This is a genomic window from Flagellimonas okinawensis (assembly GCF_029194005.1).
Classification (GTDB): domain Bacteria; phylum Bacteroidota; class Bacteroidia; order Flavobacteriales; family Flavobacteriaceae; genus Flagellimonas; species Flagellimonas okinawensis.
In genome coordinates this window covers 1-56,313 of record NZ_JARFVA010000008.1, presented here as the reverse complement: position 1 = coordinate 56,313, position 56,313 = coordinate 1, and the positions used below count along the sequence as shown (strand labels likewise).

Genomic DNA, 56,313 nt, shown 5'->3' with positions numbered 1-56,313 from the left:
GGCCCAATTGAGCAAAGGCGGTATTACCGGAACATTGGTAGATGTTAGATTGGTTTTAAAACAGGCATTGGAACTTGGAGCCGTAGGCATAATACTTGCACACAATCATCCATCAGGAACATTGCAGCCCAGCAAAGCGGACAAGCAGTTGACCCAAAAATTAAAAATGGCTTCCGAGGCATTGGACATTAAGGTTCTTGACCATTTGATCTTGTCCCAACAGCAATACCTCAGTTTTGCCGATAAAGGAATATTATAGCGTATGTTATTGATCTTTACCCATAAGGTTACCAACAGGCTCAATTATACCGCCAAGCAGATTTTTGAAAAAATCTTAGGAGTAGAAATGGCCTTTACTACCAAGGTGGAAGATTTTATAAAGCACAATGGTCCTAAAATGACCTACTCCAAACAGCCGTTGCAAAATGAGTTTTTTATAAGGAGTAACGATCTGTTGTTCGAGCAAGGTATCAACGATTTGGAAATTAAGGTTTCTGATTGGGATGGTACTCCATGTTTTTTCGCAGCAGGGGATAAGAGTACCATACCTTTTGATGTTTTTTCAGCTAGCTTTTTTCTGTTGAGCAGATACGAAGAGTATTTGCCACATGTTAAGGATAGTGTGGGAAGGTTTCCTGTTAAGGAAAGTATAGCGTACCAACATAAGTTTTTGGAACTACCAGTGGTTGATCTTTGGGCCTACAAATTATTGGATGTCCTAAAAGAACGCTTTCCAGACTTGGAAAATAAGGAGAAAGCTTACAGTTTTACTTCCATCATAAATGTTACTACGTCCCACGCCTATGCCATGCGGGGATTTGTTAGGAGCATTGGTGGATTTTTACTGGACCTGGGAAACCTGAAATTCCGAAACCTTTGGGAACGGTTATCAGTGATATTAAGACTGCGCAAAGATCCTTATGATAACTTTTTTGAATTGGTGGAAATTCATAAAAAATGGCCCATAAAAACCATGTTCTTTTTTCAGTTTGCCAAACACTCTGCCCACGATAAAAACGTGTCCACAAATAACAATCGTTTCCGTTATCTAATAAAATCCGTGGCCGACTATAGCATTGTTTCGCTCAGTACTTCATTTGTCTCCACTTCGGACAAAGATGTGCTGCGAGAAGAAAAGAAGCAATTGGGCAACCTTATCAATAGGCCGATTAACTATGCCCGTTTAAGGTACAACAAGGTGAACGTGCCAGCGACTTATAGGAATTTGGTGGAAACCGAGTTTACCGATGATTTTTCCATGGGCTACACACACGAAATAGGATTTAGGGCAGGGACCTGCACTCCCTTTTACTTTTATGATATTAATACGGAAGCGAGGCAACCCATAAAAATACACCCTTTCGCAATGCACGATTATGCTTTGACCAAGTATAAAAAGAAAGATGAAGTTTTTGAAAAAATGGATGAAGTCTATCGATTGGTCAAGCAGGTCAAAGGTGATTTTGTTTTGGTTTTTTCGAACGAGCTTTTGGGAGGTAAACAACCCTTGGACTGGATGGAGCTATATCAATCCATTTTAAAACGTTACTATGTTTGAGCACGAAGTAACCGATGTCTTTTTTGATTTGGACCACACCTTGTGGGATTTTGAGAAAAACTCGGCCCTCACCTTTGCCAAAATATTGGCAGATAACAAGGTGGATGTCAATTTGGAATCATTTTTAGAAGTATATGCGCCCATTAATTTTCAGATGTGGGCCTTGTATAGAGAAAACGGGATTACCAAATCAGAGCTACGTTATCAACGATTAAGAAAAACTTTTGATGCCCTTAAGGCAGAAGTGTCGGATGAGGTTATTGATGTGTTGGCACACGATTATATCGCCTATCTTTCATCCTTTACACATCTGCTGCCCAATGCTGTGCAGGTTTTGGAATATCTTTTTCCAAAATACCGGCTCCATATTATAACCAACGGTTTTCAAGAAGTACAGGAGAAAAAACTTCGTGGCAGTAGTATCCATCAATATTTCCAAAAAGTGGTGAATTCGGAGATGGCCGGTGTAAAAAAGCCACATCCGTATATTTTTGAAATGGCTTTGGATATGGCCCAAGTAGCACCCAAAAACTCATTGATGATTGGGGATAACCTGGAAGCCGATATTCTTGGCGCAAAAGCTATGGGCATGCAGGTGCTCCACTATAATTTCCATAAAGATTCAAATCATGGTGAGTGCGTAATGATTGATGACCTTATTGAAATAAAAAACATTTTATAGAGTTATATTAAGAGTTGCATACCCTATAATACGGACACTTGAAAATGTTTTTGGCTATGAAAAGATTTCCCCAGACCGTTTTTGCAATGGCGGTAATGTTGCTTTTTGCCCTTGCATGTACGGAAGAACAAGATTTTGATCAAATCAACGATTTACAGGTCACCCCAACTTTGGCCTCTGGACTATTTTATCTGGAATCCGATGAGGCTACCATTAATTCCGCAGGTTCGCTCAATACATTTTATTATCAGGAAACAAACTTCAATGCTTTTAATGAGACCTATGTGGCCGATAATTTATTGGAGGGGACCATTACCTACGAAATAGACAATTCCACGAGCAAGCAGCTAAGGGTTATCATCGGTTTTATAGATGACTCCGGAAATATATTGGACGTGGAAACTTTTGATATTGAAGCAGGTCCTACGGATACCGTGGTCAGGGAGGTTTTTTATGGCCCGGGAGGCAAGCGCTTGCAGATACTTACAAATACATCAAGTTTAAGGGTGTCCGCGACAAACTTAAGTGATGCCAATAGCGTTTCGCCAGCAGAAAATCCAAAAATAATATTGCGATCAGGAGCAGAATTCTTATTTCAACTACAATGAGGATAGTAGCAAAGTTTTTATTTCTCGTTCTGTTTTGTAGTATGTCCGTTTTTGCTCAAAACAAGGAGCTGCTATACGACTTTTATGAGATTCCGCAATCCTTGATGGTCAATCCGGGGGTGAAGACGTCACAAAAATGGTATGCAGGGATTCCTGTGTTGTCCGGATTATCCTTTCAAGGTGCTACAAGCGGGGTAACCGTGAATGATTTATTTGCCAATGATGGTGTGGATTTTACGACCAAGGTACAAGATCGATTGTTGGCTGTAATGGGGGATAGGGACGATTTTAGCACCACTAGCCAAATAGAAGGATTTACTGTGGGCTTCAGGGGCAAGAACAGACCAGATGACTACTATTCCTTTGGAATGTACGGAGAAATGGATGTTATTTCCTATTGGCCCAAAGACTTGGCCATTTTGGCTTTTGAAGGGAATGGAGGCAATAATATTGGGAGGAGTTTTGACCTTGGCGATTTAAATCTTCGAGGTGAAATGGTGAATGTCTTTCACTTTGGCATAAACCGAAAAGTAAGTGCTGCACTGACAGTGGGTGCCAGGGCAAAAATCTACTCCAGTATCTTCCAGTTCCAATCCATCAACAATTCAGGTTCTTTTGTTACCACCCCGGGCCAAAACAATGTTTACGAAAGTACAATTAATGCCGATATGCAACTTCAGACAGCAGGGGTAAGAGGGTTTTATGATATTGTTGAAGAAGATACCGGAACCACCCAAAAGGATGTGACAAGTCTATTCACGGAAAGAGTGCTTTTTGGTGGGAATCTAGGCCTGGGCCTGGATTTTGGATTCAGTTATGAGCTTAACCCACAAACAACGATTACAGGAAGTATATTGGATCTTGGGTTTATCAGCAACTCCAAAGACGTCTGGAATTATACTTTTAGCGGAAGTACTACCACAGATGGGATTTCCGTGTTTCTGCCTCAGGATATTAATAACGTAAACAATGATCTATGGCAAGAATTATTGGATGAGATCGATGCCGCTCTGCCACATGGAGAAAACCAATCCGGTTACATTTCTTGGAGACCGGTAAAGGTGTACGGTTCCATTCGTTATGATTTTGGAGAAGGAGGAAACCCTGTGTTCGATAATTGCGGCTGTGGGGTAAATTCTGGAGGTGGAACAAATCGCGATTATTATAGAAACAGTATTGGCGGACAATTATTTATGCTCAAAAGACCCAAAGGTGTGCAAGCTGCTTTGACCGGATTTTACCAAAGAAGGTTTGGTAGGACATTATCTTTAAAAGGGACCTACACCATTGATAAGTATTCTATTACCAATGTAGGCTTGGGTGCCAATCTTCAGTTAGGCCCAGTAAATTTTTATGTGTTGGCCGATAACCTTCTGAGTTATTCCAATATTGCCGACAGTCATTATGCTTCTTTACAGTTCGGATTTAATATCATATCTTGGAACGATAATTGATTATCCATCGATATGAGGTCTAACGTATTGTACATATTACTTTTTTTAATAGTGTTCACCAATGGTGTGAACGCACAACTGAACAGTTATAAATATATAATTGTCCCTAAGAGATTTGAAGCATTTGATGCTACGAACAAGTACCAGTCCAGTACTTTAATGAAATATTATTTCACGGAAAATGGGTTCAATGCGGTCTACGATGATGCTTTGCCCAAGGATTTGGCCAATGAAAGATGTTTGGGGCTGGTTGCTGATATTATTGATACCTCTTCTTTGTTTACCACAAAAGTGATCATTACTTTAAAGGATTGTAACAACCTCGAAATATTTAGATCGGAAGAGGGGACAAGCAAGTCCAAGGAGTATGACAAGTCTTATCGAGAGGCCCTTCAAAATGCATTTGTTTCTTTTGCTGGTATGAAATACACCTACGAACCCGAACCAAAAGAAGAGGAAGTTGAAGAACCGGCAACAGTTGTCATCAGTTTTAAAGATGATGTAAAAAAGGTTGACGAAGCGACCAAAGAACATGTGCTGGAACAGAAAGCTACCAAAGAGGAACAGGTTTATAAGAGTGTCGAGCCAAAACCGACCAATATTGTTCAGGGTGAGAATAAAGAAGCATTAAACACGCAGGTTCCATCCGACCTTTTATACGCCCAACCAACGGCAAACGGCTATCAGTTAGTGGATAGTACCCCCAAAGTTGTCCTTAAACTGGAAGAAACTTCAATGGAAAACGTTTTTATGACTGATTTTCAGGGGCACAATGCCGTTGTCTTTGAAAAGGATGGAAAATGGTTGTTGGAGTACTCGGAAAACGGTGAGAAGGTCCAAAAAGAGCTGAACATCAAGTTTTAGAAATCATACTTGTCCTTCCATCTTTTCTTTAAAAAGTCTTTCATGGCGTTTTCTCTTGGATTGTTCCCCGGTCGATAAAATGAAGTGCCTTTAATTTCTTCGGGAAGAAATTCAAAATCCACAAAATTGTTTTGGTAGTCATGGGCGTAGGCATACCCTTTTCCATACCCCAAATCCTTCATCAGTTTGGTTGGAGCGTTCCTCAGGGGAATTGGTACAGATAAGTCTCCAGTTTGACGTACTTTTTGCTGTGCCTCGTTAATGGCCATGTAGCTGGCGTTACTTTTAGGTGAACTTGCCAAGTACGTAGCGCATTGGCTTAAAATAATTCGTGCCTCGGGGTATCCTATAGTTGTCACCGATTGGAACGTGGTATTGGCTATTACAAGTGCGGTTGGATTGGCATTTCCAATATCTTCCGATGCCAAAATCATCATTCTGCGAGCAATGAACTTTACATCCTCACCTCCTTCAATCATCCGGGCCAACCAGTAAACAGCGGCATTGGGGTCGCTTCCACGAACACTTTTAATAAAAGCGGAAATAATATCATAGTGTTGTTCCCCTGTTTTATCATAACGAACTGTATTGCTTTGGACCTTGTTGAGTACAAGGTCATTTGTTATGACAATTTTTCCATTTGGTTCTGAATTAACGATCAGTTCGAAGATGTTGAGCAACTTCCTCCCATCCCCTCCAGATAAACGCAATAAGGCATCTGTTTCCTTTAGTTCGATGTCCTTTTTCGAAAGATAGGTGTCGGTTTCTATAGCGCGCTCCAATAGGGCCACAAGGTCATCCTTTCCAAAGGAATTTAAAGTGTAGACTTGGCATCTGGACAAAAGTGCCGGGATTACCTCAAAACTTGGGTTCTCGGTAGTTGCGCCAACAAGTGTAACCCATCCTTTTTCCACGGCGCCGAGCAACGAATCTTGTTGCGATTTGCTAAACCGGTGAATCTCGTCAATAAAAAGAATGGGGTTTTTGGATGTGAACAAACCACCACTTTGCTTAGCCTTGTCTATTACTTCCCGAACATCCTTAACACCACTACTAATGGCACTCAAGGTGTAAAAGGGACGTTGGCTCTCCGTGGCAATTATATTGGCCAAGGTAGTTTTTCCGGTACCAGGAGGTCCCCAGAGAATAAGCGAAGGGATAATACCGCTTTTAATTTGGTTGGTCAAAGCACCTTGCTTACCCACCAAGTGTTGCTGACTGATGTAGTCATCCAGTGTTTTTGGACGTATCCGTTCTGCCAAGGGTTCGTTCATAGGTCAAAAATAAAATAAATTTGATGGTCTATTGTTCTTGTATTAGAAAGGTTTTACGTCTTAACCTGACAATTTGTTTATATTCAGGCTTATGGCGAGATGTTTGATTTTGTGAGCATATGTATTCTAATTCATTTAAACTTTCCAATACTGTTGTAATAGCGCCTTTAATGGCGATTTTGACCATATGGATTGTTTTTTGGGTCGAAGTAAAATTCGGTGTCAACCTAAATGACTACGGCATTTATCCACGAAAGCTATCAGGGTTAAAGGGAGTGTTGTTCAGTCCGTTTATCCACGGGTCGGTCGCTCACTTGTACAATAACACAATTCCCTTAGCTGTTTTAATGGCATTTCTATTCTACTTTTATCGAAGTGCTGCTCTACGAGTGCTGATTTTTGGCACACTTGTTTCCGGTTTACTGACCTGGATAATAGCAAGGCCATCTTATCATATTGGTGCCAGTGGTGTTATTTATCTACTGGCCAGCTTCATATTTTTTAAAGGAATTTTAGCCAAAAATTACCGATTGGTAGCTCTTTCGCTTATTGTGGTCTTTATTTATGGAAGTATGATCTGGTATATTTTTCCGGTTAAGGATGGAATTTCATGGGAAGGCCATCTGTCTGGTTTTGCAACTGGTTTGGTATTGGCTTTGATTACTAAAGTAAAAGTGCCAGAGGTTCGTAAATACGATTGGGAACGGGATGATTATAGGGAGGAAGAGGATCCCTTTTTACAACATTTTGATGAACAAGGTAATTTTATCGAGAGCAATGTTGGGGAAGATGGTCAGAACATTGAAATCAGATACCATTATAAAAAATCAGAAAAGGATTGATCCCTATCCTTTTCGTTGTCGCACCACTTCGTACAGAAATACACCGCAGGCCACAGAAACATTTAACGACCCAATTTTTCCCATTAAGGGTAATTTCGCTTGGTGGTCTATGATATTCAGGGTGGAGGGGGAAATACCTTTTTCCTCGGAGCCCATTATTATGGCCGTTGGTTGGTTAAAGTCCACACCATATATCTCATCTTCTGCTTTTTCCGTGGCACCGGTAACCACAATACCGGAAGATTGAAGGTAAAAAATGGCATCCTTTAAATGGTCCACTTTGGCTATAGGTACATTAAAAGCTGCGCCAGCGGAAGTTTTTACCGTATCATCGGTAATCGGTGCTGCCCCGTTTTTTGGAACAATTATGCCATGGACCCCGCAGCATTCAGCAGTTCTAATAATGGCGCCGAAGTTCCTTACATCGGAAACACCATCCAGCATAAGGAAAAGGGGTAAGGTTTCTTTGGATAATACTTGTTCTACCAATGCTTCGAACTGGTGAAATTGAACTGGTGAAATTTGGGCAACTACTCCTTGATGGTTGCTATTCCTGGTAAGACGGTTCAGTTTTTCTATGGGCACGTAAGACAGGCTTATGCCTCCCTTGCGTACAGAGGATTCCAATTCCTTGTATAGGTCTCCTTTGAGACCTTTTTGAATAAAAATCTTGTTAATGGGTTGTTCGGCATTTATAGCCTCCAATACTGCCCTTATTCCATAGATTTGACTGTTCATGGTATCCTAACTTCCTTTAAACTGCAAATATCAACAAAGAAGTTCATCAAACAGGGAAATAGGTCTAATTTATTTTTGGGCATAAAAAAAGGGCATTTACTCAAATGCCCTTTTAAATTATATTTTATGTTTTAATACCCCTTTTATTTACTATTGAGATATTCGAAAACTTTGATAAGGTCAGCTTCATCCTTAACATCCAAATTATTGTCTTTGATGTAATCCTTAACTTCAGATTTAAGGGGTTCGTTGAACAATTTGGCCACTTGGTTGGTTTTTAAAGGTACTTCATCTATTCTATTTACACCTTTTTCTTGGTAATAGTACTCAACAAAATGACTGAATCTATTGGGCACCGCTTTTACAAAAGAATTTTGTGCTTTTTGACCCTCGGTGAATTTCACGTTGACTCTTTTATAAAGGTCGTACTTTTCACTATCCAAAACAGTGGTTAAATAGCCGTTTAGCGTATTTCCTTTTTTGTCGATAAAAGTGGCAAAGCTCAACGGTCTACCTCCGACCATTACTTTGATGGACTTATCCTTGGTCAAAGCAGTTATTTTTTCTTCCTCAAGGTTGGTTTTTTTAATTTCGATTTCTTCGTTGTAGGCGTTATACCTGTAGTAATATGATCCCATGTTCTCATCTCCGTAATATACTGGAGCCTGAACGAATTTGTCATTGGTATAAGGTGAACCGGCAAAATCATCAATGCCCGTCTGTTTGGACAATCTTTCATATTGATCGTTCATGTCTCCAATTACACTGGAAACCATGGCGTTGGATACGCCTGATCCTGAAGCATTGCCTACGGCAACTTGACCTGCATATTGTGCAGACAAAGAATGTGCTGTTAGAATTAGTATAAAGGGTACAATAAATTTTTTCATGTGACTGAGTGTTAATGGATTTAATTGATAATTAGGGTAAAAGGTAAGAAAAAAGAAAGGGCTTTTTCTTAATAATAGTAAAAAAAACATGGACTTTGTGATTGATGGCAGTTTTTACGGTATAGCTTATTATATATTTATTTAGGGAGGTCTGTTATTATCATTTTAATAAGGGTTTGATTTTTTATGGGTTTTGTTAATGGTTGACAATTAGTCTATTGAATATGCTCTATAAAAAAAGCCGCTCCAAGTGGAGCGGCTTTAATATTGATTTCTTATTGTGTGTTAATTAATCAACACAATAGTTAAGTACAACTTCACCAACTGCTGGAGCTGGAGCAATATCAGCTTTCAAGTTTCCAGCGCTGGAGTAGATTTGGAAAGAAATTTCCGAATCCCAATCACCGGAAGTAAAGCTAAAGGATAAACTTTCAGTTCCATCAGGAATAGTTACTGTAGTAGTTTGGGATGCACCATCTTCCAAAGTATATACAGTTTCAGTTCCATCGATGTCCACTACGATTGTAGCTCCGTTCCATCCATCTCCCCAAGAGTCTTGCATTTCGATAGTCCAATCTCCAGCAACTGGAGGAACCTCTGGGCAAACTACAGTAGAGATGTAAAGGAATGGTGATGCGAAGAAAGATCCTGTAGATGTATCGGTGTTGTCACCGTTAGAGAATCTTCTACCATCTACCAATACAGCTTCGAAACGAACATAGAAAGTATCTCCACCATCAACATCGGTTGATTCGTCGATACCCAAAGCTGTTGCCATTTCTGGAAGAGTAATGGAGTAAGAATATCTAGGGAATCCATATTCTCCAATAGTAAACTCAGAACTTGGAATGGAAGTAACCATAACTTCTGCAGCAGATAGATCGGTTTCACCTTCTTCAACAGTATTGTCGTTGAAAGAAACGTATACTTCCAAGCTTTCTACCAAAGCTCCATCTTCTTCGTCTTGCATTTCTAATTCTACACCGAAGTAAGAATCAGATTGCCCAATTGGCAATTCGTCTGATTCCACGTTCACTGTTCTTAGCACAATACCGCTGGTGGTATTGTCGAAAATATCGTCAACGACCTTGTCTCCGTCTTCACATGAATTAAATGTGAGTCCAGCTAGCGCTAATGCCGTCGCCAAAAGTGATTTATGTATTATTTTCATGATTTTCAATTTTTTTAAATATTAATTAGCCGCTGGGAATGCAGGTGATGCTGGATTGGTATCCCAGAAAACTTGCTGTGTCAAATCCACTTTTTGAGTCAAATTAGGATTAGTGATCACCTCAGATTGAGGGTACAACAAAGTTCTTGGGAATGGCCCTGGATTTGGTTCCCAGTTAGGAGCCAAATTCGTAGGGTATCCTGTTTTTCTGTAGTAGTTATAAGCTTCTACAGAACCACCGTACATAGTTACAAAGTATTGGTCAGCAAAAATATTCATCTTCTCATCACCAGTAGCGGCAGAGAAATCTGCGATAATACCATCGATCCAAGTTTCTACTTCAGTAGCATCAGGAGCAAAAGAAAGGTCTCCAAGTGGGTCAAGAACGCCAAAGGTTTGAACTTTTGCAATAGACTTTTCTAGACCAGCTCTAAAGAAAGCTTCGATAGTTGCGTCTGCAGCTCCTTTGGCCATAGCGTTGTCAGCTTGCCAAAAATCAACATAAGAAGCAAGAATGATTGGCTCGATACCTGCACCACCACCACCTTTTCCAAGGCCTACAGTGCTATCAGCGTCTTCGTCAGCGAAATCATTGTCATCAAATTTACCTCCAGCAGGATAAACTCCAGTTGCAGTTTTAGTAAAACCGTCTGGTGGTCCACCTTCGTTGTTTCCGTGAGATCTACCCCAGTATCCGTTGTCAACTGAACAATAAGCCCACTCGCTTTCTTGGTAATGTACCGGTGGTACGGCCAAGGAACAAGCCAATGTCTCTTCGTTCGGGTCAACATCGTTTCCGTCTACATCAACTGCACCAGGTGTTCCGGCAGATTGACGGTAGAAGTAGTAACGAATTCTTGGGTCGTCTGTGTTCAACATGTATTCCATCAACCAGTTAGATCTGTAGTTGTCGGCTCCACTAGGAGTGTAATCATCAGCATAGTCTGGGTGACGAGTATCTGGTTGCAAAGCTCTGCTACCATACTGGAATTGGAAATCATCATCAGTGGAAGAAATATAATCTCCACCAGCGATAACTGCATCAAAAGCAGCTGTATTTCCCGTAGTGATATGTGCCTTAAGTTTAAGCGTGTTCACCAATTTACTCCACTTGTCGGTATCTCCATCGTAGAAGAAGTCTGTGGCACCTTGTGCAGGTGGGTTGGCTGCGAACATAGCTCCGGCCTCATCCAACAAAGAAAGTGCTGCAGCGTATACGGCTGCCCCATCGTCCATCATTGGTGCTGGAAACTCAACAGGATCTCCTGCTTCAGTATAAACAGCTTCTCCGATATAATCTACAAGAAGCATCAACATGTGAGCTTTAAGCGTTTGGCCAACAGCTACGTGGAAGGAATAATCAACTTCACTTGCTGCATCCAATGCAATCAACCCATCTACGTTTGTCCAGATACCTAGGTCCTGATCATCAAATGAGCCACCACTACTATAGGTTCTTTCCCAAGTACCACTTAGAGTACCACCACCGTAGTTGTTGAAATAGATACGTCCGTTCATGTACTGGATACGGGTCAATTCCCCACCAATATCACTTAGGTTGTTAATACTGGTTACATATGCCAATTGAATAGCATTCAACTGTAGATTAGGATCACCAGAGGTGGGATCTAGTTCGTTTGGACTAACTCTTATGTCCAAATCCGTTGTCTCGCAAGACTGGAAAATTCCAACCGTTGTAAGGAGCGCAACAATTATATATTTACTTATTTTTTTCATAATGTTTTAGCTATTTTTTATTTAGAACGATGCTTTAACGCTTAGACCATATTTCTTAGCACTAGGTCCGTTGATGAAATCGAATCCTTGCGCATTACCAACACCGGCACCTTGAACGTTAGGATCAAAGTTGGCACCATCAGGGGTGTTGTAAGCATCATACCACAAGTTGAAACCTTGTGCAGTAATGCTCAAAGATCCAAAAGGTGTTTTGTCCAAGAACTTTTTTGGGAAAGAGTAACCCAAAGAAATCTCTTGCAATCTGATTACAGAAGCATCGTAGATTTTTGTTTCAACAGGACCAAACAAGATATTGTCGAAGTAATAAGACGAGTTGTTTGTTTGTCTCATGTTAGGCTCTCCAGTACTTTCCAATACACCAGGTAGGATGTATGTGTTCTCCCTGTTCAAAGTTTCAACGATCAATCCACGACCAAGCAATGTTGCAATAGTGTTGGACATCATGTCACCACCTTTAGTGTGGCTAATTTGGAAACCAAAGTTCCAGTTTTTGTAAGACATAGAGTTAATAATGTTCATTACATAATCTGGGTTTGGATCACCGATAACTGGGATGTTACCATCCAAATCTTGTTCTACAACTACGTAATCACCAGCGTTGTTTACCAAGTAATTACCTTGCTCATCTCTACCGATGGCGGTACCTACGATAGATCCGAGTGGCTTACCTTCGATAGCGGCGTTACCACCTACCCAAAGAGTAGAGCTACCAGCGTAAATAATGATATCTTGTTCTTGCTCAGTAACTACTGGGTTGTAAGTAGAGAAGTTAGCTCTAGTGTTCCAGTTGAAACCTCCTGGGCTATCACTTCTGAACCAGTCAACAGATGCATCGATTTCGATACCGTCACCTTCGATCTTACCAATATTACTTTGAGTGAACGTAAATCCAGTTGATGGAGAAAGAGGCTCCTCAACAATCAAGTCTGTAGTAACACGGTTAAAGTATGTGAAATCCAAAGAAACTCTGCTGTTGAACAATCTAGATTCAAAACCAAGTTCGTACTCAGTCAAAAGCTCAGGCTTCAAGTCAGGGTTTGCTCTAAATCCTGCAACTTGGTTAGTAGTAACTTCACCACCTTCACCAAATACTTGAGTGTTTTGCTCAACATATCCTAAAGTAGGATAACCAGTTGGGAATGTTGCAGAAGTACCAACACCAGCTCTCAACTTCAAGAAGTTAAGACCACCTTGAGACTGCAATTCTGGGAATGCAGCTGTTGGCAAGAACGAAAGGCTACCACTAGGATAAGTTCTACTGTTGTTTTCTGTGATCAAGTTAGATACCCAGTCAGTTCTGGTAGAACCTGTCAAGAACAACATGTTGTCATAGTCCAAAGTTACCTGTCCTAAAACACCTGCAATGTTTCTTCTTTGAGAAAATTGGATTGGTGATTGGTTGGAGTAGTTGTAGTGACGAGCGATGCCGTATACCAACTGTCCAGTACTGCTTACACCTTGACGATCAAATACAGTAGATCTTGTAGTTGCACCTGCAGTAAACGTCATTCCTAATTTTTCAGAAAGATCGTAGTTACCATTCAATGCTACATAGTGATCCCAAATAGTGTTGTTGTTATCATAAGTTCTCAAGAAACCAAAGATTGCATTGTCGAAACCAACACCACCCTTGTTAGAGTATTGAGTGTTTCTTTCAGTATAGAAGTCCATACCACCTCTATAGGTAAGGTCAAGGTTATCAGATAATGCATAGCTGATAGATGCATTCCAGAACACCCTGTTTGTCAACTGGTTGTTGGAAACGTTGTTTAACGTCCAACGTGGGTTGATGATATCGTTACCATTTCTATAGTAAACACTGGAGTTGTCGATTGGGTTTTCGTAAGGAAGACCCATCAAATCCACGTTCCTTGGAGTAAAGAATACGTGACCGAACAAAGAAAGACCCAAGCTACCGTTACCTCTACTCGCTGCTACTGGAGGAGAAGTATAATCGGTTCTAGAGTAGTTCATTGTAGCGCTTACAGTAAACTTGTTGGAAAGTTGAGCTCTACCACCAACAGAAATGTTGAATCTCTGCAAGTCGTTTCCAGGCACAAAGCTTTCATCGTCCAAGTAACCAAGGTTAACGTTAAAAGAAGAAGTTCCATCTTCGCTACCACCATTAATGTTAATGGAAGTATTGCTTACACCACCTGGGCTAAAGAAATTTTCAGCACTGTCATATGGTCTCCATTCGTAACGTGCGTTTTGAAGTTCTGGGAAAGCCTCTCTTGTAGCAGTAACCGCTGTGGTAGAATATGGGTGAGCCAATGTACCATTATCATCAATGGCTGGCTGGTTACCCCATCCGGCTACACCTTCTCTTGAGAATCTAGGTCCCCAGTTAGAGTAGAACCATCCGAAAGACTGGTCGAAACCACCACCATACTCATCTTGGTAATCTGGCAAAGAAGCCATTTTGTTTACAAAGTATGATTGGTTAACTGTAATCTCGGTTTTTTTGGCACCTCCACCACCGGAACCGGCTTTGGTTGTGATCAAGATTACACCGTTTTTACCTTGTGTACCATAAAGAGTGGCAGCTGCCAAACCTTTAAGTACTTCTACACTTGCAATGTTATTTGGATCTAAATCCAAGAAACGTGAAGAACCTGTGTTACCATCAAGGAAGTTACCAGCGGCGTTAGTGTCGCTACTAAAAGGAACACCATCCACTACGAATAGTGCCTGGTTACTTCCACTAAAGGAACTAAGACCCCTAATTACTACGTTGGTACCAGAACCGGCCATACCACCTGCAGCAGTAATGTTAACACCGGATGCTTTACCAGAAAGTACCCTGGCAACATCACCATCGGCACGTTGCTCTATGTCCTCTTCGCCAACAGAAGAAACCGCATAACCCAAGGCTTTCTTTTCACGCTTGATACCTTGTGCGGTAACAACTACCTCTTCAAGGGCTTGGGTGTCTTCCACCATCTGAACATTGATTACGCTGCCAGCTCCTACCACTTTGGTAGAGGGTCTTTGCCCTATGTAAGTGAAAAGCAGTGTTTGCCCCTCACTCGCGCTGATGGCATAATTTCCATCAAAATCTGTTTGGGTACCGGTAGTGGTCCCTTCAACGACAATGTTGACCCCAGGCAGTGGGAGGCCGTCGGCATCCGTAACTGTACCTGTAATCGTCTTGTCTTGCGCATAGGATATATGCACAACAAACGCCAATAATAGCGTTAACAATCCATTAAGTTTTGTTCTCATTGTTAAATTATTTGAATTAGCTAGTCGCTAAAATCATAATTTCATGTTAATAATCCAAAATAAATTCATAAAAACTTTAGGAGTTTGCATTAAAATGAAATAACCGCAAAAACATTAATAATCATTGATAACTATATAATTTCAAGGGGCAAGAATTGCTCTTAATATAAAAAATGGCCAATACCCCCTATGAAGTGGGGTGTTGTTCCGATGAAAGTAATTTTTTGTAAGAAAATGCTGTGTATTTTGTCTTAAAGCAGAAGTGTTACAAGAATGTTAAGAAAGTAATGGGTTGCGGAAGTCGAATTATACCTTAATATATATATCAAGTTGGGATTGAAATTTGAACTGCTGTTTTAGAGGTAAATTTTCCATGGCGATTTTTGAGTTAAAACATGGGGTTTTTTAAGGGTGGGTCAACTTTTTTTCTTCTGTTCTCAAATTTAATTGCTTAGGATTTGAATTATTGGGAAATATCACTACATTTGCAGCCCTCAAAATGAGGGTTATTTAGTTTTTAAAAGGAATTTAATGCCAACAATTTCACAATTAGTACGAAAAGGAAGGGCCACGATTACCAAGAAGAGTAAATCGGCTGCTTTGGATTCGTGTCCTCAAAGAAGAGGGGTTTGTACGCGTGTTTATACGACTACACCTAAAAAACCAAACTCTGCAATGCGTAAAGTTGCAAGGGTAAGGTTGACCAATGGTAAAGAAGTGAACGCATACATCCCTGGTGAAGGTCACAACCTCCAAGAGCACTCGATAGTATTGGTAAGGGGCGGAAGAGTAAAGGATTTGCCTGGTGTGCGATATCATATCGTTCGCGGTGCTTTGGATACCGCAGGTGTTGCGGGAAGAACGCAACGACGATCTAAGTATGGTGCAAAGCGTCCTAAAAATTAATCATTTTTAAGAAGAAGCGATGAGAAAAAAGCAGGCAAAAAAGAGACCTTTATTACCGGATCCAAAATTTAATGATCAGCTTGTTACACGTTTTGTGAACATGATGATGTGGGACGGTAAAAAGTCAATTGCATTCAAGATTTTTTACGATGCGATTGCGATCGTTGATGAAAAAAACACTGACGAAGAAAAAACAGGATTGGAATTGTGGAAAGATGCTCTTTCCAATGTTATGCCACACGTAGAGGTTCGTAGTAGAAGAGTGGGTGGTGCAACATTCCAGATTCCTATGCAAATTCGTCCAGATAGAAAAATATCCACTGCCATGAAATGGTTGATCAGCTTTTCTAGAAAGCGTAATGAGAAATCAATGGCCCAAAAATTGGCGGCTGAGATTTTAGCAGCAGCCAAAGAAGAAGGAGCGGCAGTGAAGAAAAGAGTAGATACACACAAAATGGCTGAGGCCAATAAAGCGTTCTCACACTTTAGATTCTAAACAATACAATGGGAAGAGATTTAAAATATACAAGGAATATAGGGATTGCAGCTCACATTGATGCTGGAAAGACAACTACTACAGAGCGTATTCTTTTCTATACAGGTGTGAGTCATAAAATTGGAGAGGTGCACGATGGTGCAGCTACCATGGACTGGATGGAGCAAGAGCAAGAGCGTGGTATTACCATTACTTCTGCTGCTACAACTTGTACTTGGAAGTTTCCAATGGAAAATGCGCAGCCTTTGCCCGATACAAAAGATTATCACTTTAATATTATCGACACCCCCGGACACGTTGACTTTACGGTTGAAGTAAACCGTTCACTACGTGTATTGGATGGATTGGTATTCTTGTTCAGTGCTGTTGATGGTGTTGAGCCACAATCCGAAACTAACTGGAGATTGGCCGATAACTATAAAGTACCACGTATTGGTTTTGTCAACAAAATGGATCGTCAAGGTTCAAACTTCTTGGCAGTTTGTAAGCAGGTACGTGAGATGTTGGGTTCCAATGCAGTGCCAATCGTATTGCCAATTGGTGACGAAGCTGACTTTAAAGGTATTGTTGACTTAGCCAAGAACAGAGCTGTTGTTTGGCACGAAGATAACTTCGGTTCTACTTTTGATGTTGTAGATATACCAGCTGAAATGCAGGATGAGGTTAGGGAGTATAGAGCTGCCTTGATTGAAGCTGTTGCTGAATATGATGAAGAGTTGATGGAGAAATTCTTCGAAGATGAAGATTCCATCACTGAAGAAGAAGTACATGCAGCTTTGCGTGCAGCGGTAATGGACAGGGCTATTATTCCAATGATTTGTGGTTCTTCCTTTAAGAACAAAGGAGTTCAATTCCTATTGGATGCAGTTTGTCGTTACTTGCCATCACCTTTGGATAAAGATGATATTATTGGTATCAACCCTGATACTGAGAAAGAAGAAAAAAGAAAGCCAGACCCAAAAGAGCCTTTTGCAGCACTTGCATTTAAGATTGCAACTGATCCTTTCGTAGGTCGTTTGGCATTCTTTAGAGCATATTCTGGTCGTTTGGATGCAGGTTCGTACGTTTTGAACAATCGTTCAGGTAACAAAGAGCGTATTTCACGTATCTACCAAATGCACTCCAACAAGCAAAATGCAATTGAATATATTGAGGCTGGTGATATTGGTGCAGCTGTAGGATTTAAGGATATAAAAACAGGAGATACACTTTCCGATGAAAAACATCCTATTGTTTTGGAAAGTATGCAATTCCCTGAGCCTGTAATCGGTATCGCAGTTGAGCCAAAAACTAAAGCTGATGTGGATAAATTGGGTATGGCTTTGGCGAAATTGGCCGAAGAAGATCCAACCTTCCAGGTAAAAACAGATGAAGCATCCGGTCAAACCATTATTTCTGGTATGGGTGAGCTTCACTTGGATATTATCTGTGACCGTCTTAAGCGTGAGTTTAAGGTAGATGTTACCCAAGGTCAGCCACAGGTAGAGTACAAAGAGGCTATTACTGGAACAGCTGATCATAGGGAAACCTATAAAAAACAAACTGGTGGTCGTGGTAAATTTGCGGATATCGTATTTACTATGGAGCCTGCAGAGGAAGGTAAATCCGGACTTGAGTTTGTAAACGAGATTAAAGGTGGTAACATTCCTAAAGAATTTGTTCCATCTGTTGAAAAAGGATTCAGAGAGGCTATGAAAAATGGTCCTTTGGCCGGTTTCGAAATGGATTCCATGAAAGTTACCCTTAAAGATGGTTCTTTCCACCCTGTGGATTCTGACCAACTTTCTTTCGAATTGGCTGCAAAATTGGGTTACAAAGTTGCTGCTAAGAAAGCTAGGGCCATTATTATGGAGCCAATCATGAAGTTGGAGGTTTTGACCCCAGAAGAAAACATGGGTGATATTGTTGGTGACTTGAACCGTAGAAGAGGTCAGGTGAACAACATGTCCGACAGAGCTGGTGCCAAGGTGGTTAAAGCAGAGGTGCCGCTTTCAGAAATGTTTGGTTATGTAACTTCCTTGAGGACTTTGTCTTCAGGTAGAGCTACTTCCACAATGGAATTTTCACACTATGCAGAGACACCTTCCAACATTGCAGAGGAAGTAATCAAAGCAGCTAAAGGAGTAACCGCTTAATTTTTCAGCAAGATGAGTCAAAAAATTAGAATAAAATTGAAATCTTACGATCACAATTTGGTGGACAAATCTGCTGAAAAGATCGTGAAAACAGTAAAAACGACAGGAGCTGTGGTAACTGGACCAATTCCGTTGCCAACACGTAAAAAAATCTTTACGGTTTTGCGTTCGCCTCACGTGAACAAAAAATCTAGAGAGCAGTTTCAATTAAGCTCTTACAAGAGATTGTTGGATATTTACAGCTCTTCATCGAAAACCATCGACGCCCTTATGAAGCTTGAGCTTCCAAGTGGTGTGGAGGTTGAGATCAAAGTCTGATAAACTTTCTGCCTTTAAGCAGAAATCACATGTCCCGGACGACGGTTCGGGAAAAACGGAGAAAGAAAAGAATCTGGGTCAGAACAGAATATTTTCTTGACCCAATTTTTTTGCCAATTATTTGGCGCAAGTAAAAAAGTAAACAATTAATAATTAATAATTATGTCTGGGTTAATAGGTAAGAAAATCGGTATGACCAGCATTTTCGACGAGAATGGAAAGAACGTTCCATGTACCGTTTTGGAAGCTGGACCATGCGTGGTTACCCAAGTCAGAACCGAAGAGGTAGACGGGTACAAAGCCCTTCAACTAGGTTTCGATGACAAGGCAGAAAAACGTGCTAACAAGGCCGAAACAGGTCACTACAAAAAAGCAGGTACTTCTCCTAAAAAGAAAGTCGTTGAATTCCATGGGTTTGAAGGAGAATACAAATTGGGAGATACAGTAGGTGTCGACCTTTTTCAAGAAGGAGAGTTCGTTGATGTAGTTGGTACGTCAAAAGGTAAAGGATTCCAAGGTGTTGTAAAACGTCATGGATTCGGTGGGGTAGGCCAAGCCACCCACGGTCAGCACAACAGATTGAGAGCTCCTGGTTCCATCGGTGCTGCATCTTATCCATCCAAAGTTGTTAAAGGTCTTCGTATGGCCGGAAGAATGGGTGGTGACAGAGTTACTGTACAGAACTTAAGAGTATTAAAAGTGGTTCCTGAGAAAAATCTTTTGGTTGTTAAAGGATGTGTGCCAGGCCATAAAAATGCATATGTAACTATTCAAAGGTGGCAATAATGAAGGTAGCAGTTTTAGATATCAAAGGAAAAGAAACAGGAAGGAAAGTAGAGCTTTCTGACGATGTTTTTGCGATTGAGCCGAATGAGCATGCTATTTATTTGGATGTTAAGCAATACTTGGCCCATCAAAGGCAAGGTACACACAAGGCCAAAGAAAGAGCAGAGATCGCTGGTAGTACCAGAAAGATCAAAAAACAAAAAGGTACCGGTACCGCTAGGGCAGGTAGTATTAAATCTCCTGTGTTTAGAGGTGGTGGTAGAATCTTTGGTCCAAGACCAAAGGACTATACCCAAAAGTTGAACAAGAACATGAAGCGATTGGCTAGAAAATCTGCCTTGAGCTTGAAGTCTAAAGAGCAATCCTTGGTGGTTGTGGAGGATATCAATTTTGAAGCTCCAAAGACCAAAGACTTCGTTAATTTCTTGTCTTCCTTGGGAATAGAAAATAAAAAGTCCCTTATTGTGTTGGGCGATACAAATAATAACGTATATTTGTCGTCGCGTAATTTGGAACGCTCCGAAGTTGTAACTAGCTCAGAATTAAATACTTACAAAATTGTTAATGCAACAAGTTTGGTATTGACCGAAAGCGCTTTGGAAGGAATTGAATCGAACCTAAAGAAATAACAGAATCATGAGTGTGTTGATAAGACCGATTATTACGGAAAAAATGACCGCGGACAGCGAGCTTTTCAATCGTTATGGTTTCTTTGTTAATCCAGCTGCTAACAAGTTGGAAATCAAAGAGGCGGTAGAGGCTACTTATGGAGTTTCTGTTGAAAAGGTGAGAACCATGAACTATGGTCCAACGCGTAAGAGTCGTTATACAAAAACCGGAATTCAGCACGGTAAAACAAATGCAATGAAAAAAGCAATTGTTGATGTAGCTGAAGGTGATATTATTGATTTTTACAGTAATCTATAAAGACGAGAAATGTCAGTTAGAAAATTAAAACCGATAACCCCTGGGCAGCGTTTTAGAGTAGTGAACGGATTTGACGCGATTACTACTGATAAGCCGGAGAAAAGCTTGCTTGCTCCGTTAAAAAAGTCAGGTGGTAGGAACAGTCAAGGAAAAATGACCATGCGTCACAGAGGTGGTGGTCATAAGAGAAGATATCGTATTATCGATTTCAAAAGGGATAAACAAGGTGTTGAGGCTACTGTAGTTTCCATCCAGTATGATCCCAATAGAACTGCATTTATCGCTTTGGTAGAGTACAAAGACGGTGAAAAAAGATATGTAGTTGCCCAAAATGGATTGCAGGTTGGTCAGACTATTCAGTCTGGTACTGGTTCTGCACCGGAAATTGGTAATGCACTTCCGTTGAGCGAGGTGCCATTGGGTACTATTGTTTCTTGCATTGAGTTGAGACCAGGTCAAGGCGCGATTATGGCACGTAGTGCCGGTACTTTTGCCCAATTGATGGCAAAGGACGGTAAGTTTGTGACATTAAAGTTGCCTTCAGGTGAAACTAGAATGGTGTTGGCTACATGTTTGGCCACCATCGGTGCGGTTTCCAACTCTGACCACCAATTGCTTGTTTCCGGTAAAGCGGGTAGAAGCAGATGGTTGGGTAGAAGACCAAGAACTAGACCAGTAGCTATGAACCCTGTAGATCACCCAATGGGAGGTGGTGAAGGTAGAGCTTCGGGAGGTCATCCAAGATCTAAGAACGGTATTCCTGCTAAAGGATTTAGAACTCGTTCCAAGACCAAGGACACCAATAGATATATCATAGAACGTAGAAAGAAATAAAAGAAAAGTAAATGGCACGTTCGTTAAAAAAAGGACCATACGTTCATTTTAGTCTGGAAAAGAAAGTCCAGGCCAATATAGAATCAGGTAAGAAAACAGTTATCAAAACGTGGTCTAGAGCCTCTATGATAACGCCAGACTTTGTAGGGCAAACCATCGCGGTGCACAACGGTAGACAATTTGTTCCCGTTTTTGTAACTGAGAACATGGTAGGTCACAAACTTGGGGAATTTTCACCTACAAGATCTTTTAGGGGTCATGCAGGAGCTAAAAACAAAGGTAAAAAGTAAGTAAGCTATGGGAGTTCGTAAAAGAGAAATGGCCGAAAGGTTAAAAGAAGAGAAAAAGCAACTTGCTATTGCAAAGCTTAACAATTGCCCAACTTCACCAAGAAAAATGCGTTTGGTCGCTGACTTGGTAAGAGGTAAGCAAATTGAGATGGCATTGGCAACCCTTAGGTTTAACCAAAAAGAAGCGTCTAGGAAGTTGGAGAAACTTTTGCTTTCCGCTATCGCTAACTGGGAAGCTAAGAATGAGGGCGCTGACATTGAGGCAGCTGATCTTTACATCAAGGAAATCCGTGTTGACGGAGGATCTATGTTGAAAAGATTGAGACCAGCTCCACAAGGTAGGGCACATAGAATCAGAAAGCGTTCGAATCATGTTACTATGATTTTGGAAGCCAATAACAACGTTCAAAGCTAGAAAATAGAATATGGGACAGAAGACCAATCCAATAGGAAATCGCTTAGGAATTATCAGAGGATGGGAATCCAACTGGTACGGAGGAAATGATTACGGCGATAAACTGGCTGAAGACGATAAGATCAGAAAATACCTTCATGCACGTTTGGCCAAGGCCAGTGTATCAAGGGTTATTATAGAGAGAACCTTGAAATTGATCACCATTACCATTACCACGTCTAGACCTGGTATCATTATCGGTAAGGGTGGACAAGAGGTAGATAAACTTAAGGAAGAGCTTAAGAAGATTACCAACAAAGAGGTTCAGATCAATATTCATGAAATTAAGAGACCTGAACTAGATGCCAACTTGGTTGCTGCAAGTGTTGCAAGACAGATCGAAAGCAGGATTTCATACAGAAGAGCTATTAAAATGGCCATTGCAGCTGCAATGCGTATGAATGCCGAAGGTATCAAGATTCAGATTTCCGGACGTTTGAACGGTGCTGAAATGGCACGTTCCGAATCTTACAAAGAAGGAAGGATTCCATTGTCTACTTTCCGTGCAGATGTGGACTATGCCTTGCACGAAGCTCACACTACTTATGGTAGATTGGGAGTAAAGGTATGGATCATGAAAGGAGAGGTTTATGGTAAAAGAGAACTTTCCCCATTGGTAGGATTGAGCAAGAGTCAAGGAAAAGGCGGCAAGGATAATAAGAAATCCCGTCGTAGAAAGTAATTAGATAAAGTAAGGTAAGATGTTACAGCCAAAAAGAACAAAATTTCGTAAGGCCCAGAAAGGGCGTATGAAGGGGATATCCCAGAGAGGGCACCAACTTTCCAATGGAATGTTCGGTATCAAGTCCATGGATTCGCACTTCATTACTTCCCGTCAAATAGAGGCTGCACGTATCGCTGCGACAAGATACATGAAGAGACAAGGTCAATTGTGGATTAAAATATTCCCGGACAAGCCTATCACCAAAAAGCCTCTTGAGGTACGTATGGGTAAAGGTAAGGGTGCTCCAGAATACTGGGTAGCCGTTGTTAAGCCTGGTAGAATCATGTTCGAGATTGCCGGTGTGCCAATGGATGTTGCTAAAGAAGCCTTAAGGCTTGCAGCACAAAAGCTTCCGGTAAAGACCAAGTTTGTTGTAGCAAGGGATTATTCCGCCTAATTTTTAATTGAGAAGAAAGATGAGACAATCAGAAATAAAAGAACTTTCAATTGAAGAGCTAAAGGAGAGATTGGCAGAGTTCAAAAAACAACATGCAGATCTTAAAATGGCACATGCCGTTACTCCTTTGGAAAATCCTTTACAGATCAGAAAGACTAGAAGGACGGTAGCAAGACTTGCAACTGAATTAACTAAAAGGGAATTACAATAATCGGTTCTGCCTTATGGAAAACAGAAATTTAAGAAAAGAAAGAATAGGCGTTGTTACCAGCAACAAAATGGAGAAATCGATAGTGGTTTCTGAGGTAAAAAGAGTGAAGCACCCAATGTACGGGAAGTTCGTTCTTAAGACCAAGAAGTATGTTGCCCACGACGAGAAGAACGATTGCAACGAAGGTGATACCGTCAAAATAATGGAAACACGACCATTGAGCAAAACTAAATGCTGGAGGTTGGTAGAAATCCTAGAAAGAGCTAAATAATTATGGTACAGCAAGAATCAAGATTAAGAGTTGCGGACAATACCGGTGCAAAAGAAGTTTTGACCATCCGCGTACTAGGAGGAACAAAGAGAAGATATGCATCTTTGGGTGACAAAATCGTTGTTACCGTAAAAGAAGCTACTCCGAACGGTACTGTAAAGAAAGGTTCTGTTTCTACAGCAGTTGTTGTTAGAACAAAGAAAGAAGTAAGAAGGCCTGACGGTTCTTACATCCGTTTCGATGATAACGCATGTGTATTGTTGAACCCAACCGGGGAGATGAGAGGAACTCGTGTATTTGGTCCTGTTGCAAGAGAATTGAGGGACAGACAATTCATGAAGATTGTTTCATTGGCGCCTGAAGTGCTATAACAGAAATATCAGAAAGATGAAGTTGAAAATAAAAACAGGGGATACGGTAAAAGTCATTGCGGGAGACCACAAAGGCAGCGAAGGTAAAGTACTTCAAGTAGACCGTGAAAAGAACAAAGCTATCGTGGAAGGCATCAACGAGGTGTCCAAACACGAAAAGCCAAGTGCGAACAACCCTCAAGGAGGCATAACTAAAAAGGAAGCCCCAATACATATTTCCAATCTTTCCTTGATTGATCCAAAGTCTGGTGATGCCACACGTGTTGGATACGAAGTAAGGGACGGGAAGAAAGTAAGGTTTTCCAAAAAATCCAATGAAGTAATTTAGTCATGAGTTACATTCCAAGATTAAAGCAAGAATACAAGGAGCGCGTGATTAAGGCTCTTACCGAAGAATTTGGTTACAAAAACGTAATGCAGGTTCCTAAGTTGCAAAAGATTGTGGTTAGCCGTGGAGTCGGTGCCGCAGTTTCAGATAAGAAGCTAATCGATCATGCGGTAGATGAATTGACCAACATTACAGGTCAGAAAGCGGTCGCTACCCTTTCCAAGAAAGACGTTGCTACGTTCAAATTGAGAAAAGGAATGCCAATTGGTGCAAAAGTGACCCTTAGAGGAGAGCGCATGTACGAGTTTTTGGATAGATTGATCACCAGTGCCCTTCCTAGGGTTCGTGATTTCTCCGGAGTTAAGGCCACAGGTTTCGACGGTAGAGGTAATTACAATTTAGGTGTTACCGAACAAATCATCTTTCCAGAAATCAATATAGACAGAATTAACAGGATCAACGGTATGGATATTACATTTGTAACTTCCGCTGAAACTGATAAAGAAGCAAAATCATTGTTAACCGAACTGGGAGTACCCTTTAAAAAGAACTAGTATGGCCAAGGAATCAATGAAAGCCCGCGAAAGAAAAAGGGCTAAAATGGTAGAAAAATACGCTGAGAAAAGAAAGGCTCTTAAAGAAGCGGGAGATTATGAGGCTTTGCAAAAGTTGCCAAAGAACGCTTCTCCAGTACGTATGAGGAACCGTTGTAAACTAACCGGTAGACCTCGTGGTTACATGAGAACCTTTGGAGTATCAAGGGTTATGTTCAGGGAAATGGCAAACAAAGGTTTGATTCCTGGAGTTAAAAAGGCAAGTTGGTAATTTAGATAAAGAAAAGAAATGCTTACAGATCCAATTTCAGATTATTTGACCAGATTGAGAAATGCCAACAAGGCAGGTCATAGGGTTGTAGATATCCCCGGTTCCAATCTAAAGAGACAGATTACCAAAATATTGTTCGATCAAGGATATATTTTGAGCTATAAATTCGAGGAAGATAAAGTACAAGGGAACATCAAAATCGCCCTTAAGTACGATAAATTTACCAAGGAGCCCATTATTAAAAAATTGCAGAGGGTTAGTAAGCCAGGTCTGCGAAAATATTCAAGCTCTAACGATTTGCCTAGGGTATTGAACGGTTTGGGTATCGCTATCGTGTCAACTTCTCACGGAGTTATGACAAGCAAGCAGGCCCAACAAGAGAACGTAGGTGGTGAAGTATTGTGCTACGTATATTAATTGAGAAAAGAGAAGAAAAATGTCAAGAATAGGTAACAGTCCAATTACAATTCCTGATGGAGTCACTGTAGAGGTGAAAGATTCCGTTGTTACTGTAAAAGGTAAATTGGGAGAGCTTACGCAAGAGTTTTCAGGGATTGATATAAAAATCGAGGATGGAAGTGTTGTTTTAGAAAGACCTTCCGATGACAAAGACCACAAAGCAAAGCACGGGTTATATCGAGCTCTTATCAATAATATGGTAGAAGGAGTAACCAATGGTTGGACCAAGGAATTGGAACTTGTAGGTGTTGGTTATAGAGCCAGCAACCAAGGACAAAAATTGGATTTGGCCCTAGGATTCTCTCACAATATTGTTTTGGATATTGCTCCAGAAGTAAAAATCGAGACGATATCCGAAAAAGGGAAAAACCCTATCGTAAAGTTAACGTCACACGACAAGCAATTGGTAGGTCAAGTTGCCGCCAAAATCAGATCTTTCCGTAAGCCAGAGCCTTACAAAGGAAAAGGAGTGAAGTTTGTTGGTGAACAATTAAGAAGAAAAGCAGGTAAATCAGCTTAATAATTAAGACTATGGGATTATCTAAGACTGAAAGAAAATTACGCATCCGAAGAAGAATACGCAAAGTATCCTTCGGAACTGAAGCTAGACCAAGGTTGTCTGTATTCAGAAGCAATAAAGAAATATACGCCCAGTTGATAGACGACAATAAAGGTGTAACTTTGGCGGCAGCATCATCCAGAGATAAGGATATCGATGCCAAAGGAACAAAGTCCGAAGTCGCTACCAGCGTTGGGAAGGCCATAGCCGAAAAGGCCCTTAAGCTTGGTGTAGAAGCCGTTGCTTTTGATAGGGGAGGAAACCTATATCACGGAAGAGTAAAATCATTGGCTGAAGGAGCTAGGGAAGCCGGACTAAAATTTTAATAAGCTATGTACCAGAATTACAAAAACGTAGAGACAGTTAAGCCAGGTGGACTGGAGTTGAAAGACCGTTTGGTTGGAGTACAAAGGGTTACCAAGGTAACAAAAGGTGGTAGAGCCTTTGGTTTTTCAGCAATAGTTGTCGTTGGTGATGAAAACGGAGTTGTTGGACATGGTTTGGGAAAATCCAAAGAAGTTGCCACAGCGATCGCCAAAGCAATCGAGGATGCCAAAAAGAACTTGGTTCGTATTCCATTGAACAAAGGAACACTACCTCACGAACAAAAAGGAAAATTCGGTGGAGCAAGAGTTTATATTAAACCTGCATCTCACGGTACCGGGGTTATTGCCGGTGGAGCAGTGAGAGCCGTATTGGAAGCCGTAGGAGTTCAGGATGTATTGTCCAAGTCTCAAGGTTCTTCCAACCCTCACAACGTGGTAAAAGCTACTTTCGATGCCCTTCTACAATTGAGAAGTGCTGATACCGTAGCAAAACAAAGAGGAGTTTCTTTGGAAAAAGTCTTTAAAGGATAAATTAGAGGATATTATGTCAAAGATTAAGGTTAAACAAATAAAGAGCGGCATTAAAAAGCCACAGAACCAAAAAAGAACTTTGGAGGCTCTTGGACTGAAAAAGATCGGACAGGTAGTTGAGCATGAAGCAACTCCTAGTATCCTTGGAATGGTAAATAAGGTAAAACACTTGGTTTCCACAGAGGAAGCTTAAAATATAAAGGCACATGGATTTGAATAATCTTAAACCAGCGGATGGCGCTGTGCACAAAGAAGGAAAACGTGTAGGACGTGGAGAAGGTTCCGGTAAAGGAGGAACTTCTACCCGTGGACACAAAGGAGCCAAGTCTAGATCTGGATATTCCAAGAAGATTGGTTTCGAAGGTGGTCAGATGCCATTGCAAAGACGTGTACCTAAGTTCGGTTTTACTAACATGAACAGAAAAGAGTACACAGGAATCAATTTGGGCAAGTTGCAAGAGTTGGTAGACAAAGGAACCGTTAAAAACGAAGTTACTTTGGAAACTCTTATCAAGAACGGATTGGCCCACAAAAACGATTTGGTAAAGATCTTGGGTGACGGCGAATTGAAAGCTTCACTAAAAGTATCTGTACATAAATTTACTGCTTCCGCTAAAGCTGCTATCGAGTCGGCCGGAGGTGAAGCAATAAGTTTATAAGAAATATAGCATGAAGAAATTTATTGAGACCATATCAAATATCTGGAAGATTGATGAATTGAGACAACGTATAATCCTAACATTGGGATTGTTATTGGTATACCGTTTTGGTGCCCAAGTTGTTCTTCCCGGTATTGATACCGCCCAGTTGGCGGAATTATCCTCGCAGACTGAAAATGGTATCTTGGGTATTCTGAATGCTTTTACGGGTGGTGCTTTTGCGAATGCTTCGGTGTTCGCTTTGGGTATTATGCCCTACATCTCCGCTTCCATTGTGGTTCAGTTGATGGGAATTGCGATTCCTTATCTTCAAAAACTACAAAAAGAAGGAGAAAGTGGTAGAAAGACCATCAACCAGATTACCCGTTGGTTAACAATTGGTATCTGTATTGTTCAAGCCCCTGCCTATTTGTACGGTCTTGGTGCCCTAGGTGTACCGGACAGTGCGTTTGTTTTAGGCAAAGGTTTGGATTTCATCGTTCCAGCTGTTATTATATTGGTAACAGGATGTGTGTTCGCCATGTGGTTGGGTGAGAAAATTACCGACAAGGGAATCGGAAACGGTATCTCTTTGTTGATTATGGTAGGTATTATCGCCACAATGCCACAAGCGTTTGCTCAGGAATTTGTTTCAAGAACAACCAACAACACTGGAGGAATCATGTTTATGTTGATCGAAGTTATCGTTTGGTTCTTGGTAATCTTAGCCAGTGTTTATTTAACGATGGCCGTAAGACAGATTCCAGTACAGTACGCAAGAAGAACTGCTTCTGGTGGATATGAAAAGAACGTAATGGGAGCACGTCAGTACATTCCTTTAAAATTGAATGCATCTGGTGTAATGCCCATTATCTTTGCACAAGCAATTATGTTCGCACCAAGTTTAATTGGTAGAACATTTAATGATACTGCTGCAGGACAGTGGATGGAAGTACAGTTCGCCGATATATTCGGATTGGCTTACAACATCCTATTTGCAGTGTTGATCATTATATTTACTTACTTCTATACAGCAATCACCGTTCCAACGAACAAGATGGCCGATGACCTGAAGAGAAGTGGTGGTTTCATTCCGGGTATTCGCCCAGGAAAGGAAACCGGAAACTATTTGGACAAAATAATGTCCTTGATTACATTACCTGGGTCTATCTTTTTGGCTTTGTTGGCAGTATTGCCTGCAGTAGTGGTTAAATTGATGGATGTACAGGCCGGATGGGCATTGTTTTATGGAGGTACATCACTATTAATTATGGTGGGTGTGGCCATTGACACTGTGCAACAAGTAAACTCTTATTTGTTGAACAGACATTACGACGGCTTGATGAAAACCGGTAAAAACAGAAAAGTAGCATAATTTATGGCAAAGCAGCCAGCAATAGAACAAGACGGGACTATTATTGAAGCATTGTCCAATGCAATGTTCAGGGTAGAATTGGAAAATGGGCACGTGGTAACGGCGCACATTTCAGGGAAAATGCGCATGCACTATATTAAGCTGCTTCCCGGTGATAAAGTAAAGTTGGAAATGAGTCCATACGATTTAACAAAAGCAAGAATTACTTATAGATACTAGTTACATGAAAGTAAGAGCATCAATAAAGAAGAGAAGTGCCGACTGCAAGATAGTACGCAGAAAGGGCAGATTGTACGTAATCAACAAAAAGAATCCTAGATTTAAACAAAGACAAGGGTAATTATGGCAAGAATTGCAGGTGTAGATATACCTAAACAAAAGCGTGGCGTTATTTCTCTTACCTACATCTTCGGGATAGGTAAAAGCAGAGCGCAAGAAATTTTGGCAGCAGCCCAAGTAAGCGAGGATACCAAAGTTTCCGATTGGACCGATGATGAAATCGGTAAGATCAGGGAAGCAGTTGGTGCTTACACGATTGAAGGTGAGCTTCGCTCAGAAACCCAAATGAACATCAAGCGTTTGATGGACATTGGTTGTTACCGTGGAATTCGCCACAGATCTGGATTGCCATTGAGAGGTCAGCGTACCAAAAACAACTCTAGGACCAGAAAAGGAAAAAGAAAAACAGTTGCTAACAAGAAAAAGGCAACTAAATAATAAGAACATAGTCATTAGTATTTAGACGTTAGAAGAATCTGTTTGAAATGTAAAAGTCTAGGATTCCAATAACTAAGAGCTAACACTAGAAACTAAAAAATATGGCAAAAGCAAGTAAAACGACAACAAAGAAGCGCAAGGTAATCGTAGAATCTACCGGTGAGGCGCACGTTGTTGCATCTTTTAACAACATCATTATTTCCCTTACCAACAAGAAGGGTGATGTAATTTCATGGTCCTCCGCAGGAAAAATGGGATTCCGTGGGTCTAAAAAGAACACTCCTTACGCAGCTCAGGTAGCAGCAGAGGATTGTGCTAAAGTAGCTCACGAAGCTGGATTGAGAAAAGTAAAGGTTTATGTAAAAGGACCAGGTAACGGTAGGGAATCTGCAATTCGTTCCATTCACAATTCAGGAATCGAGGTAACAGAGATTGTTGACGTTACTCCACTTCCGCACAACGGATGTAGACCACCGAAAAGAAGAAGAGTTTAATTATCAATTATATTGTTTAACGGGCCCCCTAAAAAGGGTCTTCACCCGAAGGTGCAGTTAGATTATCGAAGGATAAGCCTTAATTCATAATCGCACTTTCAAACCAAAAGAAGATGGCAAGATATACAGGACCAAAAACAAAAATCGCTAGAAAATTTGGAGAAGCGATTTTCGGAGACGATAAGTCATTCGAAAAGAAAAATTACCCTCCAGGACAACACGGTAACAACAGACGTCGTGGTAAAAAGTCTGAGTACGCAATCCAGTTGATGGAGAAGCAAAAAGCAAAATACACTTACGGTATCTTGGAAAAGCAATTCCGTAACCTTTTTGCCGAGGCCAAAAGAAAAGAAGGAGTAACCGGTGAGGTATTGCTTCAATTATGTGAGTCTCGTTTGGACAATGTGGTATTCAGAATGGGAATTAGCCCATCAAGAAGAGGTGCGCGCCAATTGGTATCACACCGTCACATTACCGTAAACGGAAATGTCGTTAACATTCCATCCTATTCACTAAAAGCAGGAGATGTTGTTGGTGTTAGGGAAAAATCAAAATCAGTACAATCCATCGTAGATTCTTTGGCTAACAATAGCAGCGTTTACGAATGGATCACTTGGAACTCTGAAAAGAAAGAAGGTACTTACGTTGCCGTTCCAGAAAGACTTCAGATCCCTGAGAATATCAAGGAGCAGCTGATCGTCGAATTATACTCTAAATAAGAATTCAACATTAATCCAATTATGGCATTACTTAATTTTCAGAAGCCCGATAAAGTTATAATGATCGATTCAACAGATTTCGAGGGGAAATTCGAATTTCGTCCTTTGGAACCTGGGTATGGATTAACAGTTGGGAATGCGCTGAGAAGGGTTTTGCTTTCCTCTTTGGAAGGTTTTGCCATCACTTCTGTGCGCATAGATGGAGTTGAACATGAGTTTTCTGTTATACCAGGCGTTGTTGAAGACGTTACAGAAATTATCTTGAACCTAAAACAAGTTAGGTTTAAAAGACAGATTGATGATGTTGAGAGCGAGACTGTTTCTATTTCCGTTAGCGGAAAAGAACAAATGACAGCTGGTGACTTCCAAAAGTTCATCTCAGGATATCAAGTGCTGAACCCAGACTTGGTCATCTGCAACATGGACCCTAAGGTGAGCATCAACATGGAAATCGTTATAGAAAAAGGTCGTGGTTATGTTCCTGCAGAGGAAAACAAAAAATCCAATGCCCCATTGGGTAGCATTGCGGTTGATTCCGTTTACACTCCTGTGAAGAACGTAAAATACAGCATCGAAAACTATAGGGTAGAGCAAAAGACCGATTACGAAAAATTGGTTTTCGAAATCATCACCGATGGTTCCATTCATCCTAAAGATGCCTTGACCGAGGCCGCTAAAGTTTTGATTCACCACTTTATGTTGTTCTCCGATGAGCGTATCACCCTTGAGGCTGATGAAATTGCTCAAACAGAGACCTACGATGAAGAATCATTGCACATGCGTCAGTTGTTGAAGACCAAATTGGTAGACATGGACTTGTCCGTAAGGGCGTTGAACTGTCTTAAAGCCGCCGAAGTGGATACTTTGGGTGATTTGGTTTCCTTCAACAAAAACGATTTGATGAAGTTCAGAAACTTTGGTAAAAAATCATTGACCGAATTGGAAGAATTGGTCATCAACAAAGGCCTACAATTTGGTATGGACCTTTCCAAATACAAATTAGATAAAGATTAATAATCATATTTTGCTCTCCTGTGAAAAATGGGATTTGGTAGCAAGATGATAACTTAGAACAATGAGACACGGAAAGAAGTTTAATCACTTAGGTAGAACATCTGCCCACAGAAAAGCCATGTTGGCTAATATGGGTTGTTCCCTAATCGAGCACAAAAGAATCAACACTACAGTTGCCAAAGCTAAAGCGTTGAAGCAGTTTATCGAGCCCTTGATCACAAAAGCCAAGACCGAGAACAACCAGACTACCGAGAAAGGTACTCACAACAGAAGGGTTGTTTTCAGTAACTTGAGAAGCAAAGAGGCTGTAACCGAATTGTTCAGCACTGTAGCTGAAAAAGTTGGTGATAGACCAGGGGGTTACACAAGAATTATTAAATTGGGTAACCGATTGGGAGATAACGCTGATATGGCGATGATCGAGTTGGTGGACTTCAATGAGCTTTACAACGCTGGTAAGCCTAAGAAGAAATCAACCAGAAGAAGTAGAAGAGGCGGTGGTGCCAAGAAAGCTGAGGCTCCTGCTCCAGCAGCTGAAACCAAAACTGACGATTCTGAAGAATAAGAAGAATGTTATTAACTATTGTATTTAACGAAAAAGGATAAGTGAGAACTTATCCTTTTTTTATGTTTTTTTGTCTTAACTGAAACTAGAGCACGAAATGAAGTATCACACAAAGAAAAAAGCGTTGATTTTGTTGGCGGACGGAACCATTTTTTATGGTAAGGCCGTTGGAGGAAGAGAAGGTACCGCAGTAGGAGAAGTATGTTTCAATACTGGGATGACAGGTTACCAAGAGATTTTTACCGACCCATCTTACTACGGGCAGTTAATGGTGACCACCAATGCCCATATTGGGAACTATGGTGCCCATGAAGATGAAGTGGAATCCGATTCAGTGAAGATTGCAGGCCTTATCTGTAAGAACTTCAGTTACGACTATTCGAGACCGGATGCAACCATGAGTCTTTTAGATTTCTTGGACAAAAACAATCTATTGGCCATCTCTGATGTGGACACCCGTGCTTTGGTGAGTTACATTCGGGACAATGGAGCCATGAATGCCTTGATCTCTACAAGAGTGGAAGAGATAGATGCCTTAAAAGAAGAATTGAAACAAGTTCCAAGTATGGAAGGTTTGGAACTTTCATCCAAAGTATCCACAAAAGAACCTTATTTCTACGGTGACGAGAATTCCGAAATCAAAATATCTGCTTTAGATATTGGAATCAAAAAGAACATCTTAAGAAATTTGGCCAAAAGAGGAGCTTACATCAAAGTATTCCCTTACAATACACCTTATGATCAAATGAAGGAATGGAATCCAGATGGGTATTTTATATCCAATGGCCCTGGAGATCCAGAACCTTTGACGGATGCCGTTGCGGCCACTAAAGAAATGATTGCCTCGGACAAGCCTTTGTTCGGAATTTGTTTGGGACACCAGGTATTGGCCCTGGCCAACGGAGTTTCTACCTACAAAATGCACAACGGACACAGGGGTATTAACCATCCGATCTTAAATTTGATGACAGGTAAGGGTGAGATTACTTCTCAAAACCATGGTTTTGCTGTAAACAGGGAAGAAACCGAAGCAAATGCGGAATTGGAGATTACCCACACTCATTTGAACGACCAGACCGTTGCAGGAATAAAAATGAAGAATAAGGACGTTTTCTCGGTACAATACCACCCCGAAGCAAGTCCAGGACCACACGATGCAGATTATCTGTTCGACCAGTTCTTCGATTTGATCAAGGCAAGGAAAAACTAAAACGTTATAGTTTTGTTTTTAAGCAATTAAGTGCGTTTTGTGAGTAATATCATGGAGTTAAAAACGCCACCTTTTGTATCTTAGCCCAATAATCACAACTAAAAACATTGAATTAAAATGAGCATCATTATCAACATTCATGCAAGACAGATATTGGATTCCAGAGGAAATCCTACAGTAGAAGTAGATGTAGTAACAGAAAATGGAATAATGGGAAGGGCAGCTGTACCTTCCGGAGCCTCTACTGGAGAGCATGAAGCCGTTGAGTTACGAGATGGTGGCGATTCCTTTATGGGTAAAGGAGTTGGTAAAGCCGTAAATAATGTAAACACCATTATAGCAGAGGAGTTGCTCGGAACTTCTGTTTTTGAACAGAACTATATTGACCAGACGATGATCGAATTGGATGGTACGCCGAACAAATCAAAATTGGGTGCCAACGCAATTTTGGGTGTTTCCTTGGCCGTGGCCAAAGCAGCCGCCAATGAGTTGGGCATGCCGTTGTACCGTTATGTAGGTGGAGTTAGCGCCAATACGCTTCCCGTACCTATGATGAACATTATCAATGGAGGATCACACTCCGACGCCCCGATTGCATTCCAGGAGTTTATGGTAATGCCAGTTAAGGCAAAAGACTTCAGCCATGCCATGCAAATGGGAACTGAAATCTTCCACAACCTTAAAAAAGTATTGCACGATCGTAACTTGAGTACTGCAGTAGGTGACGAAGGTGGTTTTGCACCAACTTTGGAAGGTGGTACCGAAGATGCTTTGGATACCATTGGTAAAGCTGTTGAAAAAGCCGGTTACAAGTTAGGCGATGATGTAATGATCGCTTTGGACTGTGCATCCGCTGAGTTCTATGTTGACGGTGCATACGATTATACAAAATTTGAAGGTAGCAAGGGAGTGGTAAGAACTTCTGAAGAGCAAGCGCAGTACCTTGCTGATCTTTGTGATAAATATCCGATCATCTCTATTGAGGATGGAATGGATGAGAACGATTGGGACGGTTGGAAACTGCTTACCGAAAAGATTGGAGATAAAGTACAATTGGTAGGAGATGATTTGTTCGTGACCAACGTAGAGCGTTTGTCTCGCGGAATCGAAAACGGAATTGCCAATTCTATCTTGATCAAGGTAAACCAAATTGGAACCCTTACTGAAACCATCGCTGCTGTAAATATGGCGAAGAACGCTGGGTATACTTCCGTAATGTCTCACCGTTCCGGTGAAACCGAGGACAATACCATTGCTGATTTGGCAGTAGCATTGAACACAGGTCAAATTAAGACAGGTTCTGCTTCACGTAGTGACCGTATGGCCAAATACAATCAATTGCTAAGAATTGAGGAAGAATTGGGCGATATCGCTTACTACCCTCAAGAAAAAGCTTTTAAAGTAAAATAAGCATAATATTTATTTAGCATACAAAAAGCCTTTTCCATTTGGGAAAGGCTTTTTTTTGTTACAATAATAAAGTTTGGTTAAATTAAGGCTTTACAAAACTATCATACTAAAATTCCCGCATGAATAACTTTCTTTTTGTTGCCGCCGAAAATGATGCTTTGGAAAACTGTAAAGCAGGAGGTATGGGCGATGTAGTTCGCGATGTGCCCAGACAGATTTCTGAGCGTGGCGATAAAGTACATGTTGTGGTGCCGTCCTATTCCAGATTACATCATGGGGGGCTACCAAGGACCACGGTAAATTTTTCATTGCGTGGAATGGGTTATACCGCGGAATTGTACGAAGTAAAACCTAAAAAGGAATTTCCCAATATTTTCCATTATGTACTGCATCATCCCGAGATAGAAGCTGGTGACATAGCGCATATTTACCATAATGATCCGGAAGAGCCGTTCTATACCGATGCGATCAAATATTTTATATTCTGTACAGCCGTTGCAGAAGCCATTAAGCAAGGCGCTTTTGGCGATGTGGATATGGTTCATTTGCACGATTGGCATTCCAGTCTGCTTCTATTTTTAAGGGAGTATCATCCAGACTATACGAATTTAAAGGATATCAGGATTGTCTATAGTATCCACAATTTGGCCATTCAAGGAATCAGACCTTTCGATGGAAATTATTCTTCTGTAAAAAATTGGTTCCCCAATGTTCCTTTGGACTATCAAAAATTGATGGATTATAGGTACCAGGATTGTATCAACCTCATGGCAGTGGGTATTCGATTCGCAGATGCTGTGCATACAGTATCCCCATCGTATAAAGAGGATGTTCTGTTGCCAAGTTCGCCTCCGGAATTTATCGGTGGAGAGGGATTGGAGAAGGATTTACAAAAGGCAGACGAAGAAGGGCGTTTGTTCGGTATTTTGAATGGATGTAACTATAAAGGCATCAACAAGGAAAAGAAGGGCAATATTTACCGTAATACGGTCAAGGCATTGTTCGGATGGCTGCAACAAGAGGATAAAAAATACAAGGCCGACTTTTTGGCCCATACCGGTGAAAAAATTATGGCCTTTGTGGAAGAACGTCCAAAGTTTATCGCATCCAGTGTAGCTCGATTGACCGAGCAGAAGTTTTATTTCTTTATGCGCTCACCAGAAGCTTTTGTTGAAATCCTCAAAAAATTGGAAAAAATCGATGGGATATTCATGCTTTTGGGTACAGGAGCCCCGGAATATGAGGAGCTCTTCAGAAAGCTCAGTTACGAGCATAAAAACTTCATTTTTACCAACGGGCAATCGGAAAAATTAATTGATTCCATGTATTTGGAGTCGGATCTATATTTTATGCCCAGTCTTTTTGAACCCTGCGGGATAAGTCAAATGTTGGCCATGAGAAACGGCAACCCTTGTTTGGTACACCATACAGGAGGGCTCAAAGATACCGTGGAGCATATGAAAACGGGTTTTGCATTTGATGGGGACAGCTACGATGAGAAAATAACCAGCATGTTGGAAGCTATGGATATTGCATTGGATGTGTTCGAAAACGACAAGCCTACTTGGAAAAAAATACAGGCCGCTGCACGAAGAAAACGATTTACATGGCAGAAATCCGTGGACGAATATTACAAACTGCTCTATAAATTGGATTAAGTCAATTTCCCTATATCATTTTAGCGTTAATATCTACACAAATAGCGGCTGGAAATTGTTAATGGCAGTGCTTTTTCGTAATTTTCGCATTCAATTTTTACTAATCTATTAAAATATAAAATGTCGGATAAAGCTATACTCGAATACGGGGGAGAAAGGTATGAATTTCCCGTTATCAAAGGTACGGAAGATGAATTGGCCATAGATATTAAAACCTTGAGGGCCTCAACAGGAATGGTTACCATAGATCCCGGATACAAAAACACGGGGTCCTGCGAAAGTGCCATTACCTTTTTGGACGGTGAGAAGGGTATTTTGAGATATCGTGGGTACTCCATTGAAGACCTTGCAGAGAAAGCCGACTTCTTGGAAGTAGCCTATCTTTTGATTTTTGGCGAATTGCCGAACAAAGAGCAGCTAGAGAAATTCCACAACGATATTAAAGAAGAGTCACAAGTAGATGAGGAGATGAAGAAAATTTTGGATGGATTTCCAAAATCGGCCCACCCAATGGGAGTACTTTCTTCATTGACCAGTGCTTTGGTAGCATTTAATCCATCTTGTGTGGATGTATCATCGGAATCAGCCATGTACAATTCCATAGTTCGTATTTTGGCCAAGTTCCCAGTGTTGGTGGCTTGGACAATGCGCAAGAAAAAAGGATTGCCATTGGATTATGGTGATGATACACTGGGTTATGTGGAGAACATCCATAAAATGATGTTCAAAAGACCAAACCAGGAATACAAAAAAGATAGAATCGCTATCGACGCTTTGGATAAGCTGTTGATTTTGCATGCGGACCACGAGCAGAACTGTTCTACATCCACAGTGCGTATCGTAGGATCCTCCCATGCAGGTCTTTTCGCTTCTTTATCGGCCGGTATATCTGCATTATGGGGTCCATTGCACGGTGGTGCTAACCAAGCGGTATTGGAAATGCTTGAAGCTATTGAGGCAGACGGAGGAGATACCAAAAAGTATATGGCTAAAGCAAAGGATAAGGATGATCCATTTAGATTGATGGGCTTTGGACACAGGGTCTATAAAAACTTTGATCCTAGGGCCAAGATCATCAAAAAATCAGCTGACGAAGTATTGGGCAACCTCGGAATCGAGGACCCTATTTTGGATATTGCCAAAGGTCTTGAAAAAGAGGCTTTGGAAGACAGCTATTTTGTGGATAGAAAACTATATCCAAATGTGGATTTCTATTCAGGAATTATTTACCGTGCCTTGGGTATACCAACCGAGATGTTCACAGTAATGTTCGCTTTGGGTAGATTGCCAGGATGGATTGCCCAATGGAGAGAAATGAGATTGAGAAAAGAACCCATCGGAAGACCAAGACAAGTTTACATTGGAGAAAATCTTAGAGATTTTGTTCCATTGGAAAAAAGGTAAGATTTGGGACGGCATATATAAAAAGGGGCGTAAATCGCCCCTTTTTTTGTTATAAAAAACAGGGGGGATAGTTAAAGTCTTCCCATTGAGTTGTGGTTAAGATACTTGTCCCTATCATAGCAAATTCGCATAATTTCTCCTTGATAATGCTTTTGGATATCGGATGCATTATCGTCGTCCACAGCAGCTTTTGCCTTTTCAAAAGCCTGATGAAGAAAATCGTGTGCATCCACTGTGCTCAGATTCTTCACGGTGGAGTCCAACGAGCTGCTATATTTTTTCACTGAGCTATTCACTTTAACTATATCCCAATCCGAGTGTTGGTTCGTAATTTCATGGGTATACAACAGATAGCCACTTGGAAAATCTTCCTCGGTAATACAATCGGGATATTTAACTATATTTTCAGTCTCCCCGGAGAAACTTGCATTTGATTTGGAAACATAGTTGGATGGAACCATTTTTTGGAATGCATTCATACCTCCTAAAACAATACAAACGGAGGCCAAAAGAATCGATGTCAACAGCACTTTTTTCATATGTAGGAAAAATCTTAATACAAATGTAGTTATTATTGAAATTATTCCAAACTAATTAAGTGTAAATATTACATGAAATGATGTATTTTAATCATTTGCATGCCAAATGATTATAAAAAATAACGAATTCATAATTTGATTACGGGAATTCGTAATTCTTACAAATATTTTCCCTTTTTGCTAAGTGGGTATTATGTAGTAAAACACTAGATTTGCCTCAGAATTTTTGGGGATTTCCCTTAAAGGGTTGTCATGGCATTTAATTGTTGCCCTTAAAAAAAGATATATGATCGAGCTAAACGTAGTAGACGAGACAAGTACCTTGAAAGCAGTTATTTTGGGAACCGCCAGGAGCAGTGGCCCCGTACCCACTATAGAAGAGGCATACGATCCCAAGTCCATGGAACATATAAAGGCCGGTACGTACCCTAAAGAGGAGGATATGATCCGTGAAATGGACGGTTTTGCCCAAGTATTCCATAAATATGGAGTAAAAGTGTACAGGCCGGAAGTACTGGAGGATTGTAATCAGATATTTGCCAGGGACATTGCCTTTGTTATTGAAGACAAGCTCTTTCATGCCAATATCTTGCCCGATCGCGAACGCGAGTTTGTGGCCATATATGAGGTTTTAGATCAAATCGATCCAACGAAGATTGTTCGCCCCCCCGAAGAAGTCCATATCGAGGGAGGTGATGTAATGCCTTGGAACGACCATATTTTTATTGGCACCTACACGGGAAAGGATTATTCCAGCTTTATTACAGCGCGCACCAATATTGAGGCTGTCGAGTTTATTCGGGATATGTTCCCAAATAAAACAGTGAAATCTTTCGAACTCAGAAAATCCAATACCGACCCTAAAGAGAACGCCCTGCACTTGGATTGTTGTTTTCAACCCGTAGGAAAAGACAAGGCCATTCTGCACAAAAATGGGTTTTTAGTGGAGGAGGAATACCAATATTTGGTTGATTATTTCGGTGCGGATAATATCTTTGAAATAGATAAGGAAGAGATGTACCGCATGTTCAGTAATGTTTTTTCCATATCACCAGAAGTCGTAGTTTCGGAAAAAAGTTTTACCAGATTGAACAATTGGCTTCGTGAGCAGGGATTTACCGTTGAGGAAATCGAATATAACGAAATTGCCAAGCAAGAAGGCCTGTTGCGCTGTAGCACCATGCCATTGATCAGAGTATAAATATGTAACCCCTATCCTGCTGCCACAGGTATAACAAAAACAGTCAAAGTATTGAGAGAACAGATTACCAACACCATACTCATGGTGCGTCCGGTCAATTTTAGAATGAACGAACAAACTGCGGTAAACAATTATTTTCAGGAAGACCCACATTTAAAAAATGCTGAAATAAACCGTAAGGCACAACAAGAGTTCGACCAATTTGTTGAGGTACTCCGAGAACATGGTGTCAATGTGATTACCATTAGTGACAACATGGAACAGGATACTCCGGATTCTATTTTTCCCAATAATTGGGTTTCTTTTCATGAGAGCGGAACCGTTTGTGTATATCCCATGTTTGCCGAAAACCGAAGAAAGGAACGTAGGGAAGATGTTTTTGAGTTATTGGAGGAGAATGGTTTTGTGATAAACAATATCATGGACTATACGGCTGCTGAAGATGAGGGCGTGTATTTGGAAGGAACTGGAAGTATTTTAAAGGATAGAACCAATCAAAAGGCCTATTGTGCATTATCCGAACGGGCGCACGAAGAATTGTTTATCGAGTTTTGTGAAGACTTTGATTGTTTTCCTGTAATATTCCATGCCAACCAAACTGTAGACGGTAAACGATTGCCCATCTACCATACCAATGTTATGATGGCCATGGCGGAAACCTTCGTCGTAATTTGTTTGGATTCCATTGATGATAAAAAGGAGCGGAAAAATGTGGTCGACCATATTAAGATGGACGGTAAAGAGGTCATACGAATTACCGAAGAGCAAATGTGCCACTTTGCAGGCAATATGCTGCAAGTGATCGGAGCTAATGATCAGCGCTATTTGGTGATGAGCACCCAAGCCTACAATAGTCTTACCGAACAACAGATCAAGGCCATTGAAAAGCATTGTGCCATTATCCATAGTCCTTTGGATACCATTGAAACCTGTGGTGGAGGCAGTGCCCGTTGTATGATGGCAGAAGTTTTTTTGCCAAAAGCATGATTTTTTTGCCATTTCGAACTGTCATCCTGAGCGCAGTCGAAGGAGAAGGTGAGACATCCAACCGATTTCTTGATTTCTCCATTGATGCTTTGCATCTCACTTCGAAATGACATTTGAAAACATAATCATGGATAAGAATTAATTGTAAATTGAACAATTTAGACCATGCGCAGAAATTTTGAGATCTTGGGTTTATGCATGGGCTGGTTTGCCGTACTGGCCCAGCTTTATTTGTTGCTTCAGAATAGGCAAGCGGGTGTTCTTGAAAGTTTAGTACGTTTTGTAAGCTATTTTACCATACTTACCAATACATTGGTGGCCCTGTTCTTTACCACCAAAGTTTTTGGAGCGGACCAAAAGCGGTTGGCTCTTTTCCATAAGAGAGCGACCCCATTAGCACTTACCAGCCTTATTGCTGTTGTAGGGTTGGTGTATCAGTTGGTTTTAAGAAATATTTGGAACCCAACGGGGCTTCAAATGGTCGTGGATGAACTATTGCATACCATAATCCCGGTATTTATGTATGTGTATTGGTTAATGTTTTCTGCTAAGGCCGCCGTGCATTGGAAATCCTTAGCGAAATGGATGTTGTTCCCTTTAGGGTATTCCGTTTTTGTGCTGGTTCGGGGCCATTTTTCTGGATTTTATCCTTATCCCTTCTTAAATGTGGCAGAACTCGGCATAGGCCCAGTATTATTGAATGTTATTTTGGTGTTGGTGTTGATGCTTTTAATTATGTCGGCACTCTACTTCTTGGGCAGATTGCTTCAACCAAGACAATGAGCAATTTTAGTGCTTGACACCAATTGCTCGAATCAATGCAAATGGGCAATCTGTCATTTTGAACGGAGTGAAGAATCTCTTTTATCATTTAGACCCGACTTAAGGGAGTGTGGGAAATCTAGAAAAGTGTAGATTTCTCAATCGAAGCTTTGCATCTCATTTCGAAATGACACCCCGTCATGCTGAACGTGTTTCAATATCTCATCCAGAATATTTAGGTTCTGTGTTTTAATTGGACTCCTCCATCCAATTACAAGAAGTGTAAGGCTAAAGGATAAAATACTTCTGTACCTTTAGATTAGATATCAGAAATTGAAATCTACTTTTCTTCTGCTATAAACCCACGGATGGCTTGGTTGGGCTCCATAATGGTGTATCCTTTCCAAAATTCGGGGTCATAACGCTGCATATAGGTAGCACGTACACGTTTATCCTCTTTAAAAGACTTGAATTCGTTTTCGGCAATTTTATCTTGATCGAATACCACCAATTCCCATTTGGCGGTAATGTTCATTTGAAAATCGATGTTCAGTTTTAGTTCGTTTTGCTTGCGGCGACCTTTCACATGTTTATTTTTTTCTACCACTTTTAGGGGTCTGTCCACCGCAAAGAATTTACCGTCGGCCAGTTCCATAAACTGAAGATCGTACTTGCCATTGGGAAGTTTTGCAAATCGCATGGTACCCTTATGGCCTAGTGACCTCATAGCTGCATAAAACGACAACTTAGCTCACAGGTACTGAAAACACTGGCACTTCTTATACAATGGTTACATCTCAAAAGTTGGCCAAAAGTCCAATTGGATTAACCAAACTACTATTCTGCAAATGCTTAAGAACATTCGTTTGTTTCGGGATTACACTACCATTTCATAGCTTTTGAATATAACTTGTGCCCAAACTGTTTTATGGACTATCTTTACGGAAATCAACCGATTATGTTTCTTTCCAAATTCCTAAAAGGCTCAATGTTTTAAGTATTCACTTAAAACATTGAAATCGTGAAATATACGAAACGATTTGAAAGGGCTTTTGGACTTACCCCTGAAGGACATATTGATTTTCCAAAGAAAATATCCAATGTTCGTTTATCAAGGATTGACAACTATCTTAAGATGGGTGGCTGTTGTTACTGTTTTCCCCACGGGATTGAAACGACCAACTCGAAGTATTCAAAACGTACCAGGAACTGGAAAAAACATAGGAGAAACCAATACAAGGGATAAATGGTGGTATCCATTTTTTGACGGCACCGCATATTATAATACCGGACTTTCTACTTGAAAAACCTCAAATAGCTTTCTGGACTTTGCAGGAACGACCTTGTAATAGTGTAATGTTCTGTCTCCTCCAAAGATACTTTGTTCATTCCTTTGTCGGTCACCTCATATATATTGGCTCCGGGATATGCCATAAGCATAGGTGAATGTGTAGCTATAATGAATTGGGACATATGGGATTTAAGATGTTCTTGGATAAAATAAAGCAAGGACAACTGTTTGGATGGTGACAAAGCGGCCTCCGGTTCATCCAATAGAAATATCCCGTTTCCATTTATAGTATCGTCCATTATCTTCAGGTAGGCCTCCCCATGAGAAAAACCTTGTAGATCCTGACCATAGTTCAATCGCATTCGATAAATCTGATAGTTTTGGTTGTCCTTCATTTCTTGGATGATATGGTCTGGAACTTCTCCATAAATATCCTTGAAGGATTCATGGAGCCTGGCATCCTCTCTGTCGATACTGTTCAAGAGGTCACCAAAGTCCTCTGCCCTGAAGAAAAATCCTCTGGGTTTTTCAATTTTCCAATCTAAATGCAGATATGGCGTCAACGAACGGGCTGCCTTGAAACAATTTTTACCATACCCAAATCCATCCATATGTGGTAATTGTAAACGAAGTGCCAATGTTTCGAGCAATGTGGACTTTCCGGTACCGTTATCACCTATAATAAAGGTAACAGGTGCGGATACATCAACGTCCTTTGCAAACTTTATTGCACTGACATCATAGGGAAACGGATGGGTTCTTTCTGTAGTTATGCTAAGTGATGTGAGGTAAGACATAGCCTTGTCTGAGATTAACTACTTGATTTTGACGAAAGTTCTTTTTCTACTCTATAAAAAGAGGTCTTACCGATTTTTGCCCGTTTGCAGGCCAAATCAATCGATACTCCTTGATTCCCGTACAGATGCTTGGCATAATGGTACTTTTCGATTGTTTCAATCTTCGACCCTTTGGGCCTGCCCAACAACTTGTTCCGCTTTCTTGCATTATCAAGCCCCACCTTTGTGCGTTCACTGATAAGGTTGCGTTCGAATTCCGCAACTGCCGCAAAAATCTGTAATAAAAATTTACCGTTGGCCGATGTGGTGTCGAATTCCGGTTCGCTCAAGCTTTTGAAATGTACCCCTGCCTCATTGAACCTATCAATAAGTTCAACCATATTTTTCAGCGAACGGAAAACCCTGTCGTTTTTATAGGTAAGGATAGTGTCCCCCTTTCGCATATATCTCAGCATTTCGTTCAATCCTTTTCTGTCGTCCCGGGTACCGCTTGCTATATCCTTATAAATTTTCTCACAACCAGCATTTTTTAACAGATCGAGCTGTGCTTCAAGCTTTTGCTCGGGTGTCGATACCCTGGCATATCCTACTACCATTTTTAGTTCCGTAAAAGGTTATATAACGAAACTACTAAAAAGAACGATAAATGGAACTAGGATAAGATATTTTTTTAGGGCATTTCGGTTGTACCGAAAAACGGCCAATTTATGGAGCGGTTCAATCATCAAAAGGACTTGTCACATTCAACAAAGTAGGTTCAGTAACTTGGGTATAAATCATGGTCGTCTTAATGGAATTGTGCCCTAAAAGTTTTTGGATGATTCTAATATCGGTACCATTTTCCAATAGGTGCGTTGCGTAACTGTGCCTCAAGGTATGCGCGGTGATGTTTTTATTTATTCTCGCCCTTTTGGCAGCAGCCTGGAGAAGCTTGTTGAAACTTGACGAAGAATACCTGTCTCCCTTTTGGCCTTCAAATAGGTATCGTTTGGGCGTATATTCTTTATAGTACTCACGAAGCATTGACAAGGTTTTTTCAGATAAGGGTACTATCCTGTCCTTGTTGCCCTTTCCTGATTTAATATGTATCACCATTCTGGATGAATCTATATCCTTGATTTCAAGTGCAATCAACTCGCCTACCCTTAAGCCTGCACTGTAGACCACGGCTATCATGCTCTTATGCTTGATGTTGTTGGCTTTTTCAATGATTTTAAGAACTTCCTTTCTTGCGATGACTACGGGGAGCTTATTTGGCTTTCTACTCGGAAATAGATATTCCAAGTTAATGTTCTGACCGAAAATTTCTCTGTAATACAGCTTCAAGGCCATCGCTACCTGTTTCTGGTAGGAATAGGATACTTTCTTGGTGTGTACCATATGATAGAAGTACCTGTGAAGTTCGGTTTCATCAATCTTGTTCAGTGGCTTTTCAAAAAATTGAGTCGCCATCTTTACGATGGAAGAGTAACTCTCTATAGTGTTCCTGCTATACCGCTTAACCTCCAATATTTTCACAAAATCAGGCAATGACATAATAATATGAAGATATCGATTTATAGTGAAAAAGTACTATTTTTATCCAACATCAATATGGTTATGCGGAACTTTCCGGATATCCAGTAGTTGTGCGCAAGCAAAATTTACATCGTAAATCAAAAAAATATGGACAAAGAAAAACTGAAGAATACCGCGAGCGAATATATGCAGATTTGGAGTGCAGAAAACGCGGATTTACTTGATAAATGTGCTGATAAAAACATAGTTGCGGATTACACTCACTTTGAAAAGCCTTACAAAGGGGTACAGAATTATAAATCTATGCTCAAAATGACATATGATTTCTTCCCTGACTTAAAAATAACAATTAAGAATTTGATTCCCAACGAAGTAGAACAAATAGTTACAGTCGAATGGAAATATGATGGGACGCATACTAACGGAAATCTATTTGGGGTGGAATCTTCAGGTAAAAAAATATCGGTGTCAGGAATTACAATTTTGGAAATAGAAAAAGGATTAGTAACAAAGGAAAAGGGAATTGTAGATAATTTAAATCTGATAATGCAACTCGGAGCCTTAGACAATTAGAGATAAAAAGCCAGCGCACAACAAAAAATATAGGTCATTTGGCAGGAAATTATAATTTTAAGGTCGGTACTTTAATAAAATTCATAGAGTTTGAAAGTGAAATGCTCCGAAATGCCAAACGCCCCATATTCAAAACGTTGTGCGCAATAATACTAATCGTATCATCCTAAAAATTTTAACTGATATTCCAATGAATTTTGGTACTGTCAATAGAGTCAAGAAAAATCTATAAAAGAAGATGTCTCACATTAGACTTTTTTTTCTTCTTTTAAGCGTAGTACCCATAATAGGCGTTGCACAGTTAGAAAACAAGCAGGCTTATATTGAGGGCTATGTCTATGATGCCGAAGAAAAAGCGCCTATCCCATTTGCAACTATAAAAGTCAAGGGATGGGCCAAAGGAGTTGTGACCAATAGGAACGGAAGTTTTAAAGTTCCCAAAAAGTTTTCGGAATTGAGCGATACTTTGATTGTTACATCCATGGGATATGAGACCAAAGTAGTTTCAATACACCAAATGATAGCCCGGAAATCCAATGTCATTTTTTTAAATCCACATGTTTATGGATTGGAAGAAACAGTATTGTATGCAAGCAAGAAAAAGAAAAGGAAGCTTAGCGCTAGGTCTATCGTTAGAAAAGCGATTCGCGCTATCCCCGATAACTATCCAAACCAACCTTTTAGTTTAACAGGCTATTATAGAGATTACCAATGGCATGAGAATGACTATCTAAACCTAAACGAAGCCATACTTAGCATATATGATAAAGGCTTTGAAAGCAAGGATCAACAATCAACACAATTTGCCCTACATAGTATCTTGGTTAACGAAAATTTTCCCAGGGACACCATATCCAACCAGCCTTATGATTATGAAAACAGAAATAAGGTCATAAACAACGCAATTCTAAGTTCGCATGGCGGGAATGAGTTACGGATACTCAGGGTGCATGATGCCATAAGAAATTATGAGGTTAACTCGTATGCCTTTGTATACAAGTTAAAAAGTCAATTCTTGAGTGGCCATAGTTTTGAACGTGCAAAGGATATCTTTCTTGATGACCTTCCTTTTTATAATATCACAGTCACCAAGTCCCAAAATGGATATGAGGCGTTTGGTCAGCTTTTGATTGATAAAGAGAACTTCTCCATTTACAAGCTGAACTATTCCTTATATTTCAAAGACACTAACGGTAAATCGGTTGAAAGTATCGATGGCCTGGAAAAAGACTTAATTTTTGAGGTCTTAAGTGAATATCGCCCTTTTAAGGACAAAATGTTTTTAAACTATATTACCTTCAACAATAGCTTTATTTTGCCGGAACCTCCTCGTTTTTTTATAGAAGAACTACTTGTCAACGTGGTCACTCGAAGGTTGTCGTTGACTTTCAATAACCCCGTGGATGAACAAAAAGCAAATATCATTTCCAATTATGAATTAAAGTTCTTTGGTGAACCGTTGACCATAAAAGAGGTTTCTTTGGATGTAGCAAATCCTCGTACCGTTTTGCTATTCCTCGAATTCAAAGATGGGATGAAAGAACGCGATTTCTACAACTACTTCAAAAACTACCAAACCAATAAAGAAGCTGGTGCAAAATTACGTTGCTATGTTATGAACATTACAGACATCCATGGGAACTTGGTGGATAAAATATATGACTACAAAGAGTACCAACAATTCAGGGAATTTTTCACCCAGGAAGTCCAAGAAGATTTTGAAACTCCGATTCCATCCTCTTTCATGGATATGAATCTTCCCGTTTTCGAGAAACAACCCTTACAGAAAAAAGATGATTTGGAAAACTACTGGATGAACTCGCCGTTAAAAGTCGTTTATAACTTAGATGAAGATTGAAGTTCATCTTCATAGCTTCATACGGCTTTATCCTTTGTTAGAAATATGAGTTTGAGTTAGGTGAAAATTAGATAAATAATAACGGCGCACAACATGGTGTATAATTAATTGCGGGCGGATTTCCCAAAACGGAAATCCTCGCAATTAACTATCTTCGGTATAGGCGGACATTTTCCGTTGGAAAAGTCCGCAACTAATCATACACATGACCGTTACCCAACATTTCAAGAAATTAAAAGTCGCATCCAAAAAAAGGTTTTTCAACTTTTTATCGAAGATTAAATCTCTATCTTAAAGAGTTTTAAAAAATCTAAATGAAAAAGCAAATCCTATATATTTTAATTCTCTTCAATGTCTTTTTGTTTTCACAAAAAAGTCATTCACAAAATCCTATTGAACATCAAATGGATGTGTTTTCAAACGCCGTAGATGCCGAAAAAATATACCTGCAACTCTCCGGAACTACCTTTAATACCTCTGAAACTATTTGGTTCAAAGCCGTAGTAACAGATGTACTTTACCACATGCCCACAAAAAAAAGTGGAGTACTTCATGTGGAGCTAGTTGACCCATTAGATAATCGGATAGTCGATAAAAGCCTTCTGAAAATAAATAATGGCATCTCAAGTGGATTTTTTCAAATGCATTCAAGTTATAGGGAAGGAAATTATGTGGTTAGGGCCTACACCGAATGGAATAAAAATTTTGGCCAAGATTTCATTAGTTCCATTCCTATAAAGCTGTACCGCATACAAAAATTAGACAGCAAACCTAATCCCATAAAAAATATTGTCTTTACCAAAGACCATACTGCCAATGAGTTTTCTTTATCGTCGACAGTCGCTGTCAAAGAACTTGATAGTCTTCATACTGGTGATGCTGTGTTATATGTCAATTGGAAAGGAGGATCAGATTCTGTTCTAATAAATCCAAAAAAAAAGAAACCTAATATCAATGTGCAACATAGGATCCCGATAGATATACCGATAATAAATTTTCGTTTAGAGACCAAAAATGAGGAATTCACAAAGTCGGTAGTCCTCGACAATGAATACGGTTCACTACAGTTTTTTCCTGAAGGTGGTTCTTTTGTAGAGGGTTTGCAAAGTGTGGTCGGGTTCAAGTATTTGGACTTTAAGGGGAAAGGTGCTGAAGTACAGGGTATAATAGAAGATAATTATTCTAATGTAGTCGCCGAATTTAAAAGTAATGCTTTGGGGATGGGAAAAGTAATCTTGACCCCAAAAGCAGGACAAACCTATTATGCTCTTTTGACTACCGAAAGCGGTAACACCTTTAAATATGAGTTGCCCAAAGCAAAAAAGGTTGGCCAGGTTTTGAGTTTAGCTCACAGAGACTCGAGTAAAGTATTACGAATTTGGAATAAAGAAAGTACTAGTGATAGTCTTTTTGTAAAGCTATTCCACAGGGGCAAAAACCTATTTTTTCTGAAAGCGAGATTCAGAAATGGGATGTTTTCGTATAAATTTGAGCGTAAAGATTTGCCCAATGGCGTCATAGGTCTTACGGTTTTCGATAAACATTATACACCTGTTGCAGAGCGTCATTTTTTTAACAAACCAAAAGAAGAAAACCTAAGCATAAAGATGGAAACGGCTAGGGACCATTATTTTGTTCGAGATAGTGTTCAAGTTTCCATATCAACAAAACACAATGGTCATCCCGTGCCAGCATCGGTCTCTATTATGGCGGTTGATTCTAGTTATTTTTATGGTACCAACCTAGAAAGGAATACTATTGTTTCTTACTTTTTGCTGCAATCGGATATAAAGGGAACGGTAGAAAATCCATCATACTATTTTGAAAATGACAAAAACTTTGTTGAACTTGATTATTTGATGTTGACCCAGGGTTGGACCAATTACAAATACAAGGAGGAGAAAAAACGAAGACTTTTTAGTGCAGAAAAGGGATTGGAAGTTAAAGGTACTGTGGTAAATGTTGATAGAAAAAATGGAAGCGATAATCTTGTGAGTAAAAAATATGAATTGAATATGCTCCTCATGGGTGAGTCTTTAGAAACGCATACGCAAGAGACTGACAGTGGTGGGCATTTTAGGTTTGAGTTGGCTGATAGCTATGGCATAGGCAAAAAATTCGTGATGCAGCCTTCAGATGCAAGCATTAAAAGCGAAAATTTGAAGATAAACATCCAAAAATACGAAGTCCCCAAAATAGCTTTTGAGACTGAAAAAGTAATTGTGCCGGTAGATAGTATCATAGATATGAAAGTGATTGAAAAGATGGAAGAGGATATAAGATTAGACCCTCTACTATTACCAAATACTATAGCACTTAATGAAGTGGTGGTAAGTGATTATAAAATTACACCTGAGCGCGCTGAAATGGTAAAACTACATGGGATTCCAGAGGTGGTCATAGAAAACAAAGAGTTAATAAGTAAGCAAAAAAAATGGACTAGAGGTTTGTACAGATGGTTGCTTTTCAATTATCCAAAAGAAATAAAGGTTGGAAGGGTCCCTGCTGGATTTGAACTTGCCTATGTTTACGGTGCCGAATGGACCTATGTAGTTATCGATGGTATTCCCGTACATGAACGAGATTATGGCCTTATCGGCAATATTCCTGTAAGTGCGGTTAAAAGTGCCGAAATCATTCGAAATACAAGTACGGCCAACACTTACCACAATCAGGTTTTTGATTGTGCACCAATATGTCCGCCTCCCCCATTCCCCGCCATACTCGCTATTTATACTTATTCAGGAGAAGGTTTGTCAGGGGCTTTCCCAAAAACTAAAAGAACCAATCTTATAAATGGTACGGCTCCACAATACTCTCCAATTCGCGAATATTATGTTCCCGAATATAATGATTCCGAAAAAATAGACTGGAGTATTCCTGATAGGCGCATAATGCTGTTTTGGAAGCCGAATATTATCACAGATGAAAACGGTCAGGCAAAGACAACTTTTTTCAATAGTGACATCACAGGAAAGGTCGTACTAATCTGCGAAGGAATTACCGCAAATGGAAAAGTAGGATATTCAGAAGTGTTTTACCAAGTAAAAAATCACTAATCAAATTCATTTGTTGTTTAGTGAAATTTGTTTGGAAATGTTTACCCTCAAGATAAAAACGTTGGGTAACACGGTGTATAATTAATTGCGGGCGGATTTCCCAAAATGGAAATCCTTGCAATTAACTATCTTCGGTACAGGTGGACATTTTCCGTTGGAAAAGTCCGCAACTAATCATACACTAACCGTTAGCCACAAGTATGAATAAATCTTTTTTCAGTTCAATCCTAGTCCTACAACTTTTAGTTTTATCTAGTTGTAAAAAAGAATCATCAGGAGAACAGGATTTTTCAGCCTTTGAGCAAGGAACTGACTGGGAGTCTAAAAATCTTGTTGGGAAAGTTAAGTCAATCACCAATTACAAAGCGACCTATCTGGATTCAGATGGTAAAAAGACTCGTGAACCCATAAAAACCCTTAGGGAGGAGTTTACAGAGTTTGGCTCAACGAAAAGGACTGAATATTATGACGATTTTGGCAGTTTGATCCAAACTACAACAAATGAATTTGACGAAAATCAATTTTTCGTAAAGTCCTTAACCACTCATCATCTTCGTCCACACAAATCTCTGATGACGATTGAACATGACACCCTAAATAATTTAGCTATTCGTAATGTTGTAATAAACGACACCATAAACTTTAAATACATCGAAGAATATGATGAAAATGATCAGCTATTAAGGCAGACAAGCATTGAAAATAGTGATACCGTCGTTTGGACCGCAAAACAGAAATTCGATGGAAAAAACCGTTTGATTTTTAAAGAAGTTCTTCCTTCTAACGATGACGAGCCCCAGACTTATAGCTATCAATATGACAGCTCTGGAAATATTACCGAAAGCATCAACGGAAACAGTCAAATGAAATTCAAATCAACCTCTAAGTACAATGGAAAAACTTTGACTGAACGGACAAGCTACATCATCAGTGCGGATACGAAAGAACACCTTCAAGAAATTACAGAGTATGACAAATATGGTAATCCTGTCATTTCTAAAGCGTTTGAAAATTCAGAATTAAATCGGGAATTCAAAAGCAAATACATCTTGGACCAGGAAGGTAACTGGATTAAAAAAGTTGTTTCTTTAAAAGAGCATTTTGCTGATTCTAAGAAATTCACGCCAGCTTACGAAGAAACTAGGGAAATAGAGTATTGGAAATAAATACCTGTGGCTAACAAGGGCTATAATTTATAGCTGCATTTCGTTAACTTGAAGCTCATAAACCATCAACGGCTGGATTTGCCACGGTGGAAATGCTCCGCATTTCTTCACCGCCACAAATCATAGCCGAGACCGTTGGCAACAATTTGACAAAAACATTTAGAATGAAGAAGCTTACAATACTGTTACTGTTTTGGACCTTCTTTGCTTTACTTTCCTGTGAAACTAAAAGCAATAGTCATTTTGTTGAAATTCAAGGTAGACAACAGCATGTTTTGACATGGGGAGAAGGAGAACCCGTAATTGTTTTTATCAGTGGTGGTGGAAGTGATTTAAAAGACTTTGAAATTGTTCAAAAGGAAATTTCCAAAATCACAAAAACAATCTCATACGACAAACTAGGAATTGGAAAATCGGAGCTCACAGATTCTCCAAGAACCCTCGAAAACGTATCTGAGGAATTAAAAGAATTATTGGAAAAAGAGAAAGTGATTGGCGTTCCAATGATTTTTGTTGGTCATTCCATGGGAGGTTATGTAGCTCGTTATTTTCTTCATCGTTATCCAAAAAACTTAGCCGGACTTGTATTGATTGACCCTGGAAGTGAATTTCTTGAGCAGGAACTTAGAAAAATCCAGACTCCACATGAAATTATGATTGCGGATAGTACACTAAACGCTCAACTCAAGTTAGTCCCTAAGGGTTTTCAAATGGAGGTAAATGCTTACCCGAAACACGATTCTACACTGAAAACCATTTCAATAAAAACTGATATTCCAATTACCTTACTAGAGTCAAATAAAGTCGACGAAGACGACCCTTTTGAAGTAAAATTAATCGAAATTCAAAAAAGACTTTATCGAGATTTTCAACGGCAGGTACCTCAAATGGAACTAATTTCAACTGAAAAAAGCGGACATTTTATACAATTGGAAGAGCCCGACTTGGTAATTAATGCAATTAAAAAAATTATAACCGAAGTGGAATAAAACTGTTGCCAACAAGGGCTATAGCCCATGCCTATCGCTTGGCCATTTTTTCCTAACTTGAATGTATTAAAAAACGTCTGGCGCTGGCCACGGGGCCATAGCCGGGACCGTTGTAGTGTCATAAAACGAACCTTTTTTGGCACAGAGATAATCGACCTATACAGCAAGTCCAAGGTTTTTGTCCATATCCAACTCAAACTTTCCATAGGGGTTCACATGGGCATGTATCAATGGGCTCAATGCACGATAATCTTCCTTGTCAAATCTTTCCATCCATCCGTTTTCGGCCACCACACGTTGTATCATAAGTGTATTGACATAGACCAGGCAGTTCTGGAGCAGATGTAATGCCAGTACCGACAGTTCCTGCTCTTCCAAACGGTTCGATGAAACCTCTCCACTTTTTCCGAAAAAGATGAAACCGTTCGCAGAGTTCCAATTCTCTATCACGTTCAGGCCCCCGTGTATTTCCCTCCGAACATTTTCATCGGCCAAGTAACGGCAAAGGAATATCGTTTTCACGGCCTTCCCCAATTCCTGAAGGGCCCTGTAGATCGGATGGCTTTCGTTTCCCCTAGTGAACCTTTTCAAAATCGATTCGGGGTCGGCCGTTCCCTGTTCCAGGGCGGCGGTGTATTTTACCATTTCATCATATTGCCTTTCTATGATTTCCCATTTAATGCCCCTATTTAGTATGGGCAAAAGGTTTTTGAGCTCTTTCTTTAGGGAAATATCCGGAAGGTAAAGTTTCTGTGAGGCGATGCTCTTCAACCTTGGCATCAGCTCAAACCCCAATAGCCTGCAAAAGGCAAAGGCGACCTCGCTCTGGCCATGGGTGTCCACAAACTGTTTTTCAACCTTCATATCGGTACAGTGCTTGAGCACCCCCTCTATCATATTTGCCACCTCAGAGGAGGAGCATTTCTTCAGTTGGGAATAGATACAGGTTGAGCGGGTGTCGACATGCCAATAGATCATTACACCTTTTCCCCCGTACCTTATGTGCCATTCCGTCATCAGGTTCTGGTCCCAAGAACCAAACTTCTTTGAATCCGAGGCACATGAGGTGGTGGCCTCGCCCCAAAGTTTGGTGTCCTTGACCAAGAATGTCCCATTGGCGACTTCCCTGATCGCCCTACGCAGGGAATCCTTATGGATATAGGCGTTCTTGACATGGCGGAGCTCCTTGTAACTGACTTGGTTGCCCGATGCCAGACGATTGAGCCCCATATTGGTTCCAAGGCCGTAGAGCACCAAAAGCAACCTTTTCCTGAGCTGTTCGGGCGACAACCGTTCCGAAGTCCTCACACTTTTGAACGATTTTGTAAAGCTGGACCAACTGTCCGCCTCGCGAAGTATATCCAAAAGGGAGGTCATTGGCCATTTGGATTGGACCTCTCCCTTGAGCGCACTTATATTAGGTGGATCCATGAGAGGATCCGAGGGAGAGAGTACGATATTCTTAACTCCCGACTGCCTTAACCTTACATATTTGTTGGATGGCAGGTTCTCGTTCAACATTCTCAATGCGGTCTCCATTTCTTCCTTCAGTCCGCTAGTAAACTCTGCCGGGTCGTTCTCAACGCCCAACCGGTCATAGTAGAATTTCCTGTTAATATTGAAATCCATGGGAACGTCCTCATCGGGATTACGGTATTTATCCGCCCCTTCCACCCATATCTCCTTGCACCGAAGTCGTTTTCTCAAAGCTTCGAGGACGGCTATTTCATAATCCACTCGGTCCATATCACCTTTGCCCATCCCTTTGATAAGTTTTATAAAACTGGGCCTGATAATATCCGATGTGGGAACCGAACCATCGGCAAGAGAAAACTTTGAGTTGTGTACTGGGTTCTCCATGAGCCAGTCGATGGCATCCAAGATGGGCGCGTGTGAATCATTATTTGACCTAAAGGTCAGACTGCCCAATATCTGTGGCACCATTCTCCGATAGTGGGAGGAATAACTGGAACGCACCAAGTTGTGTATCTCATTTTTAAAACCCTTTCCGGAATATTTGTGCTCTTTGACGATATCGGAGAGTTTCGCTTTGCTGGCAATTGGAAATATTACTTTGGTGATGGTGCCTTTAGGGTCTTTCAATGATGCCTTAGCAATTCGTGCCAAAAGTGTCGTCTTGCCATAGACCCGTTTCATTTCCTTTACCAATACGGTCTCCACTTTCTTTTTCGCCTTCTTTGATAGCTTTCCCACTAGGAGGATGAACAGGTCCACAAGGTCATCGATGATTTTCTGCCTTCTGACATAAAGAAAGATGCACATCAAGGTATCCCTTATGTATGGTGGGTGCCGCCTTATTTCCCAGGCCGACTCGGAGGCTATCCTTTTGTAAAGCCTTTCCCGAATCTTGGGATGTATCCCGCCGATTTCTTTTGCGGGCAATCCGCAGTCCTCGATAAACGACAATTTGTCCAGTTCGCTGAGAATGGTAGCTAGACTGGTACGGCCAGGGTCGGAACGAATCCAGGTGAACGAACCATTTTCATGTGGTTCACTTCTAAGGCAGCGGTCGAACAGTTCAGTCGTTCCTCTTCCCAAAAGTGAGGCAACATGGGTGAACAGCTTATTTTCAAAGTCGGCAAAGGCAGACGCTATTTCTCTGTAAAGGGCATTTTCCGGAGGACACTTTAACCTTTTCTCGAAATACCATTTTTTGGCAAGATCGTTCGCCTCTTCCTTTTGGATGCCTGTCGGGAACAATTGGTCGCACATCAAAAATCTCAATTCTTGTTGGTCGACTGCGCCTGGACGTCCAATTTTTAAGAACATCAGAATCTCTGAACGGTGCCTTTTGGCCGTACTTGACATCCAATTATAATCTTTCAAAATCGATGGATTCGTATGTAATTGGGTACAGAGATGATCGATCAAATCAGATCTTATGTCCTTTTCTTTCGATATGAAGGCACCGGTTTCCGAATAATTCTTTAACTGCAGTGCAAATGCCAGTTTATGTGGGTATCTCTTGTTTTTAAGTAGTTCTGCTTCGTCGTAACTTATAAACCAGTTTGTGCTTAAATTGTCTTCCATTTTTGACTTTTTGACAATTTAAGGATTATGCTAAATTACCAACCCTTGTATTTATGGGGCTTATGAGCTGAATTGATACTTTTCGTAGCTATGAGGTCACTACCCC

63 protein-coding genes (1 of these 63 only partly in view) are annotated in these 56,313 nt (G+C 40.4%); 51 read left to right on the top strand and 12 right to left on the bottom strand.

All coding sequences use genetic code 11. The features are described from left to right. The 6 genes in view from radC to PY091_RS17225 are tightly spaced (at most 56 nt apart) and all read left to right on the top strand, a layout consistent with a single transcriptional unit that may run on beyond the window. A protein-coding gene (radC, locus tag PY091_RS17250) for a RadC family protein (RefSeq protein WP_275650741.1) crosses the window boundary here: on the top strand, positions 1–259 show its 3' portion. The gene continues 440 nt to the left of window position 1, outside the view; 259 of the gene's 699 nt are visible here — the last part of the coding sequence; its start codon lies off the left edge, out of view; its stop codon occupies positions 257–259. A 3-nt stretch (positions 260–262) separates the two neighbouring features. After that, the gene (locus tag PY091_RS17245; protein WP_275650740.1) at positions 263–1,558 is read left to right on the top strand and encodes a polysaccharide deacetylase family protein; all 1,296 of its coding nucleotides are present in this window, start codon (positions 263–265) and stop codon (positions 1,556–1,558) included. Further along, the gene (locus tag PY091_RS17240) at positions 1,551–2,240 is read left to right on the top strand and encodes a YjjG family noncanonical pyrimidine nucleotidase (protein ID WP_275650739.1); all 690 of its coding nucleotides are present in this window, start codon (positions 1,551–1,553) and stop codon (positions 2,238–2,240) included. The genes PY091_RS17245 and PY091_RS17240 overlap by 8 nt, the downstream gene beginning before the upstream one ends. A gap of 56 nt (positions 2,241–2,296) precedes the next feature. Continuing rightward, positions 2,297–2,848, top strand: coding sequence for a hypothetical protein (locus tag PY091_RS17235; protein ID WP_275650738.1), 552 nt, complete (start codon positions 2,297–2,299; stop codon positions 2,846–2,848). Beyond that, positions 2,845–4,302: a DUF5723 family protein gene (locus PY091_RS17230; RefSeq protein WP_275650737.1), complete on the top strand. Its 1,458-nt coding sequence runs from the start codon at positions 2,845–2,847 to the stop codon at positions 4,300–4,302. Before PY091_RS17235 ends, PY091_RS17230 begins: the two co-directional genes overlap by 4 nt. Positions 4,303–4,314: 12 nt before the next feature. Beyond that, positions 4,315–5,166, top strand: a complete 852-nt coding sequence (locus PY091_RS17225; protein ID WP_275650736.1) for a hypothetical protein — start codon at positions 4,315–4,317, stop codon at positions 5,164–5,166. Here PY091_RS17225 and PY091_RS17220 read toward each other — a convergent pair. After that, entirely contained in the window at positions 5,163–6,440 is a 1,278-nt protein-coding gene (locus PY091_RS17220; RefSeq protein WP_275650735.1) for a replication-associated recombination protein A, read from the bottom strand. The two genes, PY091_RS17225 and PY091_RS17220, sit on opposite strands and share 4 nt — an antisense overlap. Before the next feature lie 170 nt (positions 6,441–6,610). Here PY091_RS17220 and PY091_RS17215 point away from each other — a divergent pair, with 170 nt between their 5' ends. Continuing rightward, complete coding sequence (locus tag PY091_RS17215) at positions 6,611–7,282, top strand: rhomboid family intramembrane serine protease (RefSeq protein WP_275650734.1); 672 nt, start codon at positions 6,611–6,613, stop codon at positions 7,280–7,282. Between the two features lie 3 nt (positions 7,283–7,285). On the opposite strand, the gene rlmB is transcribed toward PY091_RS17215, so the two are convergent. From rlmB to PY091_RS17190, 5 genes are all read right to left on the bottom strand, one after another. After that, positions 7,286–8,020 carry a 23S rRNA (guanosine(2251)-2'-O)-methyltransferase RlmB gene (rlmB, locus tag PY091_RS17210; RefSeq protein WP_275650733.1) on the bottom strand — a complete coding sequence of 245 codons (735 nt, stop codon included), beginning with the start codon at positions 8,018–8,020 and terminating at the stop codon, positions 7,286–7,288. A 143-nt stretch (positions 8,021–8,163) separates the two neighbouring features. Further along, entirely contained in the window at positions 8,164–8,910 is a 747-nt protein-coding gene (locus PY091_RS17205; protein ID WP_275650732.1) for a hypothetical protein, read from the bottom strand. A 289-nt stretch (positions 8,911–9,199) separates the two neighbouring features. Continuing rightward, entirely contained in the window at positions 9,200–10,081 is an 882-nt protein-coding gene (locus PY091_RS17200) for a hypothetical protein (protein ID WP_275650731.1), read from the bottom strand. 21 nt (positions 10,082–10,102) lie between these two features. Further along, positions 10,103–11,818 (bottom strand): SusD/RagB family nutrient-binding outer membrane lipoprotein, encoded by a 1,716-nt coding sequence (locus tag PY091_RS17195; protein WP_275650730.1) that lies wholly within the window; start codon positions 11,816–11,818, stop codon positions 10,103–10,105. Positions 11,819–11,839: 21 nt separating this feature from the next. Further along, positions 11,840–15,064 carry a SusC/RagA family TonB-linked outer membrane protein gene (locus tag PY091_RS17190; RefSeq protein WP_275650729.1) on the bottom strand — a complete coding sequence of 1,075 codons (3,225 nt, stop codon included), beginning with the start codon at positions 15,062–15,064 and terminating at the stop codon, positions 11,840–11,842. 531 nt (positions 15,065–15,595) lie between these two features. Here PY091_RS17190 and rpsL point away from each other — a divergent pair. The 36 genes from rpsL to PY091_RS17010 all read left to right on the top strand — a co-directional run bounded on the left by rpsL (position 15,596) and on the right by PY091_RS17010 (position 38,416). Beyond that, on the top strand, positions 15,596–15,970 hold the full coding sequence (gene rpsL / locus PY091_RS17185; RefSeq protein WP_014032016.1) for a 30S ribosomal protein S12: 375 nt from the start codon (positions 15,596–15,598) through the stop codon (positions 15,968–15,970). A 19-nt stretch (positions 15,971–15,989) separates the two neighbouring features. Further along, the gene (gene rpsG, locus PY091_RS17180) at positions 15,990–16,466 is read left to right on the top strand and encodes a 30S ribosomal protein S7 (protein WP_275650728.1); all 477 of its coding nucleotides are present in this window, start codon (positions 15,990–15,992) and stop codon (positions 16,464–16,466) included. An 8-nt stretch (positions 16,467–16,474) separates the two neighbouring features. Further along, complete coding sequence (gene fusA, locus PY091_RS17175) at positions 16,475–18,601, top strand: elongation factor G (RefSeq protein WP_275650727.1); 2,127 nt, start codon at positions 16,475–16,477, stop codon at positions 18,599–18,601. A 12-nt stretch (positions 18,602–18,613) separates the two neighbouring features. Beyond that, positions 18,614–18,919: a 30S ribosomal protein S10 gene (rpsJ, locus tag PY091_RS17170; protein ID WP_014032013.1), complete on the top strand. Its 306-nt coding sequence runs from the start codon at positions 18,614–18,616 to the stop codon at positions 18,917–18,919. 162 nt (positions 18,920–19,081) lie between these two features. Beyond that, on the top strand, positions 19,082–19,705 hold the full coding sequence (rplC, locus tag PY091_RS17165; RefSeq protein ID WP_220113518.1) for a 50S ribosomal protein L3: 624 nt from the start codon (positions 19,082–19,084) through the stop codon (positions 19,703–19,705). Then, positions 19,705–20,334, top strand: coding sequence for a 50S ribosomal protein L4 (rplD, locus tag PY091_RS17160; protein ID WP_275616963.1), 630 nt, complete (start codon positions 19,705–19,707; stop codon positions 20,332–20,334). Before rplC ends, rplD begins: the two co-directional genes overlap by 1 nt. A gap of 7 nt (positions 20,335–20,341) precedes the next feature. After that, on the top strand, positions 20,342–20,632 hold the full coding sequence (gene rplW, locus PY091_RS17155; protein WP_207030341.1) for a 50S ribosomal protein L23: 291 nt from the start codon (positions 20,342–20,344) through the stop codon (positions 20,630–20,632). Between the two features lie 9 nt (positions 20,633–20,641). Next, positions 20,642–21,466, top strand: a complete 825-nt coding sequence (gene rplB / locus PY091_RS17150; RefSeq protein ID WP_275650726.1) for a 50S ribosomal protein L2 — start codon at positions 20,642–20,644, stop codon at positions 21,464–21,466. An 11-nt stretch (positions 21,467–21,477) separates the two neighbouring features. Beyond that, a complete protein-coding gene (rpsS, locus tag PY091_RS17145) occupies positions 21,478–21,756 on the top strand; it encodes a 30S ribosomal protein S19 (RefSeq protein ID WP_275650725.1) in 279 nt (92 codons plus the stop codon). Positions 21,757–21,763: 7 nt separating this feature from the next. Beyond that, entirely contained in the window at positions 21,764–22,171 is a 408-nt protein-coding gene (gene rplV / locus PY091_RS17140) for a 50S ribosomal protein L22 (protein WP_275650724.1), read from the top strand. Positions 22,172–22,181: 10 nt separating this feature from the next. Next, on the top strand, positions 22,182–22,892 hold the full coding sequence (rpsC, locus tag PY091_RS17135) for a 30S ribosomal protein S3 (protein WP_275650723.1): 711 nt from the start codon (positions 22,182–22,184) through the stop codon (positions 22,890–22,892). A 19-nt stretch (positions 22,893–22,911) separates the two neighbouring features. Then, the gene (gene rplP / locus PY091_RS17130) at positions 22,912–23,331 is read left to right on the top strand and encodes a 50S ribosomal protein L16 (protein ID WP_275650722.1); all 420 of its coding nucleotides are present in this window, start codon (positions 22,912–22,914) and stop codon (positions 23,329–23,331) included. 19 nt (positions 23,332–23,350) lie between these two features. Continuing rightward, complete coding sequence (gene rpmC, locus PY091_RS17125) at positions 23,351–23,542, top strand: 50S ribosomal protein L29 (protein WP_014032004.1); 192 nt, start codon at positions 23,351–23,353, stop codon at positions 23,540–23,542. A 13-nt stretch (positions 23,543–23,555) separates the two neighbouring features. After that, entirely contained in the window at positions 23,556–23,813 is a 258-nt protein-coding gene (gene rpsQ, locus PY091_RS17120) for a 30S ribosomal protein S17 (protein WP_014032003.1), read from the top strand. 2 nt (positions 23,814–23,815) lie between these two features. Beyond that, positions 23,816–24,184 carry a 50S ribosomal protein L14 gene (gene rplN, locus PY091_RS17115; RefSeq protein WP_014032002.1) on the top strand — a complete coding sequence of 123 codons (369 nt, stop codon included), beginning with the start codon at positions 23,816–23,818 and terminating at the stop codon, positions 24,182–24,184. Between the two features lie 16 nt (positions 24,185–24,200). After that, a complete protein-coding gene (rplX, locus tag PY091_RS17110) occupies positions 24,201–24,512 on the top strand; it encodes a 50S ribosomal protein L24 (protein WP_275650721.1) in 312 nt (103 codons plus the stop codon). 2 nt (positions 24,513–24,514) lie between these two features. Continuing rightward, positions 24,515–25,066, top strand: a complete 552-nt coding sequence (gene rplE / locus PY091_RS17105) for a 50S ribosomal protein L5 (protein ID WP_108246819.1) — start codon at positions 24,515–24,517, stop codon at positions 25,064–25,066. A 1-nt stretch (position 25,067) separates the two neighbouring features. Then, positions 25,068–25,337 (top strand): 30S ribosomal protein S14, encoded by a 270-nt coding sequence (rpsN, locus tag PY091_RS17100; protein ID WP_207096771.1) that lies wholly within the window; start codon positions 25,068–25,070, stop codon positions 25,335–25,337. Positions 25,338–25,355: 18 nt separating this feature from the next. Continuing rightward, on the top strand, positions 25,356–25,754 hold the full coding sequence (gene rpsH / locus PY091_RS17095) for a 30S ribosomal protein S8 (RefSeq protein ID WP_207069550.1): 399 nt from the start codon (positions 25,356–25,358) through the stop codon (positions 25,752–25,754). Positions 25,755–25,773: 19 nt separating this feature from the next. Continuing rightward, the gene (rplF, locus tag PY091_RS17090) at positions 25,774–26,316 is read left to right on the top strand and encodes a 50S ribosomal protein L6 (RefSeq protein WP_275650720.1); all 543 of its coding nucleotides are present in this window, start codon (positions 25,774–25,776) and stop codon (positions 26,314–26,316) included. A gap of 11 nt (positions 26,317–26,327) precedes the next feature. Further along, positions 26,328–26,681: a 50S ribosomal protein L18 gene (rplR, locus tag PY091_RS17085; protein WP_275650719.1), complete on the top strand. Its 354-nt coding sequence runs from the start codon at positions 26,328–26,330 to the stop codon at positions 26,679–26,681. 6 nt (positions 26,682–26,687) lie between these two features. Next, on the top strand, positions 26,688–27,212 hold the full coding sequence (gene rpsE, locus PY091_RS17080; protein WP_275650718.1) for a 30S ribosomal protein S5: 525 nt from the start codon (positions 26,688–26,690) through the stop codon (positions 27,210–27,212). Positions 27,213–27,225: 13 nt separating this feature from the next. Beyond that, entirely contained in the window at positions 27,226–27,405 is a 180-nt protein-coding gene (rpmD, locus tag PY091_RS17075) for a 50S ribosomal protein L30 (RefSeq protein WP_108246825.1), read from the top strand. 13 nt (positions 27,406–27,418) lie between these two features. Then, positions 27,419–27,871: a 50S ribosomal protein L15 gene (rplO, locus tag PY091_RS17070; RefSeq protein ID WP_275650717.1), complete on the top strand. Its 453-nt coding sequence runs from the start codon at positions 27,419–27,421 to the stop codon at positions 27,869–27,871. A gap of 10 nt (positions 27,872–27,881) precedes the next feature. Then, the gene (gene secY / locus PY091_RS17065; RefSeq protein WP_275650716.1) at positions 27,882–29,225 is read left to right on the top strand and encodes a preprotein translocase subunit SecY; all 1,344 of its coding nucleotides are present in this window, start codon (positions 27,882–27,884) and stop codon (positions 29,223–29,225) included. 3 nt (positions 29,226–29,228) lie between these two features. Continuing rightward, positions 29,229–29,444 carry a translation initiation factor IF-1 gene (gene infA, locus PY091_RS17060; RefSeq protein ID WP_014031991.1) on the top strand — a complete coding sequence of 72 codons (216 nt, stop codon included), beginning with the start codon at positions 29,229–29,231 and terminating at the stop codon, positions 29,442–29,444. Between the two features lie 4 nt (positions 29,445–29,448). Beyond that, on the top strand, positions 29,449–29,565 hold the full coding sequence (gene ykgO / locus PY091_RS17055) for a type B 50S ribosomal protein L36 (RefSeq protein WP_010519235.1): 117 nt from the start codon (positions 29,449–29,451) through the stop codon (positions 29,563–29,565). Positions 29,566–29,567: 2 nt separating this feature from the next. Next, complete coding sequence (rpsM, locus tag PY091_RS17050; RefSeq protein WP_207069554.1) at positions 29,568–29,942, top strand: 30S ribosomal protein S13; 375 nt, start codon at positions 29,568–29,570, stop codon at positions 29,940–29,942. 101 nt (positions 29,943–30,043) lie between these two features. Further along, on the top strand, positions 30,044–30,436 hold the full coding sequence (gene rpsK / locus PY091_RS17045; RefSeq protein ID WP_275650715.1) for a 30S ribosomal protein S11: 393 nt from the start codon (positions 30,044–30,046) through the stop codon (positions 30,434–30,436). A gap of 113 nt (positions 30,437–30,549) precedes the next feature. Continuing rightward, positions 30,550–31,155: a 30S ribosomal protein S4 gene (gene rpsD / locus PY091_RS17040; protein ID WP_224837439.1), complete on the top strand. Its 606-nt coding sequence runs from the start codon at positions 30,550–30,552 to the stop codon at positions 31,153–31,155. Positions 31,156–31,176: 21 nt separating this feature from the next. Beyond that, positions 31,177–32,169 (top strand): DNA-directed RNA polymerase subunit alpha, encoded by a 993-nt coding sequence (locus PY091_RS17035; protein WP_127023976.1) that lies wholly within the window; start codon positions 31,177–31,179, stop codon positions 32,167–32,169. 61 nt (positions 32,170–32,230) lie between these two features. Next, positions 32,231–32,734 (top strand): 50S ribosomal protein L17, encoded by a 504-nt coding sequence (rplQ, locus tag PY091_RS17030; protein ID WP_275650714.1) that lies wholly within the window; start codon positions 32,231–32,233, stop codon positions 32,732–32,734. A gap of 97 nt (positions 32,735–32,831) precedes the next feature. After that, positions 32,832–33,944, top strand: a complete 1,113-nt coding sequence (carA, locus tag PY091_RS17025) for a glutamine-hydrolyzing carbamoyl-phosphate synthase small subunit (RefSeq protein WP_275650713.1) — start codon at positions 32,832–32,834, stop codon at positions 33,942–33,944. Between the two features lie 117 nt (positions 33,945–34,061). Continuing rightward, positions 34,062–35,354, top strand: coding sequence for a phosphopyruvate hydratase (gene eno, locus PY091_RS17020; RefSeq protein WP_275650712.1), 1,293 nt, complete (start codon positions 34,062–34,064; stop codon positions 35,352–35,354). Between the two features lie 119 nt (positions 35,355–35,473). Continuing rightward, positions 35,474–37,012 (top strand): glycogen synthase, encoded by a 1,539-nt coding sequence (locus PY091_RS17015; protein ID WP_275650711.1) that lies wholly within the window; start codon positions 35,474–35,476, stop codon positions 37,010–37,012. A gap of 120 nt (positions 37,013–37,132) precedes the next feature. Further along, positions 37,133–38,416 (top strand): citrate synthase, encoded by a 1,284-nt coding sequence (locus tag PY091_RS17010; protein WP_275650710.1) that lies wholly within the window; start codon positions 37,133–37,135, stop codon positions 38,414–38,416. 71 nt (positions 38,417–38,487) lie between these two features. Here the strand turns inward: PY091_RS17010 and PY091_RS17005 are convergent, their stop codons facing one another. Further along, positions 38,488–38,955 carry a hypothetical protein gene (locus tag PY091_RS17005; protein WP_275650709.1) on the bottom strand — a complete coding sequence of 156 codons (468 nt, stop codon included), beginning with the start codon at positions 38,953–38,955 and terminating at the stop codon, positions 38,488–38,490. A gap of 286 nt (positions 38,956–39,241) precedes the next feature. Here PY091_RS17005 and PY091_RS17000 point away from each other — a divergent pair, with 286 nt between their 5' ends. From PY091_RS17000 to PY091_RS16990, 3 genes are all read left to right on the top strand, one after another. Then, positions 39,242–40,156, top strand: a complete 915-nt coding sequence (locus PY091_RS17000; protein ID WP_275650708.1) for a dimethylarginine dimethylaminohydrolase family protein — start codon at positions 39,242–39,244, stop codon at positions 40,154–40,156. Positions 40,157–40,237: 81 nt separating this feature from the next. Beyond that, complete coding sequence (gene ctlX, locus PY091_RS16995; RefSeq protein ID WP_417957476.1) at positions 40,238–41,143, top strand: citrulline utilization hydrolase CtlX; 906 nt, start codon at positions 40,238–40,240, stop codon at positions 41,141–41,143. A 165-nt stretch (positions 41,144–41,308) separates the two neighbouring features. Further along, positions 41,309–41,926: a Pr6Pr family membrane protein gene (locus PY091_RS16990; RefSeq protein ID WP_275650707.1), complete on the top strand. Its 618-nt coding sequence runs from the start codon at positions 41,309–41,311 to the stop codon at positions 41,924–41,926. 319 nt (positions 41,927–42,245) lie between these two features. On the opposite strand, the gene PY091_RS16985 is transcribed toward PY091_RS16990, so the two are convergent. The 4 genes from PY091_RS16985 to xerA form a co-directional block, all read right to left on the bottom strand. Further along, positions 42,246–42,605 (bottom strand): hypothetical protein, encoded by a 360-nt coding sequence (locus PY091_RS16985; protein ID WP_275650706.1) that lies wholly within the window; start codon positions 42,603–42,605, stop codon positions 42,246–42,248. A gap of 596 nt (positions 42,606–43,201) precedes the next feature. After that, positions 43,202–43,993, bottom strand: coding sequence for an AAA family ATPase (locus PY091_RS16980; RefSeq protein WP_094998672.1), 792 nt, complete (start codon positions 43,991–43,993; stop codon positions 43,202–43,204). Positions 43,994–44,007: 14 nt separating this feature from the next. Beyond that, positions 44,008–44,589: a recombinase family protein gene (locus PY091_RS16975; protein WP_275650705.1), complete on the bottom strand. Its 582-nt coding sequence runs from the start codon at positions 44,587–44,589 to the stop codon at positions 44,008–44,010. A gap of 121 nt (positions 44,590–44,710) precedes the next feature. After that, a complete protein-coding gene (gene xerA / locus PY091_RS16970; RefSeq protein WP_136567480.1) occupies positions 44,711–45,529 on the bottom strand; it encodes a site-specific tyrosine recombinase/integron integrase in 819 nt (272 codons plus the stop codon). 129 nt (positions 45,530–45,658) lie between these two features. Between xerA and PY091_RS16965 the strand changes: the two genes are divergently transcribed. From PY091_RS16965 to PY091_RS16945, 5 genes are all read left to right on the top strand, one after another. After that, positions 45,659–46,084 carry an ester cyclase gene (locus PY091_RS16965; protein ID WP_275650704.1) on the top strand — a complete coding sequence of 142 codons (426 nt, stop codon included), beginning with the start codon at positions 45,659–45,661 and terminating at the stop codon, positions 46,082–46,084. Between the two features lie 238 nt (positions 46,085–46,322). Continuing rightward, the gene (locus PY091_RS16960) at positions 46,323–47,942 is read left to right on the top strand and encodes a carboxypeptidase-like regulatory domain-containing protein (RefSeq protein ID WP_275650703.1); all 1,620 of its coding nucleotides are present in this window, start codon (positions 46,323–46,325) and stop codon (positions 47,940–47,942) included. Between the two features lie 314 nt (positions 47,943–48,256). Further along, entirely contained in the window at positions 48,257–51,001 is a 2,745-nt protein-coding gene (locus PY091_RS16955; RefSeq protein WP_275650702.1) for a hypothetical protein, read from the top strand. Between the two features lie 200 nt (positions 51,002–51,201). Then, a complete protein-coding gene (locus PY091_RS16950) occupies positions 51,202–52,167 on the top strand; it encodes a hypothetical protein (RefSeq protein ID WP_136567479.1) in 966 nt (321 codons plus the stop codon). A gap of 164 nt (positions 52,168–52,331) precedes the next feature. Beyond that, entirely contained in the window at positions 52,332–53,156 is an 825-nt protein-coding gene (locus tag PY091_RS16945) for an alpha/beta fold hydrolase (protein ID WP_163636612.1), read from the top strand. A 156-nt stretch (positions 53,157–53,312) separates the two neighbouring features. On the opposite strand, the gene PY091_RS16940 is transcribed toward PY091_RS16945, so the two are convergent. Further along, the gene (locus PY091_RS16940) at positions 53,313–56,207 is read right to left on the bottom strand and encodes a Tn3 family transposase (protein ID WP_116183696.1); all 2,895 of its coding nucleotides are present in this window, start codon (positions 56,205–56,207) and stop codon (positions 53,313–53,315) included. Positions 56,208–56,313 lie beyond the last annotated feature (106 nt).

What these genes read in the sequence shown, in the direction of transcription:
- PY091_RS17245 (WP_275650740.1), top strand. Translation starts at nt 263, where the DNA reads ATGTTATTGATCTTTACCCATAAGGTTACCAACAGGCTCAATTATACC.
- PY091_RS17240 (WP_275650739.1), top strand. Translation starts at nt 1,551, where the DNA reads ATGTTTGAGCACGAAGTAACCGATGTCTTTTTTGATTTGGACCACACC.
- PY091_RS17235 (WP_275650738.1), top strand. Translation starts at nt 2,297, where the DNA reads ATGAAAAGATTTCCCCAGACCGTTTTTGCAATGGCGGTAATGTTGCTT.
- PY091_RS17230 (WP_275650737.1), top strand. Translation starts at nt 2,845, where the DNA reads ATGAGGATAGTAGCAAAGTTTTTATTTCTCGTTCTGTTTTGTAGTATG.
- PY091_RS17225 (WP_275650736.1), top strand. Translation starts at nt 4,315, where the DNA reads ATGAGGTCTAACGTATTGTACATATTACTTTTTTTAATAGTGTTCACC.
- PY091_RS17220 (WP_275650735.1), bottom strand. Translation starts at nt 6,440, where the DNA reads ATGAACGAACCCTTGGCAGAACGGATACGTCCAAAAACACTGGATGAC.
- PY091_RS17215 (WP_275650734.1), top strand. Translation starts at nt 6,611, where the DNA reads ATGGCGATTTTGACCATATGGATTGTTTTTTGGGTCGAAGTAAAATTC.
- rlmB (WP_275650733.1), bottom strand. Translation starts at nt 8,020, where the DNA reads ATGAACAGTCAAATCTATGGAATAAGGGCAGTATTGGAGGCTATAAAT.
- PY091_RS17205 (WP_275650732.1), bottom strand. Translation starts at nt 8,910, where the DNA reads ATGAAAAAATTTATTGTACCCTTTATACTAATTCTAACAGCACATTCT.
- PY091_RS17200 (WP_275650731.1), bottom strand. Translation starts at nt 10,081, where the DNA reads ATGAAAATAATACATAAATCACTTTTGGCGACGGCATTAGCGCTAGCT.
- PY091_RS17195 (WP_275650730.1), bottom strand. Translation starts at nt 11,818, where the DNA reads ATGAAAAAAATAAGTAAATATATAATTGTTGCGCTCCTTACAACGGTT.
- PY091_RS17190 (WP_275650729.1), bottom strand. Translation starts at nt 15,064, where the DNA reads ATGAGAACAAAACTTAATGGATTGTTAACGCTATTATTGGCGTTTGTT.
- rpsL (WP_014032016.1), top strand. Translation starts at nt 15,596, where the DNA reads ATGCCAACAATTTCACAATTAGTACGAAAAGGAAGGGCCACGATTACC.
- rpsG (WP_275650728.1), top strand. Translation starts at nt 15,990, where the DNA reads ATGAGAAAAAAGCAGGCAAAAAAGAGACCTTTATTACCGGATCCAAAA.
- fusA (WP_275650727.1), top strand. Translation starts at nt 16,475, where the DNA reads ATGGGAAGAGATTTAAAATATACAAGGAATATAGGGATTGCAGCTCAC.
- rpsJ (WP_014032013.1), top strand. Translation starts at nt 18,614, where the DNA reads ATGAGTCAAAAAATTAGAATAAAATTGAAATCTTACGATCACAATTTG.
- rplC (WP_220113518.1), top strand. Translation starts at nt 19,082, where the DNA reads ATGTCTGGGTTAATAGGTAAGAAAATCGGTATGACCAGCATTTTCGAC.
- rplD (WP_275616963.1), top strand. Translation starts at nt 19,705, where the DNA reads ATGAAGGTAGCAGTTTTAGATATCAAAGGAAAAGAAACAGGAAGGAAA.
- rplW (WP_207030341.1), top strand. Translation starts at nt 20,342, where the DNA reads ATGAGTGTGTTGATAAGACCGATTATTACGGAAAAAATGACCGCGGAC.
- rplB (WP_275650726.1), top strand. Translation starts at nt 20,642, where the DNA reads ATGTCAGTTAGAAAATTAAAACCGATAACCCCTGGGCAGCGTTTTAGA.
- rpsS (WP_275650725.1), top strand. Translation starts at nt 21,478, where the DNA reads ATGGCACGTTCGTTAAAAAAAGGACCATACGTTCATTTTAGTCTGGAA.
- rplV (WP_275650724.1), top strand. Translation starts at nt 21,764, where the DNA reads ATGGGAGTTCGTAAAAGAGAAATGGCCGAAAGGTTAAAAGAAGAGAAA.
- rpsC (WP_275650723.1), top strand. Translation starts at nt 22,182, where the DNA reads ATGGGACAGAAGACCAATCCAATAGGAAATCGCTTAGGAATTATCAGA.
- rplP (WP_275650722.1), top strand. Translation starts at nt 22,912, where the DNA reads ATGTTACAGCCAAAAAGAACAAAATTTCGTAAGGCCCAGAAAGGGCGT.
- rpmC (WP_014032004.1), top strand. Translation starts at nt 23,351, where the DNA reads ATGAGACAATCAGAAATAAAAGAACTTTCAATTGAAGAGCTAAAGGAG.
- rpsQ (WP_014032003.1), top strand. Translation starts at nt 23,556, where the DNA reads ATGGAAAACAGAAATTTAAGAAAAGAAAGAATAGGCGTTGTTACCAGC.
- rplN (WP_014032002.1), top strand. Translation starts at nt 23,816, where the DNA reads ATGGTACAGCAAGAATCAAGATTAAGAGTTGCGGACAATACCGGTGCA.
- rplX (WP_275650721.1), top strand. Translation starts at nt 24,201, where the DNA reads ATGAAGTTGAAAATAAAAACAGGGGATACGGTAAAAGTCATTGCGGGA.
- rplE (WP_108246819.1), top strand. Translation starts at nt 24,515, where the DNA reads ATGAGTTACATTCCAAGATTAAAGCAAGAATACAAGGAGCGCGTGATT.
- rpsN (WP_207096771.1), top strand. Translation starts at nt 25,068, where the DNA reads ATGGCCAAGGAATCAATGAAAGCCCGCGAAAGAAAAAGGGCTAAAATG.
- rpsH (WP_207069550.1), top strand. Translation starts at nt 25,356, where the DNA reads ATGCTTACAGATCCAATTTCAGATTATTTGACCAGATTGAGAAATGCC.
- rplF (WP_275650720.1), top strand. Translation starts at nt 25,774, where the DNA reads ATGTCAAGAATAGGTAACAGTCCAATTACAATTCCTGATGGAGTCACT.
- rplR (WP_275650719.1), top strand. Translation starts at nt 26,328, where the DNA reads ATGGGATTATCTAAGACTGAAAGAAAATTACGCATCCGAAGAAGAATA.
- rpsE (WP_275650718.1), top strand. Translation starts at nt 26,688, where the DNA reads ATGTACCAGAATTACAAAAACGTAGAGACAGTTAAGCCAGGTGGACTG.
- rpmD (WP_108246825.1), top strand. Translation starts at nt 27,226, where the DNA reads ATGTCAAAGATTAAGGTTAAACAAATAAAGAGCGGCATTAAAAAGCCA.
- rplO (WP_275650717.1), top strand. Translation starts at nt 27,419, where the DNA reads ATGGATTTGAATAATCTTAAACCAGCGGATGGCGCTGTGCACAAAGAA.
- secY (WP_275650716.1), top strand. Translation starts at nt 27,882, where the DNA reads ATGAAGAAATTTATTGAGACCATATCAAATATCTGGAAGATTGATGAA.
- infA (WP_014031991.1), top strand. Translation starts at nt 29,229, where the DNA reads ATGGCAAAGCAGCCAGCAATAGAACAAGACGGGACTATTATTGAAGCA.
- ykgO (WP_010519235.1), top strand. Translation starts at nt 29,449, where the DNA reads ATGAAAGTAAGAGCATCAATAAAGAAGAGAAGTGCCGACTGCAAGATA.
- rpsM (WP_207069554.1), top strand. Translation starts at nt 29,568, where the DNA reads ATGGCAAGAATTGCAGGTGTAGATATACCTAAACAAAAGCGTGGCGTT.
- rpsK (WP_275650715.1), top strand. Translation starts at nt 30,044, where the DNA reads ATGGCAAAAGCAAGTAAAACGACAACAAAGAAGCGCAAGGTAATCGTA.
- rpsD (WP_224837439.1), top strand. Translation starts at nt 30,550, where the DNA reads ATGGCAAGATATACAGGACCAAAAACAAAAATCGCTAGAAAATTTGGA.
- PY091_RS17035 (WP_127023976.1), top strand. Translation starts at nt 31,177, where the DNA reads ATGGCATTACTTAATTTTCAGAAGCCCGATAAAGTTATAATGATCGAT.
- rplQ (WP_275650714.1), top strand. Translation starts at nt 32,231, where the DNA reads ATGAGACACGGAAAGAAGTTTAATCACTTAGGTAGAACATCTGCCCAC.
- carA (WP_275650713.1), top strand. Translation starts at nt 32,832, where the DNA reads ATGAAGTATCACACAAAGAAAAAAGCGTTGATTTTGTTGGCGGACGGA.
- eno (WP_275650712.1), top strand. Translation starts at nt 34,062, where the DNA reads ATGAGCATCATTATCAACATTCATGCAAGACAGATATTGGATTCCAGA.
- PY091_RS17015 (WP_275650711.1), top strand. Translation starts at nt 35,474, where the DNA reads ATGAATAACTTTCTTTTTGTTGCCGCCGAAAATGATGCTTTGGAAAAC.
- PY091_RS17010 (WP_275650710.1), top strand. Translation starts at nt 37,133, where the DNA reads ATGTCGGATAAAGCTATACTCGAATACGGGGGAGAAAGGTATGAATTT.
- PY091_RS17005 (WP_275650709.1), bottom strand. Translation starts at nt 38,955, where the DNA reads ATGAAAAAAGTGCTGTTGACATCGATTCTTTTGGCCTCCGTTTGTATT.
- PY091_RS17000 (WP_275650708.1), top strand. Translation starts at nt 39,242, where the DNA reads ATGATCGAGCTAAACGTAGTAGACGAGACAAGTACCTTGAAAGCAGTT.
- ctlX (WP_417957476.1), top strand. Translation starts at nt 40,238, where the DNA reads ATGGTGCGTCCGGTCAATTTTAGAATGAACGAACAAACTGCGGTAAAC.
- PY091_RS16990 (WP_275650707.1), top strand. Translation starts at nt 41,309, where the DNA reads ATGCGCAGAAATTTTGAGATCTTGGGTTTATGCATGGGCTGGTTTGCC.
- PY091_RS16985 (WP_275650706.1), bottom strand. Translation starts at nt 42,605, where the DNA reads ATGCGATTTGCAAAACTTCCCAATGGCAAGTACGATCTTCAGTTTATG.
- PY091_RS16980 (WP_094998672.1), bottom strand. Translation starts at nt 43,993, where the DNA reads ATGTCTTACCTCACATCACTTAGCATAACTACAGAAAGAACCCATCCG.
- PY091_RS16975 (WP_275650705.1), bottom strand. Translation starts at nt 44,589, where the DNA reads ATGGTAGTAGGATATGCCAGGGTATCGACACCCGAGCAAAAGCTTGAA.
- xerA (WP_136567480.1), bottom strand. Translation starts at nt 45,529, where the DNA reads ATGTCATTGCCTGATTTTGTGAAAATATTGGAGGTTAAGCGGTATAGC.
- PY091_RS16965 (WP_275650704.1), top strand. Translation starts at nt 45,659, where the DNA reads ATGGACAAAGAAAAACTGAAGAATACCGCGAGCGAATATATGCAGATT.
- PY091_RS16960 (WP_275650703.1), top strand. Translation starts at nt 46,323, where the DNA reads ATGTCTCACATTAGACTTTTTTTTCTTCTTTTAAGCGTAGTACCCATA.
- PY091_RS16955 (WP_275650702.1), top strand. Translation starts at nt 48,257, where the DNA reads ATGAAAAAGCAAATCCTATATATTTTAATTCTCTTCAATGTCTTTTTG.
- PY091_RS16950 (WP_136567479.1), top strand. Translation starts at nt 51,202, where the DNA reads ATGAATAAATCTTTTTTCAGTTCAATCCTAGTCCTACAACTTTTAGTT.
- PY091_RS16945 (WP_163636612.1), top strand. Translation starts at nt 52,332, where the DNA reads ATGAAGAAGCTTACAATACTGTTACTGTTTTGGACCTTCTTTGCTTTA.
- PY091_RS16940 (WP_116183696.1), bottom strand. Translation starts at nt 56,207, where the DNA reads ATGGAAGACAATTTAAGCACAAACTGGTTTATAAGTTACGACGAAGCA.